Below are 57,671 nucleotides of genomic sequence, written 5' to 3'. Positions count from 1 at the left end.
AAAAAGACGCAATTTTAAACGACTTCTTATTCAAAAATTCCTTGAAGTGTTTTACTATAAAAATAATGCTCTACTGCCAATCCTCGACGCTCAACTTCTTGTAAAGTATCTGCCCCTTTAAGATCAACAGGATGCTGCGCTATAATAGCTCCCGTATCTAATCCTTCATCTACATAATGGACGGTTACTTTTGTTGCGTCCAAACCATTTTCAAACGCCCAACCATAGCCATTTAAACCTTGGTGTTGGGTCGTATCCGCAGGATGAATATTAATAATCTGCTTTGGATAAGCTTGAACAAATTTGCTGGACAAGACACGCATATATCCTGCTAACACAATATAATCCAAATCGTAATTAGACAATAAAGTTAATACCTTTTCATCAAAAGTAGTTCGTTTTAGTCCCTTAGATTCTATCCATTGTGTCTCCAATCCTAATTCTTTGGCATATTCTAAACCAGCAGCACTTTGCTTGTTGGCAAAAACCAACACTACTTCTGCCAAGTCTTTTAAAATACCTTGTTGACATTGCTCAACAATAGCCCTCATATTACTTCCTCGCCCCGATATAAATATCGCGATTTTCTTTTTCATTTATTGAACTACTTTGTAAACACGTTGACCAATATCTTTTCTATAAAAATTATCTTTAAAGCTTACTTTTTTGCATTCCTCATACGCTTTTTGGATAGCCGCATCTAATGTTTCACCTTGTGCAACAATGTTTAAAACACGTCCACCATTGGTAACGATTTTGCCCTCTTGTACTTTGGTTCCAGCATGAAAAACGATGGCATCGTTTACTTCAGACAAACCGTGAATTTCATAACCTTTTTGATAACTTTTGGGGTAACCACCCGATACTTGTACAACATCTACAAAAAAGCCGTCCTCAAATTCCAAGGTCAATTCGCCCAATGTTCCATTCAAACAAGCCTTGACAATTTTTGACAAATCTGTTTTCAAAGAAGGCAACAATACCTCTGTTTCTGGATCGCCAAAACGAACATTGTATTCTAATAATTCTGGTCCATTTTCTCCCATCATAATACCAAAATAAATCACTCCTTTGTAATTCATTTTCTCGGCTTGTATCCCTTTCAAAGTAGGCTGAACAATTTTTTCGTCAATTTCTTGCGCCAAATCATCATTCCAAAACGGGACAGGGCACATCACGCCCATTCCACCTGTATTAGGTCCTGTATCACCATCGTTCAGCTGCTTGTGATCTTGAGAAGGGAGTAATAATTGAATATTTTGCCCATCTGTAAAACCAATAATCGAGATTTCGTCCCCAACAATTTTATCTTCAATCAGAAACGGACATTCCTCACCATACTGTGCTCTCATCTCATCCAAAGCATCCAAAGCTTCCTGCACATTATCACAAACAAAAACACCTTTGCCAGCAGCCAAGCCATCGTACTTAATGACTAAATCACCGTCCATTTCATGTACAATTTCTTCGGCTTCACTCACTTCAGAAAACGTATGGAAAGCAGCAGTTGCTACGCCATATTTTTTCATAAAATTCTTGGAGAAAATCTTAGAACCTTCCAAACGTGCCGCATCCTTGCACGGTCCCAATGCTTTGATTGTTGTTTGATTAAAATAATCTACAATTCCATCAGCAAGAGGAACTTCTGGTCCTACAAAAATATAAGTAATATCATTGGCTTCACAGAACGTCTGGATAGCTTCAAAATCGCTAATGTCTATTGGATGACTATTAGGAATTCCACCATTTCCAGGCAAGGCGTATACGGCTTGTTCGCCTAAATCTTTTGCAAGTTTCCAAGCCAAGGCATGTTCTCTTCCTCCCGAGCCAATTATTGCTATTTTCATTTTTTAAATTTTACAATAGTTCGTTAAAAACTTTATTAGTTTAATAGCCAGCAAGTTGTCGTTTTATTATATTTCACTTAACCTTTTCCTTGCCAAGTCATATAAATATACTTTTTCACTAAAAATATAAAAAAGTAAGACCAAACGACCACGTAATAGTAGCCCAACTAACTACTAATTTTGCAACATCGCTAATTATTTCTAGATGAAATCTATCCATCCTTACTGCATAATTTCCTTAGCTGTTTTGATTGTTAGATCACAGATACGAACGGCATCTCCAATATAATCTACTGTCTCTAACTGATAAATTCTATCTTTTACAGATTGCTCTATATCCAAGCCTTTTACCAAATCCATTAACATTTCTCTAGTTGGTTTTTGTCCACGAGAAACTTTCTTCAATAAAGTATATGGATCGTCTACCCCTACAATTTTAAGAATGGTTTGGATTGGTTCAGCTAATAATTCTGGGCTATCTTGCAATTCCTGACGGCAATTCTCTTCATTAATTTTTAATTTGTTCAACCCTCTTAATAACTCTGTCATACCCAATGAAGCATATGCCAAAGCGGAGCCCATATTGCGTTGAACTGTTGAGTCAGAAAGATCTCTTTGCATTCTAGAACGACACAACTTGTCAGACAAAAAGGTCAACATAGAGTTAGACAACATTAGATTTCCTTCACTATTCTCAAAGTTGATTGGATTTACCTTATGTGGCATGGTAGAAGAACCAACCTCTCCTGCTTTTACTTTCTCTGAAAATAAATCTTTGGAAATATACAACCAGCAATCTACGTCCAAATCCATTGCAATATTATTAATCTGGCGCGTCCAGTTAAAGTACGTAGCAAATGTATCGTGGTCTTCGATCTGAGTTGTTGCAATATTAGGTTCTAAACCATGCTTTGTCAAAAAGTTATGCGCAAATGTCAACCAATCAAAATCAGGAAAGGCAGACAACATAGCAGAGTAATTTCCTACTGCACCATTAATTTTGCCTAAAAAAGTAAAGCTTTTTAAAGATTTGTAAATTCGAGTAATGCGGTTAATAAATACTGCAAACTCTTTCCCCGCAGTACTTGGAGACGCTTTTTGACCGTGCGTACGGCATGGGAAAGGAATATTCTTCCAAGCCTCTGCCAATTCGATCAATTTATTTAATACTTCTTCAATTTGTGGCAAGTGCTGTTCTTCTAGATAATCTTTTAGCATAAAGTTATACGCCAGATTATTAACATCCTCCGATGTCAAGGCAAAATGCAGCATATTTACATCGCGCAATTCTGTACGCTCTCTCAAAAACATCTCACAAGCTTTCACATCATGGTTGGTAACACTTTCTATCTCTTTGATACGCTGATAGTCCACATCTGTGAAATTGTCAATACAATCTTGAATGTTTGCTTTTTCTGTTGCATTCAATGGCTCAAATAGTCCTGCCTCATCCAAGGCTAACACATATAGTAGCTCTACCTTGCAACGGTAGTACATCAATCCTTTTTCAGAAAAATATTTTCTATGAGGAACTAATTTTCCAGCGTATCGACCATCTAAAGGTGAAATAGCATCAATTATCATTTATAGGTGTATTATTATGCGGAATTGAATAAAGGATATCGTGCAAAATAAAAGATAGATTCTTTTATTTAGTACTTCGTGGATTTTTATACGAAGTAATGTTTATTGCGACATAAATTATTCAATTCCGTACTAGTTATTTAATCAGTGCTTTGATATCCGAAGCAAGGTTTGCCTTCTAGGTCTTTGTTACGCTTCCTTCCGTAAGACGAGGAATATCAAAGTATTGTTTTTTCAATCCAATGAAGCTACAAGGCTTCTAATTCTTATATTCTTTTACTAAGGGTTATCACGTAATGTAAAAAATTGTCTATACTAAAACACTGCATATACCCCGAAGTGTTTTTTAAATAAACAATGATAGTCAACAGCTTAAAAACACAACTTAGCTATCATTGAACATTATTAAATCTTTCAAAGTATTATTGTCCAAGTTTTTTTGTGACAGGCAATCCCCGTTCTAAGCATTCTCTAATTTCGAATCACAGCATCTGCATCTGCTAACGATTGTTTCATTTCTACAATCTCTTGAGCCATTTGCTCACGAATACTAGGAATATTTAGGCTAGAAACGGTTGCTCGAACAACACTATCCATTGATGCTCCTACCCCATCAATAACAGGAACACTGAGATTGGCAACCAAAGCCATCCCTAAACTATCTGGACCAACAGCAATCACTGCTACAGGTTCTACAGAAGTATTGTAAACGGCGGCTAAGTCTAAGATTCGCTCTCCATTTCTATCTGCCGAAATCACGCGCATATCTACACAGAGGTCGTATTCTTCTACCAAATCTTTTAGAACTTTACAGTCGTCCAAATCTTCTTCATCGTCCATAATAATTCCGATAAAACCAGGCTTCAATACGCCCGCTTTAACAAGGTTATTATAAATACGAACTTTAGAAGGTAGGTCTACCAAACTAAAAGGCTTCCCTGTAACTGCTTTGTAAATTTCTTGGTATCTACGACTGGTTTCTGCGACTACTTCTGGTGACAGAATAGTTGGCACCTCTCCATTTACTTGATTCGCTAGCATCCATTGGCGAACAAATTCCTTATCAATTTGCTCTGCTGTTGATGGATTCGCTTGATAATCCTCTAAACTCCAGAAACGAGAAGAGTCAGGCGTATGCATTTCATCAATCAAAATCAACTTGCCATCTAGCAAGCCAAACTCATATTTTGTATCCACCAATACAATTCCTCGTTCTGCCAAGAATTCACTACCAAATGTAAACAACTCAATGGCTTTAGCTTTCATCTGTTGATAAATTTCTGCACTTACCAAACCTGCTTCTAAAATTCCCTGCTCGTTGATTTCAGAATCATCGTCATCTTTTGTCGTTGGTGTTAAAATAGGTTGATCAAATTTTTGATTTTTGACCATTCCATCAGGAACGACTACATCACTAATTTGGCGTTTTCCATTTTCATATCCTCTCCACATAGAGCCCGTCAAATATCCACGTACTACCATTTCTACACGAATAGGTTCTGCTTCTTTTACTAACGTCACATAATCATCTACTTGCTCAATGACGTGATTGTCTATAATATGCTTTGTTTGCTCAAACCAGAAATTGGCAATACCATTTAAAACAGCCCCTTTGGTAGGAATAGCTGTCTTTATTTTTTTATTAAATGCTGAAATACGATCCGTTACAACAATCATACGTGTATTATCATCAATACGGATACTATCTCTAACTTTTCCTCTATGAAGCGTTTTTAGCTGAGGAGAATCAAATTTTGTTAAGCAATCCATTTTCTTATTCGTTATTTAGCTTTTTTAATTAAATCAATAGTCCGCTCAAAACAATATATTCTCTGAGCGAACTATTATTAAATGGCAGTATTCCTAATTTAGTAGTTCGTTGATTAGCTGCGCTGCTACTGCGTGGTTTCAACGAACTATTGCCTAATTAAAACCGTCTATTAACAGACGATAATTGACTAATGTTTGAAGTGTCTAATGCCTGTAAAGACCATTGATACTCCCAAATCATTGCAAGTTGCAATAACCGACTTGTCTCGAATAGAACCTCCTGGTTGAACAATTTTTCGGATACCTGCTGCGGCAGCTATCTCCACATTATCTGCAAATGGGAAAAAGGCATCTGAAATTAGCCATGCATTTGCCAATTCTTCAGCTACATAAGCTTCAAAATCTTCGGCTGCTCCAGTGTATTCATTGCGTAGGTTTTCACGGCTTTTCTCAATAGATAGCTTAGTTGCAATCAATCGGTTGGGTTGTCCTGCTCCCATTCCTAACAACTGAGCATAACCATTTTTAAAACGAACAATAGCAATAGAATTTGACTTAATTGTTTTGATGGCACGCAAGCCAAACTCAATCAATGGTTGTTCTACCTCCATATCAACAGGAGCTTCTGTAACTACATCCAACTTGTTGTGCAACTCATTGTCGGTATCTTGTGCCAACAAACTACCATTCATATAACGCAAGTCCATGTGACCAGTTAGGCTAGCAGCATCAAACTCTATGATACGAAGGTTTTTGTGTTGTTGTAAATAAACCAACGCTTCTGGTGTAAATGCAGGTGCAATAACAACCTCTACAAATTTGCGTTTGCTCTTGTCCTCATTGTTCAATTCAAAAAACTGCACTGTTTCAAAGGTCACCTTTTTATTAAATGCGATGATAGAACCAAATGCAGAGATAGGATCCCCAGCCCAAGCCAATTGCAACAATTCTGCTTGATCGTCTCCTTCACAAAGTCCACAAGGATTGCTGTGTTTAATTACAGAACAAGCAGGACGAGTAGATTCTTTGATGGCTTCAATCGCTCCATTAATGTCTAGAATATTATTAAAGGACAAGGCTTTTCCATGCAAAACATTCAAATCATACAAAGAATTGTCTGCATTTTTTTCTTTGTAAAAACGAGCAGCTTGATGACTATTCTCACCATAACGCAAATCAATACCTTCTTCAAAGCCCAATCGCAAAGAATTGACGCCAATTTCTTTGTCCATTGTGGTAGCAATCAATGCATCGTAGTCAGCCGTATGATTAAATGCTTTGGTCATCAATTTTTTGCGAAAATCATAAGTCAAAGCCCCCTTGTGGCTTTTTAATTGTACCATCAACTCTGTATAATCCGAAGGTTGTGTTACTGTCGCCACATACTTAAAGTTCTTTGCAGCAGCACGAATCATGGTTGGACCACCAATATCAATGTTTTCAATTAGTGTCTCAAAGTCAGCTCCTTTTTTGAGGACTTCTTGAAATGGGTACAAGTTACAAACCACCAAATCAATAGGCTCAATATTAAGTGCAGCCGCTTCTTCGGCATCTTTTTCACGATCAAACAACAAAGCTGACTCGATGTTAAAAGAAATTGTTTTCATACGACCACCAAAAGCCTCAGGATTTCCTGTCACAGTAGAAATTTCTGTTGTTGTAATGCCTGCTTCCTCTAGTTTTCGTTGTGTTCCTCCTGTCGAAATAATCTCACAGCCTGCATCTGCCAAAGATTGTGCTAATTCAACTATTCCTGTTTTGTCTGAAACGCTAATTAAAGCTCGTTTAATCGGAATCAAAAGATCCATTGTTTGTTATTGATTTATGTGGTTTTGATAAAAAATTGTTCTTATGTTGTTATTAATAATAGTAGTTAGCGATGCTGCTACTTCGTGGTCGTTGATTTTTAGGTTGTATTTCTATCGCACGCAAACACAAAGAGCCTGTTTGAAGTATGCTCCAAACAGGCTCTATCTCGCCTAGTTTTATTCCCTATATACACATTGTATTAGGTTTATTTTTGTATCAACGATATACGTATTTTGAATGCCTGTTTTCATTGGTTAGCCTTCAATTAAATGTTTTGTCTTAAACTGTTGCCAGCTTCTTCGTTTTGATATGCTCTACAATATTTGTAAAGATAGTTAATCCTTCTCCCGCTTCGTTATGATTTGGATTATTTCGTTTAATTTGTCCCCAATTTGGATGATTGTACAAACTCAAATAAGCCTCTGGATGTGGCATCAATCCAAACACCTGTCCTGTTGGGTTGGTTAAACCAGCACAATTCAAATCAGCACCATTGGGATTCGCTGGATAATCTGCTGTTTCCGTACCATCTTCGGTACAATAAGTCAAACAATTTAGGCTTTCTGCCTGCACTTTTGCACGCATGGCATCATCCATAAAAATTAACTTACCCTCCCCATGACGAGCAGGCAAAGCAATCTTAGTTATTCCTTTCAAGAAAGGCGTTTTGGTCGTACTATTAACCTTACAATAAACCCAACGATCTTCAAACTTTCCTGAGTTGTTATTGCTCAATGTAGCTTCTGGCTCAAAGTCATGGTTCGTATTCGGCAATAGCCCCATTCTCACCAACATTTGAAAACCATTACACACGCCTAAAATATACTTACCATCTTCCAAAAACTGTTTAATTTCATCCAATAAAACGTTTCCAGAAGGTAATTTTTTAAACTTAATTTTATTAGAAACTACTTTTCCAGATGCCAAATCATCGCCAAAAGAAAAGCCACCAGGAAAGTTTAAAATATCATAATCATGAATAGAAACTTGTCCCAATAGAATCTCATTTAAATGGACAATTTCTGGTATCGCTCCAGCCAATTGATAAGCAGCTGCCATTTCTTCTTCACAATTGATTCCGAAGCCTGTTATCACTAAAGATTTTACTGTTGTCATGTTATTTTTCTATTTATTACAATACCAAACCTCCTGCCCAAGCATCTAGTAGGGTTTCTGTTGGTAAATCAATCAAGTTATTATTATTAGAAGTAATGTTAATTGTCTTTTCAGCGGTTACTTTTCCTAAGTAGTAAGCCTTGTCGCCAAAAATAGCCTCAAATGCCGCTTTATTCTCTGGACGAATAGACACTACAAAACGAGAATGTGATTCAGAAAATAGTTTTACCAAATCTGTCCAATCACCTAAAGCATCCAAATTAGCTTCCAATCCAAACTCGCCTCCAAAAGCCGACTCTACCAAAGCAACTGCTAGTCCACCATCGGATAAATCATGACTCGATTCAATTAGGTTAGCCGCATTCGCTTTCATAACATTTAAGTACAGTTCTTTAGCCGCTTCTTTGCGTACTTTAGGTACATTTGCCCCTAGCTCGTTGTACAAGCTATAAAACTCTGAAGCACCTAATTCATCATAAGTTGTTCCCAATTGATAAACTAAATCTCCTGCTGCTTTGAAGTTCGACGTAACTGTTTTTCTAACATCGTCTACCTTCGCTGTCATTGAGTACAAGATTGTTGGCGGTACCGATATTTTAACACCATCTGCTTTGAAGTCATTTTTCATACTATCTTTGCCCGATGTTAGAGGAATATCGAAATAAGTTGCCATATCATTCAATGCTTCACACATCTGAACCAATTTAGCCAATTTCAATTTTCCATCTGGATTACTGACTTCGTGATACTCTGAATCAGGTACACAGAAATTGTCGTTTACCGACCAAAAAATACCATCATCCGACTTTGTATTTGGCAAACTTCCTCCTGCTGAAATAATTTGACGCACGGCTTCATCAAAAGCCCCTGCCGACATTTCATAAGCATCAATATCGCCGTATCTAGGCAAAATTCCGTTAGAAACAGCCACCCCTTCAAAGCTATTGAACCCAAAACGCATAATTGCAGCATCTTGTGGTGCTTTTCCTTTGGGTCCCATCAACGGTTTGATAATTGTTTTACCTTTTACCTCATGATCGTACTGACGAATAATAGACTCTCTAGAGCATATATTTAGACTTCCCATTAATTGAACCAATACCTCATTATAATTCTCTATCGTTGGCAAAGTTGGTTCTTTTAAAGAAGGCTTATCCCATTGTGCATACATCACTTTTTGAGGATCACCTTCATGTAGGAATTCCATATCCAAATAAGCTACTTTATTATCATTGTAGCGAATATCCAAATAACCATTGTCTGTAAACACTCCAATGTCGGTCAATTCCACCTCCATTGCTTTGGCCATTTCAAACAAAGGCGCTACTTTATCCTCCTCAATAACCAATGACATTCGCTCTTGAGATTCCGAAACAAAAATCTCCCAAGGTTTTAATCCTGCATATTTTAAAGGCACTTTTTCTAGGTGTACAATAGCTCCTCCAGAAATAGTCGCTAATTCACCAATAGAAGAAGACAAACCACCAGCACCATTGTCGGTACTACACTTCACCAATCCTTCCAAACAAGCTTTTACTAAAAAGTCTGCTACTTTTTTCTGTGTAATTGGACTTCCAATTTGAACTGCGGAAGATGGAGAATGCTCATCAATTTCTATAGAAGAAAACGTTGCACCATGAATACCATCTTTCCCCACACGTCCACCTGCAACAATAATTCTATCTCCAGCATCAATTGGTTTCTCCCAAGATGGTTTTCCTTTGTAGTCGTAAGGCATTAAAGCACCTGTTCCACAATAAACCAAAGGTTTACCACTATAACGATCGTCAAAAACAACCGAGCCATTTACGGTTGGAACACCAGATTTGTTCCCGCCATCTTCAATTCCAGACACCACTCCTTCCATAATTTGGCGAGGGTGTAATTGCCCCGTCAACAAAGGTTTGTCATAATCTGGATTACCAAAACAAAGTACATTGGTATTAAACAATAACTTTGCACCACCTACTCCTGTACCTAAGGGGTCACGATTATTACCCAATATACCAGTAATAGCCCCTCCGTAAGGATCTAAGGCAGATGGAGAATTGTGCGTTTCTACTTTCCAAACAAACAGCTGATCTTTGGTTGCTTTAACCACTCCAGCATTGTCAGAAAACACCTTCACCAACCACTTATTGTTGTTTGCTTCTAGACTTTCTTGAACCGTAGATGTTGTTCCTTTGATATACGTTTTAAATAGAGAATTGATGGTTTTCTCTTCTCCTGTTTCTGTATTTTTATAATGAATGGCAGCATTAAACTCCTTGTGTTTGCAGTGTTCTGACCAAGTCTGCCCCAGTATTTCCAACTCACAATCGGTAGGGTCTATTGGCAAACCTACTGCTTGACGTGCTTCTTTTGTCTTGTCATTATTATAATAACCAACAATGGCTTTCATCTCGGCTAAATTCAGAGCCAACACCTTTTCTTTCGACAATTGTACCAAATCCTCATCACTTAGATTCAAGTTAACAATCTCTGTCGTAGCATCCGTTGTCATTTTCACTTCAGGCACATAAGGTTTGAAACTCAATGTTCCCGTTTCGTCTTGATAAGCATAGGTAAAGTGATTGATCAAAGGATTTCCCAACAAGCGTTTGGCAATCAATTTCAACTCTCCTTCCAAAAGCTTTTCCTCAAAGTAATACACTACTTGCGTAAAAATTTGCTGTGTATTTACATCCGCTTCTATATTAAAGAAATCTACCCATGCCATTTGAGCAGACATCCCTTCATCATCAGTTACCCCTGGCAATTGAGCAATCGCAATACAAGATTGATAATCTGTCGGTGCATACAACTCATTAACCAAAATTTCATCTGTTACAACATCTTTAATACAACGAGTGGCATAGTCGTGTAGTTCGGCTGAACTTGCATTGTAGTTGATTGAAAAAAGCTTCGCGCTTTTTACCTTTCCTGTTGTAATCCCTAATTGTTTTAGGCATTTCTCTTCAACCTTTTTGCCTTTTACATCAACGATGTGTGGTTTCAATAAAACTTGAATAGAAGCAGTCATTATTTATGTTCTGTTATTAAGTTAATACTTCGTGGATTTTAGCTAAAAAACTAAAAACATCTTTGCATCAGTTTGACGAAGTAATGATTAAGTCTAACAATTACTTTGGTGCTCATAAACATGCATTTAGAACATTTATATTTCAACAAAGCAATTTATTAAGTGATTATGATTATCTATATAATTTTCTTATTCTTTGACAATTATCAATGAGGAACTATCCTATCTATCCAACAATCTATGTATTGCAAACATGATGTAACCTATCGCTACAACTACTTCAAAGCATTACGAATGTTTATAAACCACACAATTGGCGTGCATTCCTGCTCCTACAGATGCAAAAACAACAATATCACCTTTGTTGATTGTCTGACCATCCATAACACCTTTCATAATAAGGTCTAAGACAGTTGGCACCGTAGCAGCAGAGCTATTGCCCAACTTGTGCACCACCAATGGCATCATTTCTTCAGGATAATCCGAATAGCCATTTAGCTCATACAAACGCTTCAAAATAATCTTATTCATTTTCATATTCGCTTGATGCATGACAAATTTGTCTACATCTTCCAACTTCAATCCAGCTTTTGCCAAGCATTCATTCATAGCAGCAGGCACTTTGGTAACGGCATAACGGAAAACACCTTTTCCGTACATACGAATGTATTGTCCTTCTGTTTCTGGACGTAGAGAGTCTCCCATTTTCAAATAATCCGCCTCTCCCACACAATCAGAAACTGTCACATGAGACAAAATTCCTGTTGGTTCTTCGTCTTCTTCATATTCAACAGCCTCTAATATAGCGGCACCCCCTCCATCAGCAAACAACATCCCATCAATATCGTGCGGGTCGGTCATTCTAGAAACGGTATCCGCTCCAACAACCATAACGCGTTTTACATCACCTGATTTGATATAGTAATTGGCTTGAATAAATGCTTGCACCCAACTAGGGCATCCAAACAAAATATCATATGCCACACAATTCGGATTTTTGATCCCTAATTTTTGTTTTACTTTAGCGGCTAAGTTTGGTAATAAATCGGATTGAATCGTTCCATAATTTACATCACCAAAGTTATGTGCCACAATAATATATTCTAGCGTTTCAGGATCTATTCCTGAAGATTCTATAGCCAATTTAGCCGCCTGAGTTCCCAAATCAGATGCCTTCACTCCTTTCTCTGCTACTCGACGCTCTACAATACCTGCCACTTCTTCAAACTTAGCGGTAATTGCCTCGTTTGTTTTAGTCATTCGTTCGTGGTCTTTATTAAAAAACGTATTGTTCCAAAAAGCATTATTTGCTTTTTTTATTTTTGGTAATACCGATCCACTCCCTATAATTCTTGAACTATATCTTTTCATGAAATTTTTTTTATTGTCTTACTTAATGTGATTGATGATAATGATTTGGTTACTCTTTGTAAGACGTTTAAATTCACGCTTACCACTACAAATTGTATTATAATACAATAATTTCGTTAAGAGCAAACAGCTACAAAATCACATTTATCCTCCTAAAAAACACTTTAAAGAGAGATCAAATTCATTAAGTATTGTTTTCAGAAACCATCCTCCAACATTGCTTCAAATAGCTTCTATTAAAAAATGTTCTACTAAAATACACACTACTTCTAGTCTGTTTCTTCTTTGGGATTTTGAGTAGATTTTAAATTGCAAATATACTATTTTAAACAAAAGATAGGGTTCCTTATTTGGGATAAAAAAAGGTTCCTTTTATCTATTCAAGTAGATCAAAATAGTGCTTGGTGTTTTTTACTGTTGCTAGAAACCTCAGAGTTAACAAAGCAAAACAGCAGAAATCATTGGCTATTAAATTAACAATTAGCTTTTTAAATACTGGAGAAGCAAATTTTGTTAACAATCAACAAAACTAGCAACCTATTTCTTTATAATACCTACTAATTGTTCGTTTAAAGCGATTTCGTCACAAAGCATGGATTCAACAACTTAATTATTTTTCAATAAATCATGATATCGTTAAAGAAAAAAGACTGTCTTTCGCAGACAGTCTTCTTCATTATTTTAGTACGTTCCTTCTAGTTCAGCGCTTGCTGTTTTCAGCGTAATCCTACGCTCTGCTGTAATTGTTCCAGCTATCTGTGCTTGATAACCTTGTTCTTTCGTTATCTCTAGGATTTTATCTACTTGACTTTCTTCGGCTACAACCAACATTCCGTTGCCCATATTCCAGTATAAATAAGCATCCTCAGCCGCCACATTTCCTAAGTCCATCAAGCGTTTCATAACAGGCAAAGGCTCAAACAAGTTGTCCAAGTCTGCCCCTACTCCATTCGCTTTTAGTACACGCTGAAAGTTATCAATAATACCTCCACCAGTAATATGTGCGACACCAGACAATGCTACGCCTGCCTTAATCATTTTGGTAATAACAGGGGTAAAAATCAAAGAAGGTGTCAATAAAGCTTCGCCCCAAGTAGTCTCGCCTTCGTATATTTCATTGTGCCAAGCATCTCCAAAGCTAGCTTGCATAATTCTGCGAATCAATGAAAAACCATTGCTGCGAAATCCTCGCCCTTTTAAAGCAATCACTTTATCCCCTGCTTGAACAGCAGTACCATCAAAGGGTTTTTCTAATTCTTCTGGTAAAATACCGATTGCCGTAGAGCACCAATTGAAATGCATTCCGTCACCATATCCACCAATGCGATTTCCCAATTCAGCAATTTCACCACCAGAAATACTCATGCCACAAAAGTCACAAGCTTCTGTTAGTCCCTTCATCAAGCTATTAATGGTTGCTCGGTCTAACTGATCGACATCTATGATGTTGGAAATATTCGTAGGTTCAAAACCTGCCGTTGCTAGATCGTCTGCTACCATTGCTACTAAATCAAAGCCTAAGGTATCGTAAATACCCGTACGTTCTGCCAGCTCTATCTTGGTACCAATACCATCGGAAGCAATTCCGATGCGTTGATTGCCAAATTGAAGCATATTAGAGAAAACGCCGTCAACTTTTAGTGCGGCAGCACCTGCCTTATTGGTTCTATTGGAGAAGGTCTTTTTAGCCCAGCCGAATGCATCTTTGGAACAAAGATTTCCAAGGTCGATATCTAGGCCACTTTTCTTTTGATTGGACATTTGTTAATGTTGTGAAAAGAAATGAAATGGTTTAAATTTATAGGCTCTGCCTAACTCTTTTTTCTCTCCCTCTGAATTAAAGTGCAAAGGTAGCATTTTTATATCTAAAACAAATAATCGTTACCGAAAAATAATCCTCCAATTCATCAAAAGGAATAAAAAGCAGAAAAACAAACACATAAAACACTAAAAAGCAAACACATAAAACCACTCAACCTTTTCCTTAGTCTATTAAATTTATTAAATTAATATTAATTTTAAGACTTTAATTGTTTTTTATAACCACTTTAAATCGCGTATATTTGGGATTAACAAAATAACAATGTAGATTTGCTCGCAATTTTTTCCAAACCACTTAACTTTCCAAGATGAAAAAGTTGCTAAAAGAAGGACTCACCTTCGACGATGTTCTCCTCATCCCCAACTATTCCGAAGTTTTACCACATCAAACATCTTTGCGTACACGCCTAACCAAAAACTTGTGGCTGAATATGCCACTAATCAGTGCTGGTATGGATACGGTTACAGAAGCCTCTATGGCAATCGCAATGGCAAGAAATGGTGGAATTGGAGTTATTCATAAGAATATGTCCATACAGGAACAAGCTGAAGAGGTGATTAAAGTCAAACGCTCTCAAAATTTTGTAATTTCAAAACCTATCTATTTATCTGCCAACCACTACGTCTATGAAGCAGAAGAATTGATGGCTAAATACAAAATATCTGGCGTACCTATTACAAACGAAAATGGCACTTTGGTTGGAATTCTAACCAATAGAGACCTACGTTTCGAAACCAATCACAATCGCAAAATAGACGAAGTAATGACTAGAGAGGGCTTAATTACAGCTCCTGTAGGAACAACTCTAGAGGCTTCTAAAGCTATTTTGCAAAAACACCGTATCGAAAAACTGCCTTTGGTAGATGCGGATTTCAAACTCGGTGGATTAATTACCATCAAGGATATCGAAAAAGCAATCCAATATCCCAATGCTGCAAAAGATGAAAAAGGGCGTTTGTTGGCAGCGGCAGCTATTGGTACTTCTAAAGATACACCTGAACGTGTTAAGGCTTTAGTAGAGGCAGGAGTTGATGTTCTGGTTGTTGACACTGCTCATGGGCATTCTAAAGGTGTTATTGACCACTTGAAAAACATCAAAGCAGCCTACCCGAATGTAGATATTATCGCTGGAAATGTTGCAACACCTGAGGCAACAATTGCTCTAATTGAAGCTGGTGCCGATGCTGTAAAAGTTGGTATTGGTCCTGGTTCTATCTGTACAACTCGTGTGGTTGCAGGTGTGGGGGTTCCTCAAATTACAGCAATTGAGGATTGTGCCGAAGCAGCCAAATCTTATGGCATTCCTGTTATTGCAGATGGAGGATTAAAATACTCTGGTGACGTAATCAAGGCATTAGCTGCCGGTGCTTCTACTTGTATGATGGGTAGTATGCTGGCTGGTTGTAAAGAGAGCCCCGGTGCTATGGAGTTGTACCAAGGTCGTAAATTCAAAGTTTACCGAGGGATGGGATCGATTGGTGCCATGCAAAAAGGAAGTAAAGATCGTTATTTCCAAGAAGGGAAAACAGAAGAGAAAAAATTAGTTCCAGAAGGAGTAGAAGGGCGTGTTGCTTACAAAGGAGAAGTAGCCGATACTTTGTTCCAACTGATTGGTGGTGTACAACAAGGTATGGGATACTGTGGAGCTAAAGATATCGAAATGTTGCACGAAACTGCACGTTTTATGCGCATTACAGGTGCTGGCTTAAAAGAAAGTCATCCTCATGATATCTATATTACTAAAGAAGCTCCTAATTACAGTGTTCGTTAGAGTTGATCTAAGTATGCTGTGTTATAGGTTTTAAAAAGCAAATGTTCCTTTATTCATCATCTTAAACTTGTTAATTTTCAACAGGTCATTGTCATAATTATAAAAAAATGAATAACCACGAGTTAATTCTAGTATTAGATTTTGGAGGTCAGTACAATCAATTGATTGCTAGACGTGTCCGAGAATCAAAAGTATATTGTGAAGTTTTACCTCACAATGCTGATTTAGCTACTATTACAGCTAAAAACCCAAAGGGAATTATTTTTACAGGTGGTCCTAGCATTGCTTACGAAGAAAATGCGCCGTCTGTTGATCCTAAGATATTTGAGCTAGGCATTCCCATTTTAGGAATATGTTATGGTGCTCAATTAACTGCCCATCTTTTAGGAGGAACGCTAGAAGCTGCTCAAAACCGTGAGTATGGGAAAAAGGAACTGGAGGTGGCTGGAGCCCATCCTATCTACAAAGGGGTTCATCAGAAAACAGTTTGTTGGATGAGTCATACTTATCATGTGACCAAACTACCTAGCGAGGATTACAAAATAATTGCTCAAACAGATCACTGTCCAATTGCTGCGTTTGCCAACGACAAAGACAAGATTTATGGTTTTCAATACCACCCTGAGGTTGTGCATACCACAGAAGGTAGACAAATGCTAGAGAATTTCTTGTACGAAATCTGTGGTTGTCAAGGAGATTGGATCATGAGTAATTTTGTAGAAAACACCATTCAGCAACTAAAAGAAGAAATTGGTGATCGCAAAGTCTTGTGTGCCTTGTCTGGTGGTGTTGATTCGTCTGTGGCAGCCATGCTAGTGCACAAAGCGGTTGGACATCAATTAACTTGTATCTTTGTGGATAATGGCTTATTGCGTAAAGATGAAGGTGATTTGGTTGAAAAAGTATTTACAGAACAGTTTGATTTAAATTTAATTCGTGTCAATGCACAAGAATTGTTTTTAAGTAAATTAGCTGGTATCACCGATCCTGAGACAAAACGTAAAAATATCGGTGAAACATTCATCCGTGTTTTTGAAGCCGAAGCGGATAAACTAGATGGCGTAGAATTGTTGGTACAAGGAACAATCTACCCAGATGTTATTGAAAGTGGTAGCGAGCATGCCGCTGTTATCAAAAGTCATCACAATGTAGGAGGCTTACCAGAGGATATGTCTTTTACTGGTGTTATTGAACCTTTGCGTGACTTGTTTAAAGATGAGGTGCGAGAAGTTGGACGTGAACTAGGTTTACCAGATCATGTTGTAGATCGTCAACCATTCCCTGGTCCAGGTCTCGCTATTCGAGTTATCGGAGACATTACAGAAGAGAAATTGGATATTTTGCGTGAAGCAGATTGGATTTACAGAGAAGAGATTCGTAAAGCTGGTTTGGCGAAAGAAATTTGGCAATATTTTGCAGTCTTAACAGGAATTAAAACAGTCGGTGTGATGGGAGATGAACGCACCTATAACTATACCATCGGATTACGTGGTGTCACAAGTTTGGATGGTATGACTGCTGATTGGGCTAGAATTCCTTATCCTACTTTAGAAGCTATTTCTACTCGTATTGTGAATGAAGTACAACATGTCAATCGTATCGTTTATGACATCACGTCTAAACCTCCTGCGACCATCGAGTGGGAGTAAAAAATAAATTTTAAAGCAAGTTTCGGTCGAAACTTGCTTTTTTTTTATATGCTTATCACTACAAAATTCCAACCTTTTACCAATTTAGTTGTCATAAGTGTAGTTGTTGTATGTCATCCAATATCCCTACTCTTCACACAACAAAGTTTTCTAATTCACCGTTCTATTAAAAACGCTCTTACAAATCTATCTCCTAAAAAGGATAAAACATTCCATCACAAAACAATATTATTCATTTGATAGTAGTGGTTTGGGATAAGTAACTTTCTTATTATCATCTTTTAATCAGCCCTTTTACCTAAGATTATCGTCCAACTAAGTTCACTTTTGCTCTTTTTTGATCATAAAGTAGTAGAAGTAAACAATTACCCTCCACTATTCCTTCTCAATTTCTTCCCAATTCTATCTATTTTTTAATGCTTAAAATATATTTTATGAAATATACTTTACTGTACTTTCTTGCCTTTATGCCATGGTTAAGTTGGGGACAAACAACGCTATCCAAAACTCCTATAACAGTCGTTCCCACCACAACCTCTACTTCTGAAGCCATACGAACTGTTCCTTCAGATATAGAATTATTAAAAAAAGAACTAGATGGGACGTTTTATGTCGAGACCAACCTAGCCAATTATCAGGTACTTTATACCCAGAGCTTGCTAGAAACGATAAAAGCTTCCCGAAAAGCAACCGAAATAGTTCGGTTTAATTGGGATAATTATGTTACGATTGTCATCCTCCCCCTTAGTCATACTCCTGCTTCTATATCTCCTAACCCAACTAAAAGCGAATAATAATATGATGCATTTATACACTAGAAAAATAATATTTACTCTATTGTTGAGCACCTTCACTTGTTTATTTGCCCGTGCACAGAACGATTGTGGATCGGCAGTAGCCGTCACGGACTTAACAGGTTCAACCTGTGCCACGAGTGCTCCAAGTACTACGAATGCACTAGGAGCAGGGTCTTGCGAAGAAGGAAATAACGATACATGGTTTCAATTTACAGCACAAGGAATTTCCGCCAATATAACAGTAAGCAGTACGGCCAATGGCTGGCGTCCAGAATTTTTGGTTGTATCAGGAACTCCTGCTAGTACCTGTGCGGGTTTTACAGAAGTATCTTGTAACGACCAAAATGGTAATTATACGAGTATTAGCGCTGCTACTACTCCATTAACAATAGGAGAAACCTACTGGATTGTTGTTTCTAGTAATAACGATAACAGCACAGGAACATTGAGTGTTTGTGTAGACAATCCTGCACCTCCACCTGGTTGTATCGATAATCAAGATTGTAGTAGCCCTGCATCTATTGCCTTAAACCCTACTGGTGGGGCAGATGTCTGTGTCAACGATTGTAATACAGGAGCTTCATTTGGTCCTGACTTTGCGGGAACCAATTGCTTTGATTTTCCTAACAATACCGTTTGGTATTCTGTTACTACTGATGCAACAGCAACCTCTTTGAGTGTTAATCTTACTAGTGCTACACTTAGCAACCCTGAATTTACAGTTTTTACAACTCCTGACTGTAGCAATTTTACAGTTATTGATTGTGTAGAAGGCACTGGTGGTTCGGCTAGCTCTAGTAATGTAACTGTTACGCCTAACACCACCTATCTAATTGCCGTCTCAGATGCTACGGCAGATCAAGGGACTTTTGATTTATGTATCAGCCAAGATGTTGCCCCTTCTAGTTGTACAGACAACAACGAATGTACCTCTGCAGCGACAATTACTTTAAACGCTTCTGGAGGAGCTGCAGCCTGTGTTAATGACTGTAACAATGGAGCTACTGCTGGTCCTAACTTTACAGGAAACAACTGTTATGACCTTCCAAATGAAACCGTTTGGTATACCTTTACCACTGATGCAGCAGCAGCTACTTTAGATATAAACCTAACGAGTACCGACTTATCAAACCCTGAGTTTACCTTATTTACCAATAGTTGTGGACCTTTTACCATTATCAATTGTACAGAAGGAACAGGAGGTAGTGCTGCTGCGACACAAATTAATATAGCGCCTAATACGACTTATATTCTTGCCGTATCGGATGTTTCAGGGAATACTGGAGTATTTGATTTGTGCTTGAGTCAAGATTTAGACAACAGTGCTTGTAATGTAGATAATAGGCTTGAGGTAACAAGCACTTCTATGGGGTCTCCTTTGACGGGACCTTTCCAAGCTGGAGAGGTTGTTACTTTTTGTTATACCATCAATTCTTATATTTCATCTACAACCAATTGCAATTATCTTCATGGCATTGTTCCTAGTTTTGGAAACTGCTGGGATCCTGTATCTTTCGATGCACAAGGTCAACCTACTAGTTTGCCAACGCCTTTGTCTACAGTTGGGGTTATTGGACCTTCAACAACAGGCCCTCCCAATCCTTGTGAGGGAGATTCTCCAGGTTCTTGGGCATGGTTTCCTGATGGAGCCGTAACCTATAACCTAACCACCCCCAACCCAACAGGATTAAATTCTGGAGATAATGTTGGAGCAGGTTGGTTCTTTTTAACTTCTTATGCTTCGCCTAGTGGTGATTGCAACACGCCAGAAACAGACCCTAACAGTAGTTACGGAGACAACAATTTTCCTCAATGTGCTGATCTTGGGGGCTGGCAAGTTTGTTTCTCTCTGCAAGTTAAAGACATTACTGCTTGTAGTCTAGGAGAAACAGATTGTAGTGTTTCTATGAAAACATTTTCAGATGGAGAAATTGGAGTTTGGGCAGATATTGGATGTACTGTTGATATACCAACTACATTTCCTGCTTCATTTGATTGCATTCTTTTGTCAACTGACTTGATAGAATTTAAGGGCAAACAAATCGGTTCCAAAAACTTCTTGAGTTGGACTATTGATAACACTCAAAACTTAGAGTTTTTCAGAATCGAAAAAAGTACCGATGGCATTAATTGGGAGACAACAGATATTGTTAATAGTGATCCTACTCAAAGAAAATATTCTTTTGTAGATCCAATTCCTTTTATTCCTACGACTTACTATAGGTTAAAAATTATAGCTATAGATGGTAGCATTACTCAGTCTCCTATTATTAGCGTACGTTCAGACAAAGAATTAGGATACAACTTAACCACAGAACTACATCCAAATCCTGCAAAAGACTATATTCAATTTGAGTATACTGGAAATGATTTTTCATCACCTTTACACATTCATATTGCTAATATGGTGGGACAAACTATGGTAGATTATTCTATTGGTCAAATGGACTTAAACGAGCCCAATCATATCAATACATCTGCTTTACCTGATGGGATTTATTATATCAGTATCACACAAAGTGGTCTAAAATCAACTCAAAGAATTACGATTATTCGGTAAACCTTAGATACAAAACGGGCAAGGTCAACATAGACTTTGCCCGTTCTTTTATTTCCTAATTCACCCGAAACAAACGAAAAGCTATTCTCAATTGTATATCGTGAAAACGATTGTAATCTGAAAACTCTACAAAGCCAGATGCAGTACTGCCTATGTAAATGGTCTGTTTCATATAATAATTGAAATAGTGCTTGTATAAGAGCTCAAATCGAAAACGCCCTTTGGTGTACGAAATCCCTGTCAAGGCTCCCACCATTACCTTGTTTTGATAAAACAAAAATCCATTGTTGAACCAAGGTCCTAAAATATTGCCCAACTCTACCCCTAAATGGAAACCTATGTTATTGGGCAAAGTATATTGCGCATCTATTGGTATAACCAAAATATGAAACCAGTATTTACTGTTTTCTGGATTTATATAAGCTTGCTTTATGTAATTTCCTTCGTGTCCTTTATACTGATATTCTATCCCCAGACCAAAAGAAAGGCGGTCATCAAATCCCAACCTAGCTCCAAAGCCTATGTCCAACCCTCCTCCTGGAAAATGCGTTTCAGCCGTAAAATTAGGTCTCGGCTTCTCTTGGGATACATATTGGCGATGAATTGACATATTTAAGCCTGTCCCTACTATAGCCTCTACACTAAATTGTGCCACAAGAGTATAGCTAAAAAAGATAAATAAGATGCTATAATATATTTTCATAACAATTGTAGTTTTATCGTGGGCAAGATTTAGAACCACTCATTAAAGGTGTTTGTAAATAAGATGAACAGTAGTCAAATCGATAATCATTATCCGATTTTTCATTCCAGTAAATCAACAATCCATTGGGTCGTATATCATAGCTATAATTGATCTCACTAACATTGCCAACAGTTCCGCCTGTCCCATGACCAAAATTAGGGCTTTTAGTTTTATCATTGGCTTCTACTCCCCATCCTACATTCCAAGTAATGGTTGTTCGCTTGCGGTACCAATAATTTAAAAAGCCTCTGTACTGAGATTTGATGTGTACGTTAAAATAGCTTTTCACCTCCATTGGTGCTGCATTAATTAACACACTATAAGATAACTGGCTAGTTTTATTATCCACATTATAATAAGCATAGATTCGATGCTCTACACCAGAATACCCGTGCAATGTATGCCATATATCATTGGGATGGCAATATCGACTATTTACCAAATTAGCTTCCATATCTCGTCTAGGTACTACCCAAATGCCATTTTTTTCATCAGAAATAAGTTCTTTTTGTGCTTGTGCTAGTTTTTCCTCAGAACTATCTTCGATACGTATTATATGCGTATTGGTATATTTGACCAAGAAATTTGCAATCGATACTTCTCCATTGATGTTGAGCAGGGCACTCAAAAAGGGATGATAGCCCTTCATAGAAACAGAACTATCTGGTGTCATCCAAAGATAGTCTTGATGTTGTTCTTGAAAGCGCTGATAATCGACTCTATTTTCAACCTGTTCAAAATCTCTCTGAATGGCATCAAATGTCATCTTCATAGAATGGAAGCCTATTTTCGATTGCCATTCGCTCACATCAATGGGCATTGGTGTATTAATGGCTAGACGAGTGGCATCAAATTGTTCTTGAGAGGGGAAGTGCAAGCGACCGTCAATCAGACGAACCTCACTTAAAGAGGGGATGGGAAGATTTGGTAAAGGTTCTTTTCTTTCGCAGGCAGTAAATGCACCAACGATAAAAAATAAAGCAACAAAACGAGCTTTCATAATTGGGACTATTTGGATGATTTATAACTACATATCCATCCAAACTTATAAAAACAAACTGTTTTTACAAAATTATTCAACACAAAAATATTAAAAAAATTTTTAAAATGTAAAACATTGTAAACGAGTGTAAACAAATGTAAAACAATGTAAACAAATGTAAATTTTTCAAAAAAAAAAAGCAAAATCTGTTGTAGTAGATTTTGCTTTTTCTCTAATAATTATTTGTATTATTCAAACTATTTTTTGCTAGAAACAACCCCTGCTAAATGTTCTTTTGCCGCTTGAATTGGAATAGCAATGCATCGTTTCTCCATGTAAGTCATCATTCGATCAATCAATTCTTGTACTTCATGATCCAAAGAAGAAACTTCGTTCTTAAAAACAGACGTTAAAGCATGTTGACGAATCGCCTTGATTTGCGTCGGAACTTCCTTCAAAGCTAATTCTACCTGTCTACCTTTATAAATTTTTCTAAACTCAGCGACACGCTCTTTGATAATTGCCTGAACATTAATGACCTCTTTTTCTCTAAATGCTAAGTTTTCGTTTACCAACTCTTTCAATCCATCAATTTCAATATAAGTTGTTGGATAGGTTTCTGCAATTACTGGATTAATATTATTAGGAATAGACAAGTCAATCAAAATTTTCTCATCTGTTTCCCCTTGCAACAGCTTTTCGTATAATTCGGGAGTAATGATAGCTTCTGTTGCTCCTGTACAAGCAATTAAGATATCAAAACCTTTGTCATATTGGGGCAGTGCATCCAATGTAAATGCCGGACCTTTGCCCAACATTTTTGCTAAAGTAACTGCATTGGGTTTAGAACGATTAAACACCGTACAGTTTTGAAAACCATACTTTAACAAAAACTTTCCAACAAGCGTATTGGTTTGCCCTGCTCCTACAATTAAAATACGAGCATCTCTAGGAGGATTTTTAGCCAACAATTGGCGAATAGCCAAAGAAACAACGGATACTGCTTTCTGACCAATTCGAGTAGTCGAATAAACCTTCTTGGCAGATTCCACTGCTAGTTGTACTGCCATACGGATAGAATCCCCTGTTGCTCCAACTTTGCAGCAACGCTGATAAGCCTCCCTTAACTGTCGTAAAATCTCTCTTTCTCCAATTACTAAAGAATCTACAGACGAAGCAACCTCTAACAAATGAGTAATGGCAGCATTCCCATAATAAATACTTGCAGAATCTTTTAATTTAATATTAGCACTTAAATTAGGATAGACAACTGATTCAAATTTCTCTAAAAAACAATCAGTTAAAGGTTGTGCAGATGTGAAGAAAAACAAGACACGATTACAGGTAGCCAAATATAACAATTCGTCCATTCCAAGGGCAGTTTGGATGGCTTGTAATTTTTGTTGAAGGGCACATTCACTATCTAAATTAGGCAATACAAAATTACCAATATTTTTAAGTGGTGTGCTTTTGTGCGTGATAGTTAATATTTTGTAACTACTTAGTGTGTCCATGTATGTAGTAAAGTACGGATGTTAACTGTTGTATAACTTGTGTTTGGTTCTTTATCTTAGAACACAAAAGTACAAGAAAATATACATTTTTCCTGTCATTTTTATGTCAGTTCGCTAGAAGCTATCCTTATTTAAATTTATTCTAATCAAATAACCTTGCTTCTATTCCAAAATATACAAAATTCTTTTCTATTTTGGTCTCTAATATTGATTTGAATGTTCATTTAATCTCCTAGAGTGCTATTCTGACATTAATATGGCAGAAACTTCTATTTCTATCTTCAAATCAGGATTTATCAGGCGACTCACTTCTACCATTGTAGCTGCTGGTTGAATATCTTTGAAGACGGCTCCATGCGCTCGACCAATTGCTTCCCACTCGTCTATATTGGTAACATACATTCGAGTTCGAACAACATCTTTTAGAGACGCTCCTGCCTCTCCTAGTGCTTGTTCTATTTTTTCTAAAATAAATTTAGTTTGTGCATACGCATCGTCTTTTCCAATCAACTGATCTCCATTCATTGCTGTTGTCCCTGCCACTTCTACTATATTTCCAACTCGAACAGCTCGGCTATATCCTACCGTTTTCTCCCACTTTGTACCAGATTGAATTTTTTGTCTCTTGTTCATCATCATTATCATCTTTAATTGTTAAGTATAAAATCACAAGTAGTTGACACTTGTCAATTCCTAGTTTTTTATGCATACATGGCTCATGCCTACTATTCTTCTATAAATCATTAACAAAAAGTTAAAAATTAAACAAATGTTCGAAAATTAAACAAACATTCAATTTTGGTGTAATTTTAGGTTACTCAAACCATAGTAGCGCAACAAACTTTTTTGTAAAACCTCACTCCATTATAATCAAGAACAGTTTAAAATTTAAGATACTATGAGCATAAAATTATCATTTCTGTTTTGCTTAATTTTTTTTCTCTTAGGCAATAGTTTTACCAATACCATTCAAGCTTCCGCAGTCCCTGTTATCAAATCCAACACTTCTACATCAAAGCAATTCAATCATAAAAAAAAGCAATTGAAGCGAAAAAGACGAAAGGCAATAAAAAAACGAATTCAATATTTTAAAGAAAAGCAACTGACTCGCCCCAATTCGGATGTGACACATACTCTACTTGTCATTGTTGGAATAGCTTGGTATCCCATTGCGATTGCATTGCTAGTCACTGCACTTGTTTTGGGGATTACGCCCCTACTTGTTGCCGCTATTATCATGTTATGTTTACCATTGCTTTTGTTTCTAATACTTGGGCTTATACTCATCATTGGGTTAGCTACTTCAGGAGACTGGTGCTAGATTTATCAAGATAACGTTTATCAATCATTTACAAAACGATAACGACACCACCAATTATTAAAAATATAAGCCATTTCCCTTTAAGAATGATTATCTGCTTTGTATTTTTCGTAACAATATTTTGTACTTTCGACGTTCAAATAAAAATAGATTATGAATTATAAAGTACTAGGACTCATGTCAGGGAGTTCTTTAGATGGTTTGGATATTGCATATTGTTCTATCAATTGGGAAAATCAACAAGTAAAAGAATGGGAATTATTGGCTTCCGAAACATTAGATTTTTCGGATATGTGGAAGAGTAGGCTTCGTAATTTGCCCAGCCAAGATGGGCTTATTTTTGCCAAAACACATACTTATTTTGGGCACTATATGGCCGAATTGGTTCAAACGTTTATTCAAAAACACCACTTATCAAATATTGATTTTATCGCCTCGCATGGGCATACAATTTTTCACAACCCCAATCAGCGGATTTCTATTCAGATTGGCGATGGAGCTGCCCTTGCTGCCAAAACAGGTATTACGACCATTTGTGACTTTAGAACCCAAGATGTTGCGTTGGATGGAGAAGGCGCGCCTCTAGCTCCATTAGCCGACCAATATCTTTTCAAAGGCTACGATTTTTATCTCAATATTGGAGGGATAGCCAACTTATCCGCCAATATCAATAACAAATGGGTAGCTATGGATTGTTGTCCTGCCAACCAAGTTTTGAATGCTTTGGCGCAAGAACTAGGAGCAGAATATGACGATAAAGGTATTTGGTCTAGTCAAGGCATCGTTGCTCAAGGACTATTGGAACAAGTTGCCAATTTTGACTATTACACTCAATCCTACCCAAAATCACTGGGCAACGCGTGGATTCGGCAACAAGTTTTACCACTTTACTTAGCAGCATCTTTTTCATGGCAAGACAAACTAGCCACTGCCTGCGAACATATTGCTATTGAAATTGCTACCTGTATCGAACAAGTACTTCAAAAGGAAGCATTTTCAAAACAAAACTACAAGGTTCTAGTAACAGGTGGAGGCGCATTTAATGAATTTTTAATGGAGCGCATCAATGCTTATTGCAATCGCCATGCTGAAGTAGAATTATTTCTACCTGATGCTTCTATTATTTCTTTTAAAGAAGCCATTTTGATGGCATTGTTGGGTGTCATGCGCATAGAAAAGACCAGTAACAGCCTAAAAAGCATTACAGGCGCTCGAAGAAACACTATAAATGGTGCAATTTACCAAGGTTTGTTGTAAGTTTCTAAAAAAGAAAAGAGCCGCAGTTACTCAGGCTGCGACTCTATCATTCATAACTTCTATCTAGCAATCAATAGAATAGATTATAAATACTTATTAATCATTTAGTTTAAATCTTACTGGCAAATTATAACGAACTCTTACTGGTCTTCCACGTTGTTTTCCTGGCGTCCATTTTTCAGGCATTTTGTTCATTAGTTTTATAATTCTAATGGTCTCTTTGCCTAATCCTCCTCCTGGGTCTCTTAGAATTTTAATATCTCCTACCGAACCATCTTTGTTAATAACCAAACTTACCGCCACTAGTCCTTCTATACCCATATCACGAGCCATACTTGGATATTTAATATTCTCATAAATAAAGCTCAATAATTTTTTATCGGCACAGGCTTTTTTCGCTTCATGATTTCCTGCTTGTTCCTCACATCCTGGAAATCTTGGCATTTGATCTGGAACAAGAATAATATCATCATTAGGTGCTGGTTCTTCTGGTTCTGGCTCTGGTTCTATTGCGATAACTGGTGGCAATTCTGTAGCATTTGGGTCGGTTGGACCTGTATAAGTACTAGGAGTTGGACTCACATCTATAATAGGTTCTTCTGGCTTTTCTGGTTCGGGTTCTGGCTCATCTGTTGGCTCAAAAGTTAGCGCAGGTTTAGGAGCTGGTGGCGGCAAAGCTGGTGGCAATTTAGGTTTGTCTTGAGAAGTTGGTGGCACCTCCATTTCGATTTCTTCTAGCTCAGGAAAAAATTCTGCCAATACTTGCTCACTCGTAAACTGTGTCCAAGCAAACGCAATCAATACTACGGCTACCGCTGAAGCAAAACCTGCTAACTTTATATTTTTAGTATGTTGATGAATATCTACTGCGGCATACTTCCGAACCAAAGGAGAATCATTCTTGTTTCCTTCTGTTTTGATTTTTAATGCCTGTTGATTCATATAAGTCTTTGTGGCAAAAATTCCCAAGTAGATGGCTACTCCTACAGCAGCAAAACCTAACAATACCTGTCCCCCACTCAAAATTAGGGTTGATGTAGCAAATAATGTATTCATAATGTTTAGAATTGTTTGGACCATAAACTCCTAGAGCTTATAGTCAATTTAATGTTAAAAGTTTAGTTTTAGGCATGGCAATGCCCTTTAGCTATAACACCCATTGGGTTATGCTTTTAGATATAATTACAAGTATGTTGTGGTGAATATAAATATTGGTGTGTAAAGTAGGGTGAGCCTTTTGCCCACTACTTATACTTTATGTTTAGAAGCATGAAAATTTGCTATCTCATTGATTTCTTGACAAACCTCAAAGCCAATGTGAATCCTCGTCAAATTTTATCCTCTTGTAGTAAGTAATAAAATACTATCTAAAGTAAACTAGCATTTAATAATAGCATTTGATTATATAGATGTTGCCATTTTCTATTTTGGTGTGTCTAGATTATTTTTTTTCAAAAAAAAAAGTCGCCACCCAATAATGGATAGCGACTTTACTACTGATTATAAATCAGTTATACTAAATTCATTGTAGTTCCCTTATTCCTCTTCATCTTTTTCTGCTGGAGTCTCGTTAGAAACATTCTCTTTAATCTCCTCATTTTTAGCAGTTTCAGATACTTCCTCTGTCTTATCTTGTTGCTCTACAGTTTCACTTGGTTGCTCTTGCTGCTCAGCAATAGCTTGTTCTGCTGCTGCCTTAGCCTCTTCTGCCTTTTTAGCCGCTGCTGCCGCCTCTTCTTTGGCTCTTCGAGCTAAGTTTCGAGCATGCTTTGTTTCCAAATCTTTCATAGTCGCATACATATCCTCTAACTTCTTACTTTTAGAATCAATACGTTCACGAATAAGTTTTGCTCGTACCTCTCTTAGTTGTGTTTCTAGTTGACTCACATCACCCGAGTTGATTTTATCATTTTGGATAGACAATTCTTTTTGATCTCTTCCAATAGATTTTTCCATTTTATCAATAGCACCTTTTAACCCTTCTATACGGCGAGTAAGGCGACCTTCAGGAGAACTATTAGGAGAGCGTTTAGCTTTTACTTTTTTAAAGGCACTGTCTATTCGATCCCAAAGTTTTGATCGAAGAGTTCTTGTTAATTTAGAGTTTTTAAAATTTTGCTGAAGTGTTTTGAGCTTATCAAACACCTTTTGCAAGTCAGCTCCTTCTTGCTCAATTAGTGCTTCAATAGGTTCTAAAACTGCCAATAATTTATTATAATTTTCTGTTGCCTCTGATTCAAACTTAGCATCTTCTTGAGAGCGCATTTTTTTCAGTTGAGCAAATAACTCATTGGTTCTATTTCTAAGATTATTAGTATGCTCCCTAAATAAGTTTTGCTCACTAACTTGCATTTGAACCTTTGCCCAAAAATCTTTCATACGTTCCCACATATCTTTCGAGTAAGATTTCAACCCATCGACCTGTTCTTGCAACTCCTCTAGTTCTACTTGATAGTTTTTGTACAATTTGGTAGACAAAACGATAAAAATCCATTCTGTTTGTGTGCGTGCTAACAACTCTGCTTTGTCTGTGCTAATCCCTTCTGGGAGCAAGCTAGTACTAGCAGACAGTGCCATCTCTTGCGCTTCTACTCCTTCAGGAAAAGCAACGGCTTCTCCTTTTCGCCATTGGTCCATCAAGGCTTTTGCAAATTCCTCTGATGCTACCTCTCCTTCGAAAAACCAAGATTTCACTTTGTTTGTTTCAGGATTTAACTCTAAAGCGATCAATACTTTTTGAGCATTTTCTTCAGTACCTTTAGTTCCCCACAATACAAGTTTTGTTTTCATAACAGTCCTTCTTTCCGTAATTTATAATCAAGGCCATTTAGCAGCCTTTTTGTACAATGTATATTTAATTTTCTCTCCACATCTATGCCAATATAGATGTTCGTTTATCATTATAACAAATCCGTATGATAAATGGTTCGTCCTCTAATTTAAGCTTTCTTTTGCAAAAAAAGAGGCCACTTGCCTTAAAAAAAGAACAAGTGGCGATATTTTTATTGTCGTTTAGAATTTATGATTTCTACTAAATTATTTTTTTTACAGATTTAGTAACTAACACCCAAGGCTTTAAGTGTATCAAAGTCTAATTGACCGATTGGAAGACCATTATCTTTTTGAAACTTCACCAAAGCCGCCTTTGTCAATTTTCCCATTACATTATCAATTGGTCCTGGATCATAACCTCTTGCTTTCAAAGCAGCTTGAATTTCTTGTACTTTAACCGCATTAATTTTATTTTGACATAAAACCTCTCTCCACTCAGAGAAACCGCCTGCTTTTACTAGACGACGATTAGAAACCGTTCTATATTGAGCAGGTACCTCCGTCACCTTTGTTTCGGCTGGTTTTACCATTACTGTTTTCTTCACAGTTTTGAATTCTGCTGGAATTTCAATGGTTCTAGTTTCTGATGGGCGAACAACGATGGTCTTAGTAATCGTTTTGTATTCTGCTGGAATTTCAACTCTTCTTGTTGTTGGAGGCGTTTCCACCACACGATCTTTGGTCGTTTTATATTCAGCAGGGATAACCACCTCTTTGGTTGTTGGAGGCGTTTTCATAATTGTTTTTGTAACCGTTTGATATTGTGCTGGCACTTCAACCAAACACCAAACCAAACAATCTTCAGGATCTTGCGACAAACAATTTTTGTCACCTTTCCGTTTAACCCATTTTGTAGAAGCAGGAGAAATTTCGATTTGTTCGGTTACCGTTTCGTAAACGGCTGGTACTTCAACCAACTTAATTTCCTCTGGACGAACCATGATTTGAGTCTCAACATCTTTATAAGTAGCCGCAACAGGTTCTAAGCGAAAAGAAGCTGGTTTAATTTCAATTTGCTCTGTAACCGTCTCATAAACTGCTGGAATAATTTCTAAGCGAGTTGAAGCTCCTTTTACTTCAACTTGTTCGTCTACTTCTTCAAATTGAGCTGGAACAATTTCTAATCTTTGTGTTGCCTGTTTCGTTAAAACCTCTTCTGTCAGATTTTCATATTCATCAGGAATCATACATTTGGCGTAGCATTTTCCTGGTTCAGCATTAGGCGGATAATCTTGTGCTATAATTTTACTAGAAAGAAATGGAACCACAAGTAAGACCGTACAGAGAATGTAAGTTATTCTTTTCATATTATTAAGATGTTTCATAAATTTAATTCAGGGATTTTATTGAACAATAACATTAGTAAAATCACAAGTTTAACTACTGAAAGTATAGAACTATTCGCCTACTAATCAAATAACAATTATTATTAATATATGCAAACTTATTACTTTTTTATCATATTGGCAGGTTTATTCTTGCCAAGAACTGCTTTTTACCGAATCTTAATTTGAAGATCAACTTTTTAGACAACAAATTTAGGATAACAAGCAAAATATTTAACAATTTCTTTGCGCTGCATGCTATGTTCTTGCCATTTAGAAATTGGTTTGGCTGTCTTATCTTGTAATAAAATCAAAATTTCCTCCTTCCCCATTTTATAAGCACGGTTGGCTTCTTTCCCTTCCAAAACCAAATAAGAAAGCTCATCGTCACTAATCTCTGGATATATTTGTTTAATTTTAGTCCGAACAGCATCCAAAAAACTCGCATCTATAGGTTTGTTTCTAAGATCTACTTTTAGTAGCTTTCGCTCCAACAAGCTTTTGGACAAAAAAGAAAGCACAAAATCAGGATGTTCTTCAAAACCTTTTATAGCTGCTAAGATATCGATATCATCTAATCTATAAAAATACTCTACAATTTCATTGGCATTTTTTTTCAAATCCTTTGATGTTAAAGTTTGACTTAAGAAGTAATGCAATGTTTTAGAAATTGGTAACTCCACCCCGTTTTGACATAAATACCTTGCTCTCCGTACAATTTGGATTAACATTTCTCCAGCACAAATCACATTTTTATGCAAGTAAACTTGCCAGTACATTAAGCGTCGAGCAATGAGAAAATTTTCGACAGAATAAATTCCTTTAAACTCGATGACTAGTTTGTCTTCATGTACATTCAACATTTGCAACAAACGATCGTAACCTATGTTACCTTCCTGAACTCCTGTAAAAAAGCTATCTCTTGTTAAATAGTCCATCCGATCCATATCCAATTGTCCAGAAACCAATTGATACAAAAATTTCTTTGGATATTTATTTTTAAAAATCTGAATAGCCAAATCCAATTGCCCCTCAAAAACCTTATTCAAACGCTCCATCAATAGCATAGATATTGCCTCATGATTAATATCTACCAACATATGCTCTAAAGAGTGCGAAAAAGGGCCATGCCCCAAGTCATGCAACAAAATAGCAATAATGACTGCTTCAGATTCTTCTTTTGTAATATCTACTCCCTTACACTTTAGTGTATGGACGGCTTGCATCGTCAAATGCATCGCCCCTATCGAATGATGAAATCGATTGTGTGTAGCCCCAGGATATACATAATGTGTCAATCCTAATTGTGTAATTCTACGTAGACGCTGAAAATAGGGGTGTTCTATCAAATCTGAAATAATTCCTTTGGGTATTTCTATCAAACCATAGATTGGATCGTTCACAATTTTATATCCTAAGCTCATAATATTTATATTCCTTTACGTTTTTTGGCATATTAATCTAATATAATAACAATCGTTCTGTAAAACCAAGTTGAAGGGGTAAGTCATCTCATAATATATAATAGAATTGGGCTAGCCACTTGCTATTTATAATGCCACTTATAATAAGATACATATATTGATCGCTCTTACTCTGTCTATTACTTATACTCCTCCCTTTAGGTTCATTATCTTAACTAAAATTGAACAGACACCTCCAAATATATCTTAACATAATGATGTTATACCAAATTATTGTTTTACTTTTAACAAAAAAAACAACTTTAATAACAAAAAACAATACTTTAAAAGAAATTTAATACGCAAACTCACCGCATAATTCTCAATCAATTATTTTTTAGTTTAAAATTTCTTTCTGCTTTTGTCCCAAAAGCACTTTTCTGTTTCCTATCGCCAATTTAGAAACAGAAGAGAGACCACACTTTAATATACTAAACTATGAAAATTTTTACGGTCTTACTTCTACTCTTTTCTTTTTTTATTAGCTCTATCTTGTTTGGCCAAAATAGTTGGCAAGACATGATTCACGATCCTACTGCCAATTTTTATGATATCCAAAAAGCTTACGAAGATGAACTAGGCAATGTTCCCTATAAAAAAGGGTTGGGTATCAAACAATACAAACGTTGGGAATATTATTGGGAACATCGAGTCGATGAAAAAGGGAGATTCCCTGCCCCTGGACATGTCTTAAATGAAATGTCTAAATATTATAATACACATTCTAACAGCAGGAACTATACCGCTGGTTCTGGTAATTGGACAATACTAGGTCCTACTCCTACCCCAAATAATGGCACTGGACAATTAAACGGGAATGGTCGTTTAAACTGTATTGCTTTTCACCCTACAGATGCCAATACCATTTATGTTGGTGCGCCCTCTGGTGGCGTTTGGAAAACCACAGATAATGGAACTACTTGGACACAATATATTACAGGATTAACAAGATTAGGTATATCTAGTATTGTAATTCATCCAACTAACCCCAATACGATTTATGTAGCAACGGGGGATAGAGATGGGGGGGATGCTCCTGGGTATGGTGTATGGCGTAGTACAGATGGGGGACTAACTTGGTCTCCTCGCAATACAGGAATGGGTAATAGAACGATCAATGAATTGTTGATGGACCCAACGAACCCCAATATTATGATTGCGGCTAGTTCCAATCAACGCATTTATAGAACAACAGATGCTGGCGCTACTTGGACTTCGTCTGCTTCTTTAGGGCATACCCCTAAAGATATTGCCTATCATCCTACCAACTCCAACATTGCCTACGCTTCAGGAACAAGATTTCACAAATCTACGGATGGTGGTGTCACTTGGACTCGAATTACCAATGGCGTTCCTGGTGGAGTGCAACGAATTGCTTTAGCTGTTTCGCCCAATCAACCAGACTGGGTATACCTCATAGGAGGAGCGGGGAATGGCTTAGTGGGTATTTATCGTTCTACCAATAGTGGTACCTCTTTCACAACTCGAACTACCACTCCTAATGTATTAGATTATGCGATTAATGGTTCTGGTACGGGTAGTCAGGCTTGGTATGACTTGGTCATTGCTGCTGACCCAACCGATGCTAATACGATTTATACGGGTGGTGTTAATATTTGGAAATCTACTGATGGAGGGGCAACAATGAATTGTGTTTCTTATTGGGTAGGTCCTTCTGGTGGTGTTGATGGCGTTCATGCCGACCAACATGCCTTAGATTTTTCTCCTCATAATAACAATCTTTATAATGGGAATGATGGAGGGCTCTATCTTACGGTAGATGGTGGCACCAACTGGACGGATCTTAGTAGTGGTCTTGCTATTGCTCAAATTTATAAAATCGGCGTTTCTCAACAAACTCTTGATAAAGCAATCAATGGTTATCAAGATAATGGAACAGCTATTAACGAAGGAACTACTTTTGTAACCGAAATTGGAGGGGATGGAATGGAATGTATCATTGATCCAACAGATGATACGTATATGTATGGTGCATTGTACTATGGAGACATCAGACGCTCTACCAATGGAGGAACAAGTTTTGCGAGCATCTCTGGCCCTACTGGTGAAGGTGGAGGTTGGGTTACGCCTTATAAATTAGATCCCAATAATGCCAATAGGATGTTTGCGGGTTATGATGATATCTGGCGCAACGATGCCGTTCGTACAGGGACAGCATGGACTCAGATTTCTAATTTTGCCAATACTTCTAATATGGTCGATTTGGCGATCGCTCCTTCTAATAGCAATGTACTATATGCCTCTAAAGGAGGTAGTAGCAACTTCTACCGTACCAACAACGCACTCGCTGCCTCTCCTACATGGACAGACTTAGATGCTAACTTGCCTGCTAGTGGAACACCTAGAGATATAGAAATTGACCCAACAGATCCTACTCATTTATTCATCGCTTTAGGTAATAATATTTATGAGTCAACCAATAGCGGAGTTAGTTGGACAGATGTTTCGGGAACACTTCCCAACATATCTCTAAACACAATTGTCATTGATGCTGAAAGTCCTGTTGAGGCCATGTATATTGGTATGGATGTAGGAGTTTATTACAAAGACAACACACTAGCAGATTGGGTACTTTACGCAACAGGCATTCCTAATGTTGAGGTAACAGAATTAGAAATTCACTACAACAGTGCTCAATGTAAAAGTATGCTATATGCTGCAACATACGGACAAGGATTGTGGAAAAGCGATCTTAAAGATCCTGGAAATGTTGCTGCTTTGGCTTGCTTTGAAACCTCTGCTACCAATGTTTGTATGGGAGAGCCTGTTACTTTTACAGATAATTCTTCTTATACCCCTACTTCTTGGACATGGACCATTACGCCAGCTACATTCACTTTTGTTGGAGGTACCAATGCCAATTCTCAAAATCCACAAGTAAGTTTTACTGCTGCGGGGACTTACAATGTACAGTTAAATGCAAGCAATGCTACGGGAAGTGATTTAGAAACTAAGAATGGCTACATTACAGTATCAAGTGCAACCAATGCTTCTTCATTCAATAACGATTTTGAAGCCGAAGCAGCCTGCGCAACTACCAGTGACTGTGGAGCAACAACTTGCCCTCTAGCCAATCCACTATGGTCTAACCTTACCAACGGTACGGATGATGATATTGACTGGCGAGTAGATGCAGGAGGTACTCCTTCTACTGCCACAGGTCCTTCTGTTGACTTTAACCCAGGTACTGCAACAGGAAATTACGCTTACTTGGAAGCATCTAGTTGTAGTGGTCGTACAGGTATTCTTCAAACAGCTTGTATGACTTTAGATCAAAATTATGATTTTGTATTTGGACACCACATGACAGGCAATGCTGTTGGTGAACTTCATTTGGATATTCAAATTGGAGGTGTTTGGACTTTAGATATAATGCCAGCCATTAGTGGCGACCAAGGGAATGCTTGGCGAACAACAAACATTAGTTTAGCACCATATACAGGCCAAACCGTAAAACTTAGATTTAGAGGAATTACAGGCAATGGTTTTCAATCAGATATTGCTATTGATGATATTCGACTGGTTTCTAACGTTCTATTATCAACAAGATTGGAAAGCTTTAAAGCAAATTGTCAAGGCGGTGGTAACAACTTGTTAGAATGGACAATGTCTGACAATCAGTTTAAAGGTATATTTGAAATAGAGAAATATATTGATGAACAATGGACGACTATTGGCACGACAACAGCAACCAACCAAAGAGAATACCAATTTAATGATCCCAACCCTCTTTTAGGTGAAAACCTCTACCGTTTAGCTATGATTGGTAACAACGATACCAAAAACTATAGCTTAAACACAGTAGCTAACTGCGATGTTGATGTATACAGCTTTGTTGTTTTCCCGAATCCATTCAAAAATGAGGTATCTTTGCAATTTCATTCTGAATTTGCTGCCAATCTTCCTTATAGAATTACCAATCTATTAGGACAAAACTTACTTCAAGGACAGGTTCAAGCTAGCAAAGGTTTGAATACATTTGTCCTACCTATACAGGACCTTCCTAAAGGCATTTATCTTCTCCATACAGAAGGTAAAATGATTAAACTAGTGAAGAATTAAGAATTAATCTTGATGCTAAAAATCCCCGTATGGCACTTGCTATACGGGGATTTTTTATTTACAACAAAAAATTACATTCCACTAATCTACGGTTACGACATCTTGTTCAATACGTAAATTTTGTATAATATTTTGTTGGCGATCGGCAGTATTTTTGCCCATATAATAAGACAATAGTTTATCAATATCGGCAGATGGGCTCATTTGTACAGGCTCTAAATGAATATCTTCGCCAATAAATTGTCCGAATTCGCTTGGTGAAATCTCTCCTAGACCTTTAAATCGAGTCACCTCAGCTGTTTTTCCTAACTTATTCATTGCCTCCTGCTTTTCTTCTTCGCTATAACAATAGAATGTTTTCTTTTTATTTCTTACTCGAAAGAGAGGCGTCTCTAGGATATACAAATGTCCACGAATCACTAACTCTGGGAAAAATTGCAAAAAGAAGGTCAATAACAATAGACGAATATGCATACCATCAACGTCGGCATCGGTAGCAATAATTACTTTGTTGTATCTCAAATCATCCAAGCCATCTTCAATGTTCAAAGCATGTTGCAGCAAATTAAATTCTTCGTTTTCATAAACCACTTTCTTAGTAAGATTATAACAATTCAAAGGTTTTCCACGCAAACTAAAAACAGCCTGAGTTTTTACATCTCTAGCTTTGGTAATCGATCCACTTGCTGAGTCTCCCTCTGTAATAAACAACATCGTTTCGTTTGCCCCTTCTTTATTTGTATTGTAATGCAAACGGCAATCTCTAAGTTTTTTATTGTGCAAATTCGCTTTCTTAGCTCTAGTATTTGCCAACTTTTTGATTCCTGCAATTTCTTTGCGCTCTCGTTCAGACTGAACAATACGCTTCTGTAAGGCAGTTGCAACTTCTGGGTTTTTGTGCAAAAAGTTATCTAGCTTTTCTTTGATAAAATCCCCTACAAAGACATTCAAACTAGGACCTTGAGGACCTACATTAATGGAACCTAATTTTGTTTTAGTTTGTGACTCAAAAATAGGTTCTTGAACACGCACACTAATTGCTGCAACAATCGCACTCCGAATATCTGCTGCATCATAATTTTTACCATAAAAATCACGAACAGTTTTTACCAGCGCTGCACGAAACGCATTTAGGTGCGTTCCTCCTTGAGTCGTATTTTGACCATTAACAAAAGAATTATATTGTTCTCCATAATGTTGTCCATGTGTCATGGCAATTTCTATATCGTCTCCTTTTAAATGAATAATAGGATAACGAATTTTTTCAATATCGACACGTTTGGTCAATAAATCCAACAGACCATTTTTAGAAACAAATGATTTGCTGTTGAACGTCAATCGCAAGCCTGCATTTAGGTAAGCATAATCCCAAATACGATCTTCAATATATTGTCGATTGAATTTATAGTTCTTAAAAATGGAATTGTCTGGACGGAATTCGATGTATGTTCCATTAGGTTCTTCCGTTTTAACAAGCTTTTTATCTTCTTTCAATACTCCTTGCTCAAAAATGGCTGTTTTCATTTTTCCATCACGATAAGAGCAAACTTTGAAATAAGTAGACAATGCATTAACAGCCTTTGTACCAACCCCATTCAGTCCTACTGCTTTTTGAAAAGCATTGGAATCATACTTTCCTCCAGTGTTAATTTTTGAAACACAATCAACAACTTTACCCAAAGGAATACCACGACCATAGTCTCTTAGAGTCATCATGCCATCATCTGTCAGCTTGATTTCAATTTTCTTGCCAGCCCCCATCATATATTCATCAATAGAGTTATCAATTACCTCTTTGAATAAAATATAGATTCCATCGTCAGGAGCTGTTCCGTTGCCCAGCTTTCCGATGTACATACCTGGACGTAAACGAATATGCTCTTTCCAATCTAAAGATCGTATATTATCTTCTGTATATTTTGCTGTTGCCATTTGTGTTATTTAATGCTTGTTCTTTTCAAAAGAAAAGCCTGAAATTCTAAAAAATTTCAAGCTTTACTACAAATATACTAATTCTAGGAATAAAAAACAAATTGTTTCAAAAATAAATTCTAAACAAGATGTTGAAATTGAAGTTTTTTTATCGCTTTATTGGATAATCATCCGCTTGGGCTTCGCCCAAACCTTATCCTCATTAGTGTAGTACAAAAATGCCGAAGAAGCAGGGGCTTCATAAGTTCCTGGGACATCTGCTTTCAAATCAAGCTGTATCGTTTTGGTTTGATTGGGCTCTAATTGTTCGTAATGAAAGACAGCATATCCATCAAATAATTCATAATAATCGACGATCTTCTTTTCTTGTAATTCTTTTAACTGCCAAGGCTGTAAACTCAAACCAGCAGGAATCCCAACCATCGCCATCGCCATTGGTTGCCCTTTAGCACTAGTATTAGACAATGTTGTTGTTAACCGAATGGTTTCTCCCATTTTAACCTCGTTTTTAGGCAATGTAGTATGCAAGGACAATGGACAATTGGGAGAATTTTGAGGCAAACGAGTTGTGTAAGTAACTTCTAAATCCCAAGGCATTGCTACTTTAGTTCCTTTGTATTCAACAACAATATTTTGCTTTCCATCTTTTAAGAATTCACCTAGATTAGGAATCAAAACCTCACTTTGGTCCTCCGTGTAAGCAACTGTAGCTACTTGTTGCCCATCTATAGACACAACAAGTTCTCCTGGTTCGGCGGCTTTCTTACTATTTTTGGCATACTCTAACATTGCTTTTAATGCCAAAACTGTCCCTTGGGTAGAACCATATCCATAGTAATTTTTTCCACTCTGAATTGCTTTTATAGCCTCTTGTACAGCCTTGTCATACCCCTGAGCTTGCAACATTGCTAAAACCGCTAGGCTAGACGTTTCGATCATCAAAGACTGTCCTGTTGAATTGGTTACTGAACTAGTTAAGCCGACAAAACGACCATCTTTCTGCTGCAACTTGGCGAGTTCTTTTACAAGCGTTGTTGCTCGCTTATCCTTTGCCTTAAATAAAGCATTTGCCACCAAAGCCATCATGTAAGGATCCTCACTTTTCACAGCATCCTTATACGATTTGTCCAGTTCTTTGGTTATTTTATCAGAATATCCTGCTTCTGCTACTGCCCAAACAATATACGCATCGGTAACTTCAGCTACCGCCCAACTATGTAGTGCCTGTTGATTTTTGTTCCAGCTCCCTTTTCCATCCTTTCTGCTCAACAGCCATTTTGCGGTTCGATCAATCAATTCTTTGTCAACATCGTAAACTCGTTTCATGTCAACAAACTCCATCAAACCATATGCCGATAAAGCTTCATGCCCAGGGTCTCTTCCCCACCAATCAAAACCTCCTGAAGGCGACTCATAACCTACCAAACGCTTGTATCCTGCATCAAGATACTCCATCGCTTGTTTTTCTATTTGAGGCAAAGACATTCCTGTTTCTCGTAAATAATCCAATACTAATAAATTCGGATAATTAGAGCTAGAAGTCTGCTCAAAACAACCATGGGGCATTCTCAACATATTTTCCATTCCTTTCATAACTTCATCCAAAGTATTGGGATATGCTTGCAATTTGGCAACTAGAGAACCTTCTAATTGTTCCTGAATTGTCAACGAAAACTCTTGGCGCATTTTGTCACCTGTAACTACCTCATGCACAGGAAAGCCTCTTGGTCGAGCATTAATTGTCGTCAATAATTGATCTTTTAAACCTTCTGCTTCAAATCCAAGCAACAAATCTCCTTCTGCAACTTTGTCTAAAACCAAACACTTTAAAGCTATTTTTTTGCTTCCTTCTGCTGTTACATGAATAGTCGTAGGAGCTTTTTCTAGCAGTTGAATATGAGTAGGCAGTGTGATGCTCAAATTTCCTTTAAGCGCTATTGATCTGTTGTTTGTTAACGTTAATGGAATGGTAATTTGATCTCCAGTCAACACCTCTTTAGGTACTTTTGTCAACATTTCAAATGGTAGTTGTGTGAAGTATGTATAACTCGTACGACCAAGTCCTCCGTTATCTCCAAACCCTTCGATTGTCACTCTAAACTGCGTAATGGCATCATTGTTATAAAAAGTTATCTGTGCTTTGCCATCGGCTCCCACTCTAACACTGGGGTTCCAATATACCGTTGATCGAAAATCTGTCCGCACTGTAGAAACTGATTCTTTTTCATACGTCACTACTGGAAACTCTCGAACACGCTGATAACGTGTCCCTGTAATTTGAGGTGCCCAATATCCTTCCAATTCATTTTTTTTCATTTCCAAATCCTCTAATACCAAATCTTCTTTATCAAGTACCAACTCCCCTATTATAAGCCCTTCTACATCTTCATCTATCAATGCAACATCATCCATTGGGGCAGGTTCTGGCTCTGGCAAAGGCTCTGCTACTCCATCAAACATAACAACTTCTTCAAATTCCTCTACCGCTTCAGGAGCATCAAATACTCTCACCACACCACCTCTATTAACAGCCGTAGCCCTAGTCGCAACAATTAAAGCTTCATCCAACATTACATTAACAACATTCTCTCCTTCTTTTAGAATAATATTTTCAGCACGATAACCAGCTCCATATACTTGCAAAGCTGTTATATTGTTAGGGATGGTTAAAGAAAAGACGCCCTTTCCATTCGTTTTGGTTGCTGTTATTCCCGAAGCCCGCACTTCCGCATTTGCAATTACCTTATTATCACTATTTTTAACAACTCCAGTAATAACTCTTTTTTTGTATACTTGTAGAGTGAGGTCATTATTATAATCCAAAACGCTTGTCAATACAGGATAATAAATATCAGACTTTGTCTGAAGATTAACCGATTCAAACAACTTCCAATTGTTGATAGAAAATCGACCATTTTGATCGGTTACTGCTACCACATCTTTTCCCATTAACTCGACAGCTATGCCAGACACTGGCTCTCTCTTTTCATTTAACACAGTCCCCCCTATTCTAGCTAATTCACCAGTTTGAGTTGGTGCTTGATAACTTTCTGCTATAATTTCTTTCCAAGCAAATTTTCTCCACCCTTGTGTCATCATTAAGTGGTCTAATGCTTTTTTTCGATCAATATTAGGCTTTAAACGCGTTGCATCTTTTTCGTCATCAAAATAAAAATTAGGTTCAACAACCTCGCCCTTTAAATCCGACTCCAACAACATATAAGACAACAAATGCCCTTGTTTATCATCAGCAAAAGTCAACAACTTATCATCTACTACTGCCAAGGAAAAGTCTCCAGATACAGGTTGTCCCAATTCATTAGTTACCTTTAGGCTCATTTCTACTTTTTCTCTCGGAAGGTATTTCTCTTTGTTGGTAATAACTTCTACATTCAATTGTTTATTAGGATTCACAAAAATCAATCGCTCTGCTCTAGCTATTTTGTCACTACTAAACAAGGTAACTTGGGCAATTCCTACAGGAAAATTAGTTGTTGGAATAGAAAGTGTGTTCAAGCCTTTTTGGGCAGCAACTACTTTAGAATACTGAACCTCATGGCGACTTTGAACCACAACATAGAGTTCTTCTTCTTTAGAACTGATTACCCCTAAATTGATATGTTTTGGGTCAGACGTCACGGCTTTTAAAGCATAGCCTTCGTCTAAGGCAACGGGAAGAGGATACTCTTTTGTTATAAAAGCAGGGCTTGTAATTTTGGCAGTATACTGTTGTCCTTTTTGTGCCGTCATCTCAAACTGTCCCATTCCTTGATGGTAACTATCAAATGTTGTGACGATTCTTCCTTCTTGATCAACAATATGTCCTTCTACATCTGCAGGTTTACCAAACTCATCAAGTGCTTTAAAGCCAACTCCACAATTCATACCTGTGATTAAATCCCCCCCTTCTGGATAAAATGCTAAATCAATATTCCCCAGCACAATAGGAATGCTTCTAGCTATGGACTCAGTTTGACCTTTGTATTGAATCATTACATTCAACAAACCGTCATTGGTAGCCAGTTTTTGAGGCAAATTAAATTTGAGGTAAGCACGACCTACATTATTGGTCTTTCCTTTTCCTGCTTTTATTCTTTTGCCTTCCAAATTAACAACATAATCAAAGGCATGTCCTACCAATGCTTTCTTTGTTAGCGTATTCAAATCTAACGTTGCGATTACAGCAGCTCCTACACCGTATGCTTTTTTATCAAAATTAAGCTTCATATTAAGGTTGGGCAATACAGATTTTTGGACAGTGATATCCCGTTCAAAAAAAGCGTTTGTATTCTTCTGCCATTGTGTATAGGCTTTGATGGTATACAAACCACCTTTTAAACTTGCGGCCAAATCAAAAGCACCACCTACCTGTCCTTCTTGGGCAATCAGCGTTAAGGTTTGTTCTACACTTCCTTTAGGACTCAGTAATTCTACATACACTACTTCACTTTTATCACTTGCCTGAAACGTACGAGCATCTCTAACATACGCTGTAAACCAAATTGATTCTCCTGGTTCATAAAAAGTTTTATCAAATTGCAGATAAACTTTGTCCTCTGCCATTTGCTCTTGATAAAGCGCTAACTTTTCTACCAAGTTTTTTAGAAATGGATGATTGGATAATATATTGGGTTGGTTATAAATAGCACTTGCTAAGCCAATGCCCAACATCATAAAAATTAAAAAGGAAATAGCTATTTTTTGTGTTGTCGATTTCATAATTATAAGACTGGAATAAAAGAATAAGTTGGTGATCAAGTTTTCACTCTTTGGGTTTTCTAAGACCTCATCCAACCTAGACGAGCAACGACTAGTCTATATAATAAGGTCTGGTTGAATTGGCTTATAACTTAGAAGATGCAGCCTTGCTTTTTTTTGGTGTTTGGGGTACGAATTTTATTATCATTGAGCCCATAAGAAACTTCCTAATAATTCCCCCTACTAAAGCGATAATAATTATAAAATAGTTATAAAACGCAATTAATAAAAACAAAAAGCCGCCTCAATTAAATTGAGGCGGCTTCAAGTCACTAAAAAATTTAGCTTATATTAATTCTAGTATCTTCTCTTAGTTTTGCGTTTTGTAGTTTTAAACTGGTTACCACCTGGCATTCCATTACCTTTTGGAGAACCTGTACGAGTCATCGCACAACGGAAACCTAAATAAGCAGAAGATTTATCTTCTTCTAAGAAACGTCTAGTACCAGGAGACATCCAGTAAGCTCTGTCGTTCCAAGCACCACCTTTATAAACACGTGCTTTGTCAGAAACTAAACTGTGTTTTCCGTACTCATATGTTGCTTCAGACTGAGCATCACCATCCAAGTGATTGATTACATTAGAGAATTGGAAGTTTCTTCTATTTGCAATTTCATCTGCATCCAATTCTTTGTATTTCAAACGCCCAGGAGCAATAGAATCATCATCCAATTGAGGCTTGCCATCTGCATCTAACTCTATTTCCATAAATACATTACCACGATAAGGATTCAAATCTTGCGTTTCAACATCTCTTAAAGTAGTACTAGTCATTGGACGGTAAACATCTTGTACCCATTCGTTTACGTTACCAGCCATATTGTATAGACCATAATCGTTTGGCACATAAGAACGAACAGGAGCTGTGATTGATGCATTATCATTCAAGGCACCAGCCATACCCATGTAATCACCACGTCCACGCTTAAAGTTAGCCACAATCATCCCTTGGTATCTACCATGTTGAGGATAACGTACTGTAGTTCCATCCCAAGGGTAGATTCTACGGTCAGAGATACGCTCATCTCTAGCATATGCTTGATTTCCTACTAAAGCCAAAGCAGCATATTCCCACTCTGCTTCCGAAGGCAAACGGTAGTCGGGTAGAATAATACCATCTTCAAATCTTACGCTTCTTTCTTCACCAGTAGAAGGACTTACCATTGGCTTGTCTCCTGGATCAGCTTCATAAACACCTGCTAAGTAAGATTCTGTCACAAAATTGTTAGCTCCTTGTTGACCTTCCATGTCTCCAGCAATTTTACCATCTCTGATAAGAATCATTTCGTTGACACGGTCTGTTCTCCATTTACAATATTCTTGTGCTTGCAACCAAGTAACCCCTACCAAAGGATAATCCATATAAGCAGGGTGGCGCAAATATGTTTCAACATAAGGTTCGTTATAAGACAATTCTTCTAACCATACCAATGTATCTGGCAATGCTTTTCTATGTAATTGAGGCATTGAAGAATGCACTCGTTGTAACCAATATAAGTATTCTAAGTAAGCAATATTAGAAACTTCTGTTTCGTCCATATAAAAAGAAGATACCGTTACACGACGAGGAATACCACGATAATCCTTCATCACATCTTCTTCTGTTTGTCCCATATTGAAGGTACCACCTTCAATAAAAACGAGGTTTGGACCTGTTTCCTGCCCTTGATAGTCAATGGGTTTTTCAAAACCACCCCATTCTGGAGAGTTGTATACCCACCCTGTTGTGTTTGAACGTTCTTCTTTTTTACAAGAAGACATTGCTACCAACATACCAAGCAGTCCAAATAAAAATATTTTCTTCATTACGAGCTAAGATTTTTTATGATCTAAATAAAAGGCTAACAAATTTAGTAAAATTTTTAAATTACCTAAATATTTCTAGGCAATCATTATATCTATTTCGGTGTTTTCGTTTTTTATTTTCAAAGTTGAGAGTCAAAGAGATTTCATGTGCTCCTCCCGATTCAGCTCCTAGTTTGGATACGGTCAAATCATAACTATATCCCAATTTAAAAACACCCTTCTGAATACCAACCATAAATATAACGGCATCAGCATTGGTAAAAGTATGTCGAAACCAAATTCCTCCCAAAAATATTCCGTACCGAGCGTATGTACCAATATTCAGTTGATGAAAGGATCTTTGCTTAACAAATAATACATTTGGAGATAAAAACGCTTGTTTTCCCAATTTATTGCGTTTGGTTAGACGAATTTCGCTTCCCGCATGTATGCTATAGCGCAAGGGCAATTCATCCGATCCATCTTGAGATGCTCCCAAAAAACTTTCCCTAGGTGTTGTCAAGTGTTTTACAGAGACCCCAGCATAAAAATAAGGCGTGTTGACCAATAAACCCGTTCCCAAATCAAAATAGTTGAGACTTGAACTACCTTGAGCTTCATTGGTAGGATTTGGGTTTCCATTCATATCCACCGTTCCTGTTGCAACATTCAACTGATCTAAAAAGACCAATTTGTTCCAAGCCAATCTAGAATTCACAAAATTTCCTTCTAAACCAGCACGAATATAGAATTTTTTTGAAAAGCGAATGTCATATGCATAAAATAACCCGATACGATAGGTTGCATAGATACCTCCACCAGCTATATCTGCCTCTACTAATGCCCCAAAACCACTATTGATTTTAGAAGCATAATGACTGATAGATACAGCATAAGTAGAATAAGCATTAGGAATATTAGGCCACTGATTTCTATAATTTAGGGTGATGACAGGTGCTTCTACCAAGCCAGTCATAGCTGGATTTAACTGCATTGGTGCTGCAAAAAATTGACTGTAAACAGGATCTTGTGCTGATATTTTTGTACCAATCAACAACAATCCTAAAAGTACAAAAAATCTATATCTCATAACATTTTATTTGATAGATGGGTAATTGATGACGATTCTAGCTGATTTCGAACCATTTCATAAGCATACAAAACCGAAAGTCTTTTGGTTGTCTATAGCATCAATTATTTTAAATTCTCTAAAAGAATTTAAATTCGACCCTCTTTTAACGGTGATAAAAGTACACTTATTTTTAAGCTTATGTACGAAATCAAAATTATTATTCCACTTTTATATAGTTGGTGTCTCCAACTCTACTAAGATTGTATACTATAATAATACTCTTATAACTATGTAATGGATGACCACCACCACTAAAAGTTTTTAATGATGTGTGACGGCTTAAAGGTGTTTAAGCCAAAAGGCGGGAACGTATTGCCTATAAATATAAAGGATCTACTTGATAATGTCAAATTAAGGAATTGAACAATTCTATTATTTTTTCTACTACATCCCTCTACATTTTTGATTTTCTTACGTTTTAATCAGTAGTAGTTCGCTCATTCACTTCCTTCTAGCAAGAAGTTACGTAGCTCTTTAACTGAAAGGTAACAGCCTCTTTTATTCGATGAGCGTTGTTATTCTCTTGGGTTATGAGCCAACAACTTGGGGACACTGCTGCTACATAGTTTACGCAAACTAATGTTAATTCATTACTCCGTTGAAAAATCGTATTAGTTTGATTATCAGCAAGATGCATTTTTACTAATCTTTACACTAAAAGACTGGTAATCAAACTAATACAAGATGCTTTTTTACGTTTTTCGTAGAAAAACTAAAAAATCAACGGAGTATTATTAATTGATACTTTATAATTTTTTTCACCAATGTAATTTTGTATCCAAACACCTAAACAACACTAAACCAATACACCTGTATAATTTTTGTCATTTATCAAAGTCTTTATGCAACCGCTCTTGTCTCCTAAACTTGAGTTTTTGTCTTCTCCCAAAATAGCCTCTCCTACACTATTCACAAGACAGATGGTTGCCAAGCAAGCACTTTGCAATATCAATTATATTTCTGATCGCAAATCCTATCACTGCTAGATCATCATTCTAAAAAAAGAACGCTATGCTTAACTCTTTTTTCAAAGCATCTCTACTAACATTGCTTGTTAGTACAAGCTCCTATGCACAAACCACCACAGAAAGCATCACCATTAATTGGCAAGAACAACCTAGGACATACCAATTGCCCGATGGAAACACCTTACATTATCTTTATTTTGAAAAGGCAAATTACAATGGAACAGATGCACGTCTTCCTATCTTCTCTAAACAAATTCGTTTGAATAGTTATGGTGATTTGACCGCAAGATTGGTCAATGAACAATACTCACCTTTGACTAATACTTCTGAATTAGATTTATCTGATATTGATGCTATTAACATTGAAACTGCCGTTAGTTTTGACCGAAAAAAACCTGTTGGTGTTGTTTATTTTACGCCCATTCGCAAAAATCCTACAACAGGACAATATGAAAAACTAGTCCACGCTGATTTACAAGTTAGTCTCACTCCAAAAACAGCCCCTAGTAGCTTGTCTAATAGTCGTAACTTTACCAATACTTCTAAATTATCGGATGGTCTAATTTACAAAATTGCCGTTACTAGTACTGGAATACAAAAATTGGATTACGACTTCTTAAAAAGTTTGGGGGTTGATGTTGATAATATTGATCCTAGAAAAATTCAAATTCTGGGCAATGGAGGCAACAAACTTCAAGAAAGAATGGATCTGCCGATTGCCGACGACCTGATCGAAAATAGAATCTTTGTAGCTGGTGAAGCGGATGGAAGTTTTGACCAAAACGATTACATTCTATTCTATGGTCTTGGTACTAAAAACTGGTCGTACAACAGCAATCTTACTTGTGGCAACTTCAAACACAGCACCAATCCATACACTGATGAAAGTTATTACTTTATCAAAATTAGCAGTGCTAATGGACTTAGAATATCCAACCGAACATCTATTGCCAATACAGCTTATACAACGAATAGCTACGATGCTTTGGCACACCACGAATTGGATGAAATCAACTTGATGGAACAAGAGTTTGCACTCCCTCCTTCGGGTAGAGAATGGTATGGTGAATCGTTTAGAACATTGAACAATAGAACAAGAAATTTTAACTTTCAATTCTCGAATCGAATCGAAAGCGAGCCTGTCACCATCCAATCCGACTTAGCAGTACGAGTATTTACGCCTGGTACAGCGACTCTTAAAGCGAATGGTAATTTGATTGGCAATCCAATCAATACCCCTAGCACTACCGTTTACATCTACTCTGATTATGCTAGGCGATTAACTTTCCCTTGTAGTGCTAACATTTTGTCTGGGCAAAACGTCAATCTCGAAATTAGTTTGGCACACAATAGTACAGCGGCTGAGATGTGGCTCAATTATTTATCGCTACAAGCTCGCTGTCAACTTCGTTTCACCAATGGACAAATGCCCTTTAGAGATAGTCGTTCTTTGAGTCAAGGAAATGCCACCTATCAACTTAGCAATGCCAATAATGTCACCATTTGGGACGTCACAGATCCTAGCAATGTTTTCATTCAAGAATATGCTGGTTCTGGCAACATCTCCTTTGGAGCAGATGCCAATGTTCTTAGAGAATTTGTTGCTTTTGACAACAACCAATTTTATGTCCCTATTGATAGAGGAACGGTTGCCAACCAAAATTTGCATGGCATTACCACTCCTCCTGATGCTGTTTTTGTTGTGCATTCTTCTTTGAGAGCCGAAGCAGATCGCTTAGCAGCTCATCGTCGCAACCACGACAATATTACCGTGGATGTTATCAATGTCGAGGATATTTACAATGAATTTGCTTCGGGAGCACCTGACGTGACGGCCATTCGTGATTTTTGTAGAATGCTTTACCTACGCTCTACTCCTAGCTATGAATTTACCCATTTGTTGCTGTTTGGTATTGGTTCTTTTGACTACAAATCGTTGGGCGACAGCAGAACACCTAGTAACAACCCAAACTTGATTCCTGTTTATGAGACTCAAGAATCCCTGCACCCAATCAGAACATACACTTCTGACGATTATTTTGCACTACTAGATGATAACGAACGAATGACAAACTTTGGTTTGTTGGATATTGCTGTGGGTCGATTGCCAGCTGCTAATATTGCTGAAGCGAGAACATTGGTCAACAAAATTATCAATTATGAAACCAATCCTGATGCTTTTAAAGACTGGAAAAATAGACTTTGTTTTGTAGCAGATGATGAAGATGGCAATGCCTATTTTAGAGATGCACAATATACGGCTCAAATTAGTGAAGCACAAAACAATAATTACAACATTGAAAAAGTATATTTAGATGCTTTTCAACAAGTGAGCACTGCTGGTGGCGAACGATATCCCGATGCCCAAAATGCATTGTTAGATATTTTGTTCAAAGGTGCTTTTATTGTCAACTATTTTGGACATGGAGGGGATGACGGTTGGTCACAAGAGCGTGTCTTTACAAGTAGTAATATCAATGCTCTAACCAATGTTGATAAATTGCCATTATTTATTACAGCAACTTGCTCTTTTAGTCCTCATGATAATCCAACCACCGTTTCCGCAGGTGAATTATTGTTACTCAACCCTAATGGCGGTGCTATCTCCCTGTTTACAACTGTTCGAGTTGTTGTTGCGGATGATAATGCGACACTGGTTCAGCATACCTTTGATGTTATTTTTGATAAAAAGCCAAATGGAGAAATGCCAACAACAGGAGAAGTATTGCAATTTTCTAAAAACAATGCGGCTATTCCGTCTCCTGTAAATTCAAGGAAATATGCCTTACTAGGTGATCCGACCATGAAACTAGCCTATCCTCATCACGATGTAAGAACAATACAAATTAACAACCAAGCCATTACCAATCAAGATACCATTCATGCATTAGAGCTGGTAACCATCTCTGGAGAAATTGTCGATAACAATGGCAATAAGGTCTCTAACTTCAATGGAACTATTTATCCAACTGTTTTTGACAAACAAGATCAATTGAGGACATTAGGTAATGACAATGATAGCCATCCTGCTAATTTCTTTTTACGAAAAAAAATTATCTTCAAAGGACAAGCAAGCGTTGTTAATGGCAATTTTAGCTTTTCTTTTATGGTACCTAAAGACATCAACTACTCGTTGGGATATGGTAAAATTTCTTACTATGCCGAAAATCAATCCAATTTGGATGCTCATGGTAATTATGACGGTATTGTAGTTGGTGGATCAAACCCTAATCCTCCTGTTGACAATCAAGGACCTGAAGTTTTGGTCTATATGAATACAGAAGAATTTGCCAGAGGAGGCATCACCGATAACAACCCAAAGCTATTGGTTAAATTGTACGACGAAAATGGTATTAATACTGTAGGAAATAGTATTGGACATGATTTAACAGGAAAAATTACAACACCAAAACAGGATGAAGAATTGGAATATGTCTTAAACGATTTTTATGAATCGACCAAAGATGACTATACGAGAGGAACAATCGTTTATCCCTTAAAAGACTTAGAACCGGGCTTGCATACTGTAAAAATAAAAGCTTGGGATGTGTTTAATAATCCTGGTGAAGGTTCAACGGAGTTTGTTGTTGCAGAATCTGCGGATATGGCTTTGGCGCACGTCTTAAATTATCCCAATCCGTTTACAACTAGCACCAACTTCCAATTTGAACACAACTTGCCTTATCAAGCCTTAGAAGTTCAGGTGCAAATTTATACTGTTTCTGGAAAGTTGATAAAAACCATTGATCGTGACATTAGCGCCGAAGGCAATAACGGTTATCGTGTAGATGACATCCATTGGGATGGTTTGGACGACTACGGAGATCGCATTGGTAAAGGGGTCTATATCTACAAAATATTGGTTCAAGCTGATGGAGCAACAGATCAGGTCAAACAAAGTAGTGAATTTCAAAAGCTAGTTATTCTAAAATAAAATTTCGTTCTAATACAGGGTAAACCTATTTCACAGATTTTGCCCTGTATTTGTTCTATTTTTTGTCAAAAAAACAAATTTATTTTAATTTATACATCAACACTTTTACCTTTGTATACGTTTTAGAAATGCACGTCCTAAAAACTATTTTTTTTAGAATTTTAAATGATACACTCAACAATATCATCTATGGTATAATTTTACATTAATCAACCTTTATTTTTAGTTTGCATATTTGCATGGTTTATTAATTGGGAAAAGAATCAGGAATTTGTAATTTTTTTAAACATCCCAACTTTTTCACAAGTTTGTTTGTCCTAAGTTATAGTTCCTCTTATGTATTGATAAAAAATAAATTTTCGATACGTCATTACAATTTAACATAAGATGTTACAGTAGGTACACCTTAAATTATAAATTGCAATGGGGCAGAATATTGTTCAATCAATGAATTATTTTTTAACATTACTTAACCTTATTCTAAATAGAGTTTGATATCTTACCATATCAACTTTATACAGTACAGATTCTGTATCCTTGATCTTATATCTTTGAATATAGTAGTATATAATTATTGCTATATGAATTATTCTAAAAAACAGAACACAATGCTTCAGTCACTTTTCAAGGCATTTTTTCTAACAATTATTGTTAGTAGTAGTATATATGCTCAAACCGTTACAGAGTCTATTGACTTGAAATGGGAGGAACAACCTCGCCAATATAGATTCTCTGACGAACATACATTGCACTATATGTATTTTGAGAATGCTAGTTATGATGAATCCAAACCTCAATTTCCTATCTTCTCTAAACAAATTCGTTTGAATAGTTATGGTGATTTGACCGCAAGATTGGTCAATGAACAATACTCACCTTTGACTAATACTTCTGAATTAGATTTATCTGATATTGATGCTATTAACATTGAAACTGCCGTTAGTTTTGACCGAAAAAAACCTGTTGGTGTTGTTTATTTTACGCCCATTCGCAAAAATCCTACAACAGGACAATATGAAAAACTAGTCCACGCTGATTTACAAGTTAGTCTCACTCCAAAAACAGCCCCTAGTAGCTTGTCTAATAGTCGTAACTTTACCAATACTTCTAAATTATCGGATGGTCTAATTTACAAAATTGCCGTTACTAGTACTGGAATACAAAAATTGGATTACGACTTCTTAAAAAGTTTGGGGGTTGATGTTGATAATATTGATCCTAGAAAAATTCAAATTCTGGGCAATGGAGGCAACAAACTTCAAGAAAGAATGGATCTGCCGATTGCCGACGACCTGATCGAAAATAGAATCTTTGTAGCTGGTGAAGCGGATGGAAGTTTTGACCAAAACGATTACATTCTATTCTATGGTCTTGGTACTAAAAACTGGTCGTACAACAGCAATCTTACTTGTGGCAACTTCAAACACAGCACCAATCCATACACTGATGAAAGTTATTACTTTATCAAAATTAGCAGTGCTAATGGACTTAGAATATCCAACCGAACATCTATTGCCAATACAGCTTATACAACGAATAGCTACGATGCTTTGGCACACCACGAATTGGATGAAATCAACTTGATGGAACAAGAGTTTGCACTCCCTCCTTCGGGTAGAGAATGGTATGGTGAATCGTTTAGAACATTGAACAATAGAACAAGAAATTTTAACTTTCAATTCTCGAATCGAATCGAAAGCGAGCCTGTCACCATCCAATCCGACTTAGCAGTACGAGTATTTACGCCTGGTACAGCGACTCTTAAAGCGAATGGTAATTTGATTGGCAATCCTGTGAATACTGCGGTTACAACTGTTTATATCTACTCTGATTATGCCAAACGATTAACTTTCCCTTGTAGTGCTAACATTTTGTCTGGGCAAAACGTCAATCTCGAAATTAGTTTGGCACACAATAGCACAGCGGCTGATATGTGGCTCAATTATTTATCACTACAAGCTCGCTGTCAACTTCGTTTCACCAATGGACAAATGCCCTTTAGAGATAGTCGTTCTTTGAGTCAAGGAAATGCCACTTATCAACTTAGCAATGCCAATAATGTCACCATTTGGGACGTCACAGATCCTAGCAATGTCTTCATTCAAGAATATGCTGGTTCTGGCAACATCTCCTTTGGAGCAGATGCCAATGTTCTTAGAGAATTTGTTGCTTTTGACAACAACCAATTTTATGTCCCTGTTGATAGAGGAACGGTTGCCAACCAAAATTTGCATGGCATTACCACTCCTCCTGATGCTGTTTTTGTTGTGCATTCTTCTTTGAGAGCCGAAGCAGATCGCTTAGCAGCTCATCGTCGCAACCACGACAATATTACCGTGGATGTTATCAATGTGGAGGATATTTACAATGAATTTGCTTCGGGAGCACCTGACGTAACGGCTATTCGTGATTTTTGTAGAATGCTTTACCTACGCTCTACTCCTAGCAATGAGTTTACCCATTTGTTGCTATTTGGTATTGGTTCTTTTGACTACAAATCGTTGGGCGACAGCAGAACACCTAGCAACAACCCGAACTTGATTCCTGTCTATGAGACTCAAGAGTCCATGCACCCAATCAATACATACACTTCTGACGATTATTTTGCATTGTTGGATGAGACCGAACGAATGACAACCTTGGGTTGGTTGGATATTGCTGTGGGTCGATTGCCAGCTGCTAATATTGCTGAAGCGAGAACATTGGTCAACAAAATTATCAATTATGAAACCAATCCTGATGTTCTTAAAGATTGGAAAAATAGACTTTGTTTTGTAGCAGATGATGGGGATAATAATTTACACTTTTACGATGCCGAAGGTGTCGCTATCACCGCAGGGCAACAAGATAGTAGTTATAACATTGAAAAAGTATACCTAGATGCTTTTCAACAAGTGAGCACTTCTGGTGGCGAACGTTATCCTGATGCTAAAAATGCTCTGTTAGATATTTTGTTCAAGGGTTCTTTTATTGTCAACTATTTGGGACATGGAGGGGATGACGGTTGGACACAAGAGCGTGTCTTTACAAGTAGTGATATCAATGCTCTAACCAATGTTGATAAATTGCCATTATTTATTACAGCAACTTGCTCTTTTGGACCTCATGATGATCCAACCACCGTTTCCGCTGGTGAGTTATTGTTACTTAATCCTAATGGCGGTGCGATCTCTGTTTTAACAACTGTTCGAGTTGTTATTGCATCTCATAATGAGCGTTTGGTTAGAAATACCTTTAATGTTATTTTTGATAGAAAACCTAATGGCGAGATGCCAACAACAGGAGAAGTATTGCAGTTTTCTAAAAACAATGCGGCTATCTCTCCTCCTGTAAATTCAAGAAAATATGCTTTGTTGGGCGATCCTACCATGAAACTAGCTTATCCAAATCATGATGTAAGGACAACACAAATTAACAACCAAGCCATTACCAATCAAGATACTATTCGTGCATTAGAGTTGGTAACCATCTCTGGAGAAATTGTCGATAACAATGGCAATAAGGTCTCTAATTTCAATGGAACTATTTATCCAACTGTTTTTGACAAACAAGATCGATTGTATACGTTAGGAAATGACGTAGGAAGTTTTTCAGATGACTTTTTCTTGCGCAAGAAAATTATTTTTAAAGGACAAGCAAGCGTTGTTAATGGCAACTTTAGCTTTTCATTTGTTGTCCCCAAAGATATTAACTACTCGTTGGGATATGGTAAAATTTCTTACTATGCCGAAAATCAATCCAATTTGGATGCTCATGGTAATTATGACGGTATTGTAGTTGGTGGGTCAAACCCTAATCCTCCTGTTGACAATCAAGGACCTGAAGTTTTGGTCTATATGAATACAGAAGAATTTGCCAGAGGAGGCATCACCGATAACAACCCAAAGCTATTGGTTAAATTGTACGACGAAAATGGTATTAATACCGTAGGAAATAGTATTGGACATGATTTAACAGGAAAAATTACAACACCAAAACAGGATGAAGAATTGGAATATATCTTAAACGATTTTTATGAATCGACCAAAGATGATTATACCAAAGGAACAGCTGTTTATCCCTTAAAAGACTTAGAGCCGGGCTTGCATACTGTAAAAGTAAAAGCTTGGGATGTGTTTAATAATCCTGGTGAAGGTTCAACGGAATTTGTTGTTGCAGAATCTGCGGATATGGCTTTGGCGCACGTCTTAAATTATCCCAATCCGTTTACAACTAGCACCAACTTCCAATTTGAACACAACTTGCCTTATCAAGCCTTAGAAGTTCAGGTGCAAATTTATACTGTTTCTGGAAAGTTGATAAAAACCATTGATCGTGACATTAGCGCCGAAGGCAATAACGGTTACCGTGTAGATGACATCCATTGGGATGGTTTGGACGACTACGGAGATCGCATTGGTAAAGGAGTCTATATCTACAAAATATTGGTTCAAGCTGATGGAGCAACAGATCAGGTCAAACAAAGTAGTGAATTTCAAAAGCTAGTTATTTTAAAATAAAAGTATAAGGGTTCGGGAGCTTGATTTAGGCTTATACTAGACCAAGTTCCCATTCTTTTAAGAGAATCGTATGATTTTTGATGCAACGAGATCATGTTTATTTTTAAACCTTTTACTCTTCTAAAAAATATATAGAATCGAAGCCATAAAGTACAGTTTTATTTGTACTTTTGAGGGTAAAATCAAAAAATCCGCATATATGTAAAGAACTTTACTTCAAGGAATCATTTTTAAAGTAAAACGTCAGCAAGCTATATTCTTTTCTTGTTTACTATTGTTTTCAATAGTGGTCAACCGCACAAACCAACGAGTATTGAATTGCCTGAAAGAACGATTACAAACCAAAACAGTAATGACAAACAATAATTCTTATATGAAGATGACGATTCTAAGAAGTTGCCTTATTATCATAGCAACACTTACTCTTATTCAAACCAAAACAACAGCACAAAATACAATTGATTGCCCATTTAGTGGTGCCTCTGCGGATGGTTCAGATTGTAACAACACTATTATTACAGCCGTTCCCTTTTTAAGAATTGTGCCTGATGCACGTTTTGGAGGAATGGGGGATGTTGGAATTGCAATGCCTGCTGATGCAAACTCAATGCATTTTAATGCTTCTGCATTAACTTTTGCCCCAAAAGATTTTAGCATTTCTGCTACCTTTACACCTTGGTTGCGTGCCTTGGGTCTAAACGATGTATTTTTAGCTTATTTATCAGCTTACAAACAAGTTGATTATTTCCAAACCATAGGAGCTAGTTTGCGTTTTTTCTCTTTAGGACAAATTCAATACACTGATGACCAAGGAAATCCTTTGCAAACCGTTCGCCCTAATGAATTTGAGTTAGCAATTGCTTATTCTCGTAAATTAGGTAAAGAGTTTTCGGTAGGGTTTACCCCTAAATATATTTTCTCCAACCTTGGTACAGGTGCCGTTTCTGGTGGTCAAAACATGAGACCTGCCCATGGTTTTGCTGCTGACTTGTCGTTTACTTTCCGCAAACAAATGCAAATAGGCAAACAAAGAGAAGATTTAAAAGATCAAAAGAATGCTATTTTTACAGCAGGACTAGCTTTTTCTAATATTGGTACTAAAGTTTCTTACACACAATCAGCTAATCGTGACTATATTCCTGCTAACTTAGGTTTAGGTTTCTCTTTTGAGTATCAATTTGATAAACACAACTCGATTGTAGTGGGCTTAGACATCAACAAATTATTGGTTCCTACTCCTGTTCGTAGATTGCAATATGATGAAGATGGAAATCTTCTTACTGATTCCAATGGTGACCCTATAGAAAATCCTAATTACGATGCAACAGGAGGAAACCCTAGTGGTCCAGATGGAATCGCAGATTACAAACAACAATCCGTTCCTGCCTCTATCTTTTCTTCTTTTGGAGATGCTCCAGGGGGTGCGGGAGAAGAATTTTCAGAGTTGATGTGGTCCGTAGGTTTAGAGTATTGGTACAACAAACAATTTGCTGTTCGTTTTGGTCACTACAACGAACACAAATTCAAAGGAAATCGCAAATTCTTTACAGTTGGTTTAGGGATTCGTTATAAGATATTTAACATTAATTTCTCTTATTTAATTCCTTCTCAAGCTGGACAACGCAATCCATTAGACAATACCTTACGTTTCTCTGTAATGTTCGATTTTGGAAAAGCACCAGACAAGAAAAAAAGAAAATAATAAGTAATCGTTCAAAAAAAAATAAAATCACGTATTGATTTTAGAAAAATCATCCTGAAATAGTTCGGGATGATTTTTTTTATTTCCCTCTCTTTCTATTAGTGCTAAAAAACACTGCACATAAAAATAGCCAATAACTCACCACCTTTTATTGTTCACCTTTATTTATCTCACTTCAAAACAGGCAGCAGCGTAACTAACTACTAATCAAATAAAACTAGACTATTTTTAGACTATGTTTTATCTCTTCTGCTAAAACGTTCTTAACGAATAAAGCTTAACACCCAACGAATACTACTCCATTCGCTTCAAATAAATATT

General features: G+C 37.0%; 31 protein-coding genes. 10 read left to right on the top strand and 21 right to left on the bottom strand.

The features are described from left to right. Positions 1-26: 26 nt before the first annotated feature. The 9 genes from purN to QP953_RS03510 all read right to left on the bottom strand — a co-directional run bounded on the left by purN (position 27) and on the right by QP953_RS03510 (position 14,280). The gene (purN, locus tag QP953_RS03550; RefSeq protein WP_052598478.1) at positions 27-596 is read right to left on the bottom strand and encodes a phosphoribosylglycinamide formyltransferase; all 570 of its coding nucleotides are present in this window, start codon (positions 594-596) and stop codon (positions 27-29) included. Next, positions 597-1,847 carry a phosphoribosylamine--glycine ligase gene (purD, locus tag QP953_RS03545; protein ID WP_052598479.1) on the bottom strand — a complete coding sequence of 417 codons (1,251 nt, stop codon included), beginning with the start codon at positions 1,845-1,847 and terminating at the stop codon, positions 597-599. A 222-nt stretch (positions 1,848-2,069) separates the two neighbouring features. Next, entirely contained in the window at positions 2,070-3,431 is a 1,362-nt protein-coding gene (purB, locus tag QP953_RS03540; RefSeq protein ID WP_309553986.1) for an adenylosuccinate lyase, read from the bottom strand. Positions 3,432-3,902: 471 nt separating this feature from the next. Continuing rightward, positions 3,903-5,201 (bottom strand): phosphoribosylaminoimidazolesuccinocarboxamide synthase, encoded by a 1,299-nt coding sequence (gene purC / locus QP953_RS03535; RefSeq protein ID WP_063833149.1) that lies wholly within the window; start codon positions 5,199-5,201, stop codon positions 3,903-3,905. A gap of 188 nt (positions 5,202-5,389) precedes the next feature. Beyond that, positions 5,390-7,009 carry a bifunctional phosphoribosylaminoimidazolecarboxamide formyltransferase/IMP cyclohydrolase gene (gene purH, locus QP953_RS03530; RefSeq protein ID WP_309553985.1) on the bottom strand — a complete coding sequence of 540 codons (1,620 nt, stop codon included), beginning with the start codon at positions 7,007-7,009 and terminating at the stop codon, positions 5,390-5,392. Positions 7,010-7,289: 280 nt separating this feature from the next. After that, positions 7,290-8,126, bottom strand: coding sequence for a phosphoribosylformylglycinamidine synthase subunit PurQ (locus QP953_RS03525; protein ID WP_052598482.1), 837 nt, complete (start codon positions 8,124-8,126; stop codon positions 7,290-7,292). Positions 8,127-8,142: 16 nt separating this feature from the next. Then, the gene (locus QP953_RS03520; protein ID WP_309553984.1) at positions 8,143-11,148 is read right to left on the bottom strand and encodes an AIR synthase-related protein; all 3,006 of its coding nucleotides are present in this window, start codon (positions 11,146-11,148) and stop codon (positions 8,143-8,145) included. A gap of 288 nt (positions 11,149-11,436) precedes the next feature. Continuing rightward, on the bottom strand, positions 11,437-12,519 hold the full coding sequence (locus QP953_RS03515; protein ID WP_052598484.1) for a 3-oxoacyl-ACP synthase III family protein: 1,083 nt from the start codon (positions 12,517-12,519) through the stop codon (positions 11,437-11,439). A 681-nt stretch (positions 12,520-13,200) separates the two neighbouring features. Then, entirely contained in the window at positions 13,201-14,280 is a 1,080-nt protein-coding gene (locus tag QP953_RS03510) for an AIR synthase-related protein (RefSeq protein ID WP_052598485.1), read from the bottom strand. A 368-nt stretch (positions 14,281-14,648) separates the two neighbouring features. Here QP953_RS03510 and guaB point away from each other — a divergent pair, with 368 nt between their 5' ends. From guaB to QP953_RS03490, 4 genes are all read left to right on the top strand, one after another. After that, positions 14,649-16,112, top strand: coding sequence for an IMP dehydrogenase (guaB, locus tag QP953_RS03505; protein ID WP_052598486.1), 1,464 nt, complete (start codon positions 14,649-14,651; stop codon positions 16,110-16,112). Between the two features lie 107 nt (positions 16,113-16,219). Next, complete coding sequence (guaA, locus tag QP953_RS03500; RefSeq protein WP_309553983.1) at positions 16,220-17,761, top strand: glutamine-hydrolyzing GMP synthase; 1,542 nt, start codon at positions 16,220-16,222, stop codon at positions 17,759-17,761. A 434-nt stretch (positions 17,762-18,195) separates the two neighbouring features. Then, a complete protein-coding gene (locus tag QP953_RS03495; protein WP_309553982.1) occupies positions 18,196-18,555 on the top strand; it encodes a hypothetical protein in 360 nt (119 codons plus the stop codon). A gap of 4 nt (positions 18,556-18,559) precedes the next feature. Continuing rightward, entirely contained in the window at positions 18,560-21,118 is a 2,559-nt protein-coding gene (locus QP953_RS03490) for a T9SS type A sorting domain-containing protein (RefSeq protein ID WP_309553981.1), read from the top strand. Positions 21,119-21,173: 55 nt separating this feature from the next. Here QP953_RS03490 and QP953_RS03485 read toward each other — a convergent pair whose 3' ends face one another. The 4 genes from QP953_RS03485 to QP953_RS03470 all read right to left on the bottom strand — a co-directional run bounded on the left by QP953_RS03485 (position 21,174) and on the right by QP953_RS03470 (position 24,992). After that, a complete protein-coding gene (locus QP953_RS03485) occupies positions 21,174-21,821 on the bottom strand; it encodes a hypothetical protein (protein ID WP_309553980.1) in 648 nt (215 codons plus the stop codon). 13 nt (positions 21,822-21,834) lie between these two features. Further along, the gene (locus QP953_RS03480) at positions 21,835-22,863 is read right to left on the bottom strand and encodes a hypothetical protein (protein WP_309553979.1); all 1,029 of its coding nucleotides are present in this window, start codon (positions 22,861-22,863) and stop codon (positions 21,835-21,837) included. 239 nt (positions 22,864-23,102) lie between these two features. Continuing rightward, positions 23,103-24,359 carry a glutamyl-tRNA reductase gene (hemA, locus tag QP953_RS03475; RefSeq protein ID WP_052598492.1) on the bottom strand — a complete coding sequence of 419 codons (1,257 nt, stop codon included), beginning with the start codon at positions 24,357-24,359 and terminating at the stop codon, positions 23,103-23,105. 240 nt (positions 24,360-24,599) lie between these two features. Next, a complete protein-coding gene (locus tag QP953_RS03470) occupies positions 24,600-24,992 on the bottom strand; it encodes a RidA family protein (protein WP_408913528.1) in 393 nt (130 codons plus the stop codon). A gap of 265 nt (positions 24,993-25,257) precedes the next feature. Between QP953_RS03470 and QP953_RS03465 the strand changes: the two genes are divergently transcribed. After that, positions 25,258-25,680 (top strand): hypothetical protein, encoded by a 423-nt coding sequence (locus QP953_RS03465; RefSeq protein WP_309553977.1) that lies wholly within the window; start codon positions 25,258-25,260, stop codon positions 25,678-25,680. 153 nt (positions 25,681-25,833) lie between these two features. Continuing rightward, positions 25,834-26,937 carry an anhydro-N-acetylmuramic acid kinase gene (locus QP953_RS03460; protein WP_052598494.1) on the top strand — a complete coding sequence of 368 codons (1,104 nt, stop codon included), beginning with the start codon at positions 25,834-25,836 and terminating at the stop codon, positions 26,935-26,937. Between the two features lie 96 nt (positions 26,938-27,033). Here QP953_RS03460 and QP953_RS03455 read toward each other — a convergent pair whose 3' ends face one another. The 4 genes from QP953_RS03455 to QP953_RS03440 all read right to left on the bottom strand — a co-directional run bounded on the left by QP953_RS03455 (position 27,034) and on the right by QP953_RS03440 (position 32,518). Continuing rightward, positions 27,034-27,993: an energy transducer TonB gene (locus QP953_RS03455; protein WP_309553976.1), complete on the bottom strand. Its 960-nt coding sequence runs from the start codon at positions 27,991-27,993 to the stop codon at positions 27,034-27,036. Positions 27,994-28,473: 480 nt separating this feature from the next. Continuing rightward, complete coding sequence (locus QP953_RS03450; protein ID WP_309553975.1) at positions 28,474-29,727, bottom strand: hypothetical protein; 1,254 nt, start codon at positions 29,725-29,727, stop codon at positions 28,474-28,476. Positions 29,728-29,990: 263 nt separating this feature from the next. Further along, positions 29,991-31,076 (bottom strand): peptidoglycan-binding domain-containing protein, encoded by a 1,086-nt coding sequence (locus tag QP953_RS03445; RefSeq protein ID WP_309553974.1) that lies wholly within the window; start codon positions 31,074-31,076, stop codon positions 29,991-29,993. A gap of 218 nt (positions 31,077-31,294) precedes the next feature. Further along, positions 31,295-32,518, bottom strand: a complete 1,224-nt coding sequence (locus tag QP953_RS03440) for an HD domain-containing protein (protein ID WP_052598498.1) — start codon at positions 32,516-32,518, stop codon at positions 31,295-31,297. Between the two features lie 477 nt (positions 32,519-32,995). Between QP953_RS03440 and QP953_RS03435 the strand changes: the two genes are divergently transcribed. Further along, positions 32,996-36,640, top strand: a complete 3,645-nt coding sequence (locus QP953_RS03435; protein ID WP_309553973.1) for a VPS10 domain-containing protein — start codon at positions 32,996-32,998, stop codon at positions 36,638-36,640. Positions 36,641-36,721: 81 nt separating this feature from the next. Here the strand turns inward: QP953_RS03435 and QP953_RS03430 are convergent, their stop codons facing one another. From QP953_RS03430 to QP953_RS03415, 4 genes are all read right to left on the bottom strand, one after another. After that, positions 36,722-38,572, bottom strand: a complete 1,851-nt coding sequence (locus QP953_RS03430; RefSeq protein ID WP_052598500.1) for a DNA topoisomerase IV subunit B — start codon at positions 38,570-38,572, stop codon at positions 36,722-36,724. Between the two features lie 156 nt (positions 38,573-38,728). Then, positions 38,729-43,291 carry an alpha-2-macroglobulin family protein gene (locus QP953_RS03425; protein ID WP_309553971.1) on the bottom strand — a complete coding sequence of 1,521 codons (4,563 nt, stop codon included), beginning with the start codon at positions 43,289-43,291 and terminating at the stop codon, positions 38,729-38,731. Between the two features lie 336 nt (positions 43,292-43,627). Beyond that, entirely contained in the window at positions 43,628-45,136 is a 1,509-nt protein-coding gene (locus QP953_RS03420) for an SUMF1/EgtB/PvdO family nonheme iron enzyme (protein WP_052598502.1), read from the bottom strand. A 61-nt stretch (positions 45,137-45,197) separates the two neighbouring features. After that, entirely contained in the window at positions 45,198-46,205 is a 1,008-nt protein-coding gene (locus QP953_RS03415; RefSeq protein ID WP_052598503.1) for a type IX secretion system membrane protein PorP/SprF, read from the bottom strand. Positions 46,206-47,258: 1,053 nt separating this feature from the next. Here QP953_RS03415 and porU (QP953_RS03410) point away from each other — a divergent pair. The 3 genes from porU (QP953_RS03410) (at position 47,259) to porV (ending at position 57,350) form a co-directional block, all read left to right on the top strand. After that, a complete protein-coding gene (porU, locus tag QP953_RS03410) occupies positions 47,259-51,149 on the top strand; it encodes a type IX secretion system sortase PorU (protein WP_309553970.1) in 3,891 nt (1,296 codons plus the stop codon). 608 nt (positions 51,150-51,757) lie between these two features. Further along, positions 51,758-55,648 (top strand): type IX secretion system sortase PorU, encoded by a 3,891-nt coding sequence (gene porU, locus QP953_RS03405; protein WP_309553968.1) that lies wholly within the window; start codon positions 51,758-51,760, stop codon positions 55,646-55,648. A 352-nt stretch (positions 55,649-56,000) separates the two neighbouring features. Beyond that, entirely contained in the window at positions 56,001-57,350 is a 1,350-nt protein-coding gene (porV, locus tag QP953_RS03400) for a type IX secretion system outer membrane channel protein PorV (protein WP_309553966.1), read from the top strand. Positions 57,351-57,671 lie beyond the last annotated feature (321 nt).

It is taken from the genome of Aureispira sp. CCB-E (assembly GCF_031326345.1).
GTDB lineage: Bacteria > Bacteroidota > Bacteroidia > Chitinophagales > Saprospiraceae > Aureispira.
The sequence above is the reverse complement of the archived record's forward strand: the minus strand, read 5'-3'. Positions and strand labels throughout refer to the sequence as shown.

Coding starts and splice junctions, on each gene's coding strand:
- QP953_RS03490 (WP_309553981.1), top strand. CDS start 18,560: ATGATGCATTTATACACTAGAAAAATAATATTTACTCTATTGTTGAGC.
- purH (WP_309553985.1), bottom strand. CDS start 7,009: ATGGATCTTTTGATTCCGATTAAACGAGCTTTAATTAGCGTTTCAGAC.
- QP953_RS03515 (WP_052598484.1), bottom strand. CDS start 12,519: ATGAAAAGATATAGTTCAAGAATTATAGGGAGTGGATCGGTATTACCA.
- QP953_RS03420 (WP_052598502.1), bottom strand. CDS start 45,136: ATGAAGAAAATATTTTTATTTGGACTGCTTGGTATGTTGGTAGCAATG.
- QP953_RS03435 (WP_309553973.1), top strand. CDS start 32,996: ATGAAAATTTTTACGGTCTTACTTCTACTCTTTTCTTTTTTTATTAGC.
- QP953_RS03525 (WP_052598482.1), bottom strand. CDS start 8,126: ATGACAACAGTAAAATCTTTAGTGATAACAGGCTTCGGAATCAATTGT.
- QP953_RS03485 (WP_309553980.1), bottom strand. CDS start 21,821: ATGAAAATATATTATAGCATCTTATTTATCTTTTTTAGCTATACTCTT.
- guaA (WP_309553983.1), top strand. CDS start 16,220: ATGAATAACCACGAGTTAATTCTAGTATTAGATTTTGGAGGTCAGTAC.
- QP953_RS03415 (WP_052598503.1), bottom strand. CDS start 46,205: ATGAGATATAGATTTTTTGTACTTTTAGGATTGTTGTTGATTGGTACA.
- purN (WP_052598478.1), bottom strand. CDS start 596: ATGAAAAAGAAAATCGCGATATTTATATCGGGGCGAGGAAGTAATATG.
- QP953_RS03520 (WP_309553984.1), bottom strand. CDS start 11,148: ATGACTGCTTCTATTCAAGTTTTATTGAAACCACACATCGTTGATGTA.
- guaB (WP_052598486.1), top strand. CDS start 14,649: ATGAAAAAGTTGCTAAAAGAAGGACTCACCTTCGACGATGTTCTCCTC.
- purD (WP_052598479.1), bottom strand. CDS start 1,847: ATGAAAATAGCAATAATTGGCTCGGGAGGAAGAGAACATGCCTTGGCT.
- QP953_RS03430 (WP_052598500.1), bottom strand. CDS start 38,572: ATGGCAACAGCAAAATATACAGAAGATAATATACGATCTTTAGATTGG.
- QP953_RS03460 (WP_052598494.1), top strand. CDS start 25,834: ATGAATTATAAAGTACTAGGACTCATGTCAGGGAGTTCTTTAGATGGT.
- hemA (WP_052598492.1), bottom strand. CDS start 24,359: ATGGACACACTAAGTAGTTACAAAATATTAACTATCACGCACAAAAGC.
- QP953_RS03480 (WP_309553979.1), bottom strand. CDS start 22,863: ATGAAAGCTCGTTTTGTTGCTTTATTTTTTATCGTTGGTGCATTTACT.
- porU (WP_309553970.1), top strand. CDS start 47,259: ATGCTTAACTCTTTTTTCAAAGCATCTCTACTAACATTGCTTGTTAGT.
- QP953_RS03465 (WP_309553977.1), top strand. CDS start 25,258: ATGAGCATAAAATTATCATTTCTGTTTTGCTTAATTTTTTTTCTCTTA.
- QP953_RS03425 (WP_309553971.1), bottom strand. CDS start 43,291: ATGAAATCGACAACACAAAAAATAGCTATTTCCTTTTTAATTTTTATG.
- QP953_RS03455 (WP_309553976.1), bottom strand. CDS start 27,993: ATGAATACATTATTTGCTACATCAACCCTAATTTTGAGTGGGGGACAG.
- QP953_RS03445 (WP_309553974.1), bottom strand. CDS start 31,076: ATGAAAAGAATAACTTACATTCTCTGTACGGTCTTACTTGTGGTTCCA.
- porU (WP_309553968.1), top strand. CDS start 51,758: ATGCTTCAGTCACTTTTCAAGGCATTTTTTCTAACAATTATTGTTAGT.
- purC (WP_063833149.1), bottom strand. CDS start 5,201: ATGGATTGCTTAACAAAATTTGATTCTCCTCAGCTAAAAACGCTTCAT.
- QP953_RS03495 (WP_309553982.1), top strand. CDS start 18,196: ATGAAATATACTTTACTGTACTTTCTTGCCTTTATGCCATGGTTAAGT.
- QP953_RS03450 (WP_309553975.1), bottom strand. CDS start 29,727: ATGAAAACAAAACTTGTATTGTGGGGAACTAAAGGTACTGAAGAAAAT.
- porV (WP_309553966.1), top strand. CDS start 56,001: ATGACAAACAATAATTCTTATATGAAGATGACGATTCTAAGAAGTTGC.
- purB (WP_309553986.1), bottom strand. CDS start 3,431: ATGATAATTGATGCTATTTCACCTTTAGATGGTCGATACGCTGGAAAA.
- QP953_RS03440 (WP_052598498.1), bottom strand. CDS start 32,518: ATGAGCTTAGGATATAAAATTGTGAACGATCCAATCTATGGTTTGATA.
- QP953_RS03510 (WP_052598485.1), bottom strand. CDS start 14,280: ATGTCCAATCAAAAGAAAAGTGGCCTAGATATCGACCTTGGAAATCTT.
- QP953_RS03470 (WP_408913528.1), bottom strand. CDS start 24,992: ATGAACAAGAGACAAAAAATTCAATCTGGTACAAAGTGGGAGAAAACG.